Source organism: Sphingobacterium sp. Lzh-3, from assembly GCF_046764375.1.
Classification (GTDB): domain Bacteria; phylum Bacteroidota; class Bacteroidia; order Sphingobacteriales; family Sphingobacteriaceae; genus Sphingobacterium.
Window position 1 is genome coordinate 4,091,872 of sequence record NZ_CP177226.1, and the last position, 57,671, is coordinate 4,149,542.

Here is a 57,671-nt window from a genome sequence, read left to right on the forward strand (position 1 = left end):
GCTAAATTTTATTACAAAAGAAATCTAACAGGAGATCAAGTATGGTATTCGGCAATTCTTATCAACTAATTTCACCAGTCAGGTATAAGTATTTATAGCGGACAATATCCCTCGAATTTGTAAATTTGATTAATTTTTCCTTTTTGAAAACATAATTGGAGACCTTCTCTTCCATCAAACGTAGGAATTCAACAAATTCGGCAAAAAAGTCTTGACGTTCTCCTGGTGTAAACTGGCTGTTTTTTACAATCCAAAAGAATTGCTCTTCATTTACATGGAAAGATACCTCATTTTTCTTTTCTTTTCGAAAAATAAAGATTGGGTCATTTTCTTGGTTAATAAATAGAGCAAAGCCTGTATTTCCACCATCCAAATTAACAACAAAAGCAGAAAAATGGACAGTACCGATCTGTAAATTTTCCAGACAAATTAATTTATGCAACATCAGGTTGACAATTAGATCACCTAAAATTATTAAGTTTTTATTAAAAAACAAAAAAAGGCCCACAAAATAATTGTGGGCCTTTTGTATTCGACATAAATCTTATTAGAATGTAAATTTCACAGATGCATTCCAGGTTCTACCCTGTCCGATCAACACAAAATTGGACGTATCAATACCATTCCAAGTGTTGTTCACATCCGTCACCAAGTTACTCGAAGTAGCTTCCGAAATATAGAACTTATTCAACACATTGTTCATGTTGACACGGAAACTCATACTGTTCTTGTCACTTACCATTACGTTATATGAAAGACCGGCATCCAACAGATTAAAAGACAGCAATTTCATATAACGTCCATACGTTTGACCATCTATGACTTCTCTACGATAATTCGACGCATACAAACGCTCATAGTATCTGTAGTTTGCGTCAACAGACAAACCTTTAAACACTTTATATTTAGCCCCAAATCCATAAGAAGTTTGTGCTGCGTTACCAACATGTTCACCAGTTAAGTTAACCTGAGAACGTCCCAATTCGACGCGGTTATCGTTACGTACGACCGAGTTTACTGCACCATCGTATTTCCAGTCACCTATCGATAAAAATCCTGTTAGGCTTAATTTTTCGATTGGACGGGCTTCAAAATCAACTTCTACGCCTCTATGCACCTGTTTTACACCGTAATTTGTTGTATATAAATAGGCACCTTCGACCAAAATACCAGGATCATTTGTTGGATTGTATTTTTTCACATCATCTGCCGTCGCTAAACTCGAACTACCCGTAACACGGTTTTCCCAGGTTGTGCGGTAAACATTCACATTCACATCCAAGAATCGAGAAGCAAATTTATAACCAGCCTCTAAACCAAGGATTTTTTCATTTTCAGCATTTTCATTAATATCATTTGCAAAATTCATGAAAATATTGTTTTGATAAGGCTGACGGGAATAGTACCCCGCATTACCAAAAATGCTATGATGTCCCAATGTGTAACTTACACCACCCTTCGTATTGTAGCCAAAATTGTTTACGTCTTTAGAATCCTCATTACCTGGCGTGTATTGAAAATAATCAGAACGTTTGTTTTGTTGTTCGGAAACCGATCCTTGGAAAAACGCTGTAAAGCCATTTTTCGCATATTCCAATTGACCGAACAGACCTCCGTAACGGATGTATTGATTGTAATCCCAAGCTAAACGATCTTCACGCGAATCAGGTTTGCTTGAGAAAGCTTTCCAAGGGTTCGTTGAGTATGTATTGGTAACCAATGGCTTATTAGGGAAATTAACATTACCGCCTAATACGACACCATTTGTATTTCCAAGTGGATCTGTCAATTTACGATAGTGTGTACCTTTATAATCCCTTACATCAAAACCGACATTGAAATTCAAGGATTCTGAAAGTTTACGATTATAGTTGGAAACTATCCCAAACCATTGGTGATTGTTCACATCAGCAGCTAAATATTTGCCTGTATTGTATTTATCGCTTCGCAAAGATTGGCCCCCACCTGCTGCTAAAGAAGCATACACAACAGTAGACAAAGATGATTTATCATCGATCGTCCAGTCCCAGTTTAAGTTGGCTACTGGCTTATGATAAAAGTTCTTTTGTGCATTCATCATCACGCCATTTGCATCCTTATAATTATCGTTATAACGTCGTCCATTAGCAAGATAGTTCGACAATTTTGAGGTATATCCTTGGTTATGCCATTGTGGAGCACCCGTTACCATGAAGTTCAGGTTGTGTTTTTCGTTGGCTTTATATCCAACAGACAAGAAATAACTTTGTCCGGCACCTTCGGTATGGTCCATATAACCGTTACCTGACCACTGTGTAAACATTGCCGAAACAGCAAAACCATTTTTCATCAGACCGGTATTGTAACCCACTGTTGCCTTCATAAACATATCGTTACCAACAGTGGTACGAATAAAACCACCCTCTTTCATTGCAGTGGATTGTGTCACGTAATTTACGGTTCCGCCGACAGATGAAATCGCTAATTTAGATGATCCCAAACCACGTTGAATCTGCACCAAAGAGGCAATATCTGTAAGTCCCGACCAATTTGACCAATATACACTTCCATTGTCCATACCATTGATAGGCTGACCGTTCAACAAAAATGCTGTATTGGACTGATCAAAACCGCGTGTTGTCATGGAAGACTCCCCAAAACCTTTTGCCTGACCGGTGATATAAACCGAAGGAGTGTTAGCTAATGCGGAAGTAATATCCTGTGCTCCTACCCGTTCCTCTAAATCCTGCTTACGGATCGTCGAAACCGCAATCGGTGTCTTTCTTCCCGCAGCAATATCGATAACCCCATGACCGACAACAACAACCTCATCCAAATTTGTTGAAGATCCACCCGTAAAAGTCGGATTGATAGTCAACGATTCCCCCGATTTCAATAGGATGTTTTCAAAAATAACTGGTTTTTCCCCGATATAAGTTACCTCTACTTTGTAGGGACCTCCTTCTTGAAGATTTGAAATTTGAAATTTTCCTTGGGCATCGGCTGAGCCACTTACAACTTGTCCACTTGGGATGTGGGTAATTTTAATGGTTGCTCCTTTAACCGTTTGTCCAGTAGCTTCTTTGACAACTCCTGAAACCGAACCAGTATTTGCTGTTTGACCTTGAACGGCACCATAACTAGCAAAAACAAGGGCAAAAAAAAGTAAAGACTTTTTCATGTTAGATGTGATTGTTTTGTTTTTGTGCCGCAAAATTAGGAATTGATTGCCTTTTTAACTAATTTTAACACTACCAATATGATGCAGTATCTTCATATAGAAAGAATAAATTTTAATCTTCTACATAAAAACGGCAAATTTCAACAAAAAGAGGCAATAAAAACATTGCATACATAAAATAAACGCAACAAATCCATCCTATTCATGGAAAAACATCAAAAATAATCAGAATAATATTTTGTCTGTTTTGAATAAATCGAAATTTATCTATTTTACGATTTTTATGAATTGCATACAAGATTTTACGGCTTATTCTCATGAAGTGCTAAAAATTGTTTCTTTAAATCCGTCGTTTCCACCTACCTCCTTTTCTTCCCACAACAGCTGAAATAGGTCTATAAATAATTAACTTTAACTAATTTAAAAAATATGTTATCCATAGAACAAGCTTACACCGGCATTCTTGAACCAGAGTTAATCGCTGAAATAGCGGAAAACGCGCATATAAAAACGTTCCGTGAAGGCGATCTCATCATTGATACCAATCAATATATCAAGGCGATGCCTCTCCTCTTGGATGGAGCAATAAAAATTGTCCGCGAGGATGAAGATCAAGGCGAATTATTGCTCTACTACCTAGAAAAAGGTCAAACCTGTACAATGTCGATAGCCTGTTGTCTCGGGAATAAAAAAAGTGAAATTCGTGCGCTCGCAGAAAAAACAACGACTGTAGCCATGATTCCAAATGAGCTTGTCAACCTTTGGATGGGAAAATACCCTTCCTGGCGAAATTTCATCATATCAAGCTATTCAAGCCGCATGGACGAAATGTTACAGGCTGTTGATAGTCTAGCGTTTTCCAATATGGAAGAACGCATCATCAACTATTTGAAAGCCAAAGTGAAGCTGAATGACGACCGGATACTCACCCTTACGCATCAGGATATTGCTTCCGATTTAAATACATCCCGAGTCGTTGTCTCCCGAATTTTAAAAAAACTCGAACAGGAAGATAAAATAGTGCTGCTACGTAACGAAATTAGGGTATTGGTGGAATGAGCAAAACATTTGTATCTTTAGCTATACGTAAATTTCAAGAGCAATTAATGTAATTTTTAGATGAAGATAGAAAAATTAGGATTTATAGGATTAGGAAACATGGGCTATCCCATGGCTAAAAATCTAGAAAAAGCAGGATTCCCCCTTTCTGTTTACAATAGAAACAAGGCTAAAGCAGCAGGCTTTGAAGAGCAATCAATTATCAGCGAAGATATAGGTGAATTAGTCGATCATAGCGACATTATCTTCTCCATGCTCACAAATGATGAAGCAGTCAGCGAAGTATATGAAAAAATTCTCCAAAGGGAGATCAAGGGCAAATTATTTGTCGATATGAGTACAATATCGCGTGAACGCTGTATTTCAATAGCCACTAAGCTAAAAGAAAAAGGCGCTTCTTTTATCGATGCTCCCGTTGCCGGCAGTACCAAACCAGCGACTGAGGGTACGCTTATTATTATGGTGGGTGGTGCTCCCGAAGACGTTCATCGTGCCCAACCATACCTCGAGCAGATGGGCAAATCAATTAAACATCTCGGCGAAAATGGACAGGGAATTGCCGCTAAACTTGCGATCAACTATTTTCTTTCGACCATCTACCAAGGTCTTGCAGAAACGATCTTATTTTCAGATAAACTGGGAATTCAACGAAGCGATATGCTCGAAATCATCAACGATAGTGCCAGCGGCAGTGGGGCCACAAAAGTGAAAACACCATTATTGGTGGAAGAAAATTACAGTCCTGCATTCGCGCTAGATCTTATGCTGAAAGATATTCGACTGGCTCAACAAGCCGGTGCGGACTATCCCCTCCTCCAGACCTTACTCGAAACCTACGGGAAAGCACACGACCAAGGTCTCGGACAGCTCGATGTTATCGGTATCATTGAATCCATTAAGTCGTAGCTTCAGGTTGGCGACAGAGAAAAAATGTACATTGAACATTAAATTTAGGTGAGATGGACTCCAAATTAGGTTCATTTCTGATCACACAAAATAATAAGCGGAACAAATTATTTACAGATGAAAACAGTTATGACACTATTGATGCTTACTATGGTCACCATGACTACGCAGGCCCAACAATTAAAACAGGTTTCTTACCAGGATGGTGAACAGAAACTCAACGGCATGGTAACCGCCAATACGGCAAAAAAAGGCCCAGCTGTTTTAATTCTTCCAGCATGGAAAGGAATTGACAACGAAGCGAAACAAGCCGCATTACAACTTGAAAAAGAAGGGTACATCGCTTTCATTGCCGACATCTACGGTGAAGGGAATATCCCCTCCGACAACACCGCAGCTTCGAAAATTGCCGGCCACTACAAAACAGACTACAAGGCTTATCAGCATCGCATCGCACTAGCCTTGGAACAACTGAAAAAAGAGGGTGCGGACCCAAAGAAAATTGCTATCATCGGCTATTGTTTTGGAGGTTCGGGTGCTTTAGAAGCAGCGCGAGCCGACCTACCCGTTAATGCTGTGGTTAGTATCCATGGCGGCCTATCCAAAGCTGCCGATAGACCCAATACTGCGATCAAAACAAAAGTACTCATTGAGCACCCAGCAGCCGATAAAAGTGTATCAAAAGAAGATTACGATGGATTGGTCAAGGAATTAAATGAAGGAAAAGCAGACTGGCAAATAATTACCTACGCAAATTCTGGACATACGTTTACGAATCCCGAGTCAGCCGAATATAACCCCGTAATGGCTAAACGTGCCTGGGAGCACACCTTATTATTTTTGAAAGAAGTATTAAATAAATAGCAAAATCAACAACAGCAATATCGACCCAAATGAATTATAACGCGAAACTGCACATTTATCCGATTATCATTCAGTTGTTGATATTGCTGTTATATAGTCCCAGCGCAGCATCGCAAACAGTAAAATCGCTAACCATAGCTAGCCCAACGCATGCAGTTCTTTTTGTAACCAATGAGTCCGATAAATCAACTGATTTTATCATGCGTCTACACGAAAAAAATGCTGCTGAAATTTTCAAACTAGTGCCTTTTAGCACAACAAAGTTATTGGTCACAAAAACCGATGCAAAAAAACTTACATTCATCGTTAAACATCACCAATGGACTATCGACGTATCGTCATTGAAGCAACGTCATGCCATGATCTTGTTTGATGGATTAGCAAAACCCAAGATCATATACGATAGCAATACCTATCTGGCAGCAGCCAAACCGATAGTAAACACCAGCACACAAATTGCATCAACGAAAGCTTCGGCACAATATAATGCCTCACATTTCTTTGATTCAATCGCACAAGTTCAATTTATTCCATCCGGGCAATATGCAGCGGCTATTATCGCAAATCCCGCTCTTCCTCTTTATTACAGTCAGCGTAAGAAGATATGTGACGGTACTTATGTAATGCAGCAGTTTTCGGACGAAAATGAGGTGCAATCCGGTGCAATGATGACGACTGTATATGAAGAAGGCAAAGAGATCACATCGAACAATCTTTCCGGGGGAAATAATTATTACAACAAAAGGTTCTATAATCAAGTAGAGCTTATCGACTCCATACAGTACCTTCAAAACAGTAAATGGAGCAGCAGTACAATTTACAGGTATCTCCCAAATGCCATTATTTCCTACGATCCTACATTTGAATCGGCGATGATTTATCACTTGAACAGTAAACTCCAGGTTATAAAAAGTGAATCCATTCATTTTGTCTATCAACGGAAAGACTGGACCATTTACAGTTATGATCAAAAGAATCGAATTACTGAAGAGATTTCGGCCCGAAATGATCGAAGAGAAAGTCGCGTCCGCTATCAGTATGATAGTCCGGAAACAAGTGACTATTCGCTACGTCAGACCTTCGATCAATCAGACCGCCTGACAGCTGAAATCAAGCGATCCTACCGAGCCAACGAAACGATTGATGAGTTTTATTATGAGGGTGTATTACAACAAAAATCAATTGTAAAAGACCGCGGAAACTGTACCTACGAAAACTTGATATATAACAAGGAGGGACAGTTAACGGCAAAGTACATACAAGTAAGGAAAACCAACTAAACAAACTGAAAAACTGCGCTAAACTCCGGAAATAAGATTCTTGACTTTGATAAAAAATATGCGACAAAATACGGCAAAAAACACATTTCTGCACTAATTTTGATAGCGATACAAAAACGTCAAATTGAGAAAAAGAAAACTGATCAGTCAACGCCATCCCATACTCTACTTTTTTGCGGTATGGGTAAGAAGAGTACAAAGAAAAGTCATCTGGCTAATTGACAACAAAAAATACAGCACAGCTAAATCAGCTGAAAAACTTCCCTTTCGAATTAAAAAGCATCAGTCTGTTTTATTAAAAAAACTGGGCGAAAATAATATGCAATTGCAGATTAACAAAGTTACCAACCTGAAAATAGCAGCAACACAGATTAATGGCATGCTGATCAGACCGAAGGAAACCTTTTCATTTTGTAAACTCGTTGGACTACCCACTGTAAAAAAAGGATATCTGCCCGGCATGGAGTTATCCTTTGGTGAAGCAAGAGCGGGTATTGGCGGTGGAATCTGTCAAATATCCAACCTCATCCATTGGCTTGTTATCCATAGTCCACTCACCGTCAACGAACGTTATCACCACTCTTTTGATCCATTTCCGGACGATGGTCGTGTGTTGCCATTCGGTAGTGGAGCTACCATCTTTTATAATTATCGCGATTATCAATTCACCAACAACACGCCTTACACCTTTCAAATAAACCTCTGGTTTACAGACAAATGTTTAGAGGGCGAATTAAGAATTGATCAAGAACTTGACTTTGCCTATCATGTCTTTGAAAAAGAACATCAATTTCTTAAAATTGACAATCAGTTCTTTCGTAAAAATGAGATTTGGCGCGAGAAGTTTTTAAAATTTCAGGGTGGAAAGATTTTGGAAACCGAACTTTTGACCAAAAATTTTGCCCGGGTTACCTATACCCCTGTTGAATATATTGAAATTAGTGCCGATCAAAATACGGTCGATTAATTCAACAAGCTAAGTGATCGAAAAATGACGGATATGAAAAGTCCACTTTTTTGTTTAAGTTTGGTCTGGCTTTGGGGGTATTCTGTATAGAATTGAGATAGTCCCTTTGAACCTGATTCGGTTTATACCGGCGTAGGGAAAAGCAAAAATCCACTGTACAGCATACTCCTTTACTGCACAGGCTATCGCTCTTCTTCCCGCCAAGGCCATACAGTACATCTTAGCATATGTAAAAGGAATGGAAGATTCAATTATCAATTTATTAGAGCAGCTGAGGGTCGAAAAACCCCTCGTACACAACATCACAAACCTAGTCGTGATGAACAATACTGCCAACGCACTTTTAGCCCTAGGAGCGTCCCCTGTGATGGTACACAGTCCATTAGAAGTACGCGAGGTTGTCGATATTGCACAAGCTCTTGTCATTAATATCGGCACCTTGAGTGAAGCTACTGCCGAAGCTATGCTGGTTGCTACCGAACATGCCAATACCATTGGACGGCCATGGGTACTTGATCCTGTTGGTGCGGGGATATCAGCATTCCGCAATGATTTATTATCCAATCTACTGGATCTCAAACCAACGGTTATTCGTGGAAATGCATCAGAAATCATGACGCTGTACAATTTCAACCAACCGAACACAAAAGGAGTCGACAGCACGACAGCGAGTAAAGATGCCCTCCGATTTGGCCAATTATTGCAAGAGCAAACCGGCTCCATTATCTGTATTTCTGGAGAAGTAGACTATATCCTTTCGGAAGAATACCGGGCTGAAGTCTATAATGGTCACCCTTTAATGACGCAAGTTACCGGACTTGGCTGTAGCGCTACTGCACTCATCGGGGCATTTTTAGGTGTTACAGACCACTATTTTGAAGCAGCAGTTGCCGGTGTATCCATTTTGAGCTTAGCGGGAGAACGCGCTGCCCAAACCGCAGCTGGCCCAGGTAGCCTGCAGTTAAATCTCTATGATGAACTCTATCAGCTCAATGCAGAACGTCTAAAATCAACGCTCAAGATCAAACGCTATGCGCATTAATCCGCTGTTTCCCTACCCTTTATATTTAGTTATTTCTGAGCGCGACTGTTATCCTCAAAATTGGCTAAATGTCGCTGAAGAGGCCATTATTGGTGGCGTCGATCTTATACAATTGCGCGAAAAAGCTGACGATCTGGCCACATTTTTGGATAAAGCCATCCGTTTGAAAAAACTGACCGATCATTACGGTATTCCGCTCGTGATCAATGATGCCGTAGCAATCGCGGACCAGATCGGGGCATGGGGAATACATGTGGGGCAAAATGATGTGCAGCCGCTCGCTATTCGCGAAAAATATGGTGATAAATTAACCATAGGCTGGTCCATAGAAGCTGTTCAACAGCTAGAAAGTCAACAAATGTGCGCTGTCGACCACCTTGGTGTAAGCCCCATTTTTTCAACGAGAACAAAAGTGGATACGATAACCGAATGGGGAATTTCGGGTTTAAAGCAACTTAGGACTAGGACGGAAAAACCATTGATTGCAATCGGCAGCATGAATTTGCAAACCGCTGAACAGGCTTGGAAAGCAGGTGCAGACTCCATTGCAGTCGTTTCGGCCATCTGCCGAAGCCAAGACCCCAGACAGGCCAGTGCACAACTAAAAGAACTATTAAAATGACAAAAGATAAAAAATACCGCGTCCCTACCGTACTCAGCATTGCGGGGTTCGATGGTAGTGGTGGAGCAGGCATACAGGCAGACACCAAAACGATATCTGCATTAGGTTGTTATGCCATGAATGTATTAACCGCCCTGCCAGTACAGAATACACAAGGTGTAAGAAATATTTATGAAATCCCTACTGCAGCCGTCAAGGATCAATTGGATGCGATTTTTGATGATATCTATCCCGGCGCAATCAAAATAGGGATGGTACACAATATTGAACTTGTGAAGCTTATTAGCAGCTATTTAAAAGAATATAAAGGGCCTATCGTCTTTGATCCAGTCATGGTGTCAACGAGTGGACACAAGCTCATTCATGATGATACAATTCAGGCCTGCATAGAACTTCTTTTTCCTTTAGCAACGCTGATTACACCAAATTTAGATGAGGTAGGTGTCCTGGTGGACGACGTTATAGACAATGTCCTGAAGATGGAAAAAGCGGGAAATACCTTACTGGCAAAAGGCTGTCAATCCGTTTTGATTAAAGGTGGACATCTCCGTAGTCAAGAGCTAACATCGCTATTATTCCAGCAAAAGAGCGCTCCGATTGAATTCAAATCACAAAAAATTAACAGCAAAAATACACATGGTTCCGGTTGTTCGCTTTCCTCAGCAATTGCAAGCCAATTAGCACAGGGTATTAGCCTCGATAAAGCCGTAGATTTCGCATTGGCCTATATACACGCAGCAATAGCCGGTAGTAAAGATCTTCTTATTGGCAAAGGAAATGGGCCATTAAATCACTTCCATAACCCACTTAAACTTATTCAATATGAACTGGACTGATCAAGCCTGGGATTCTATAACAACTATTTATTCAGATATACTTGCCATGCCGTTTATCGTTCAGCTTAGTGATGGTAGTCTTCCCCTGGATAAATTTCAATTTTACATGCAGCAGGATGCTTTCTATTTAGAAGAATTTGGCCGTGTGCTCGCCTATATAGGTGCAAAAAGTGCGGATAACCAACAAGCATTGGACTATTTCGAATTTGGTCGCAATGCGCTTCTTGTTGAACGGGCACTACACGAAAATTACTTTCGGGAATTTGGTTTAAGTGCTGCCGACGAGAGCAACAAGATCGAACCAACCTGCCATCATTATGTCCATTTTCTTAAAAGCGTAGCCGCTTTCGAGAGCGTCGAGGTCGCTATGGCGGCAACACTCCCCTGTTTTTGGATTTATAAGGAGGTCGGAGATCACATTGTATCGACAGCAAATACACAGGGAAATCCCTATTCCAAATGGATAGAAACCTATAGCGGTGATGATTTTGCACAGGGAGTGATCAAGGCGAAAAACTACGTTGACAAAATTGCTGCAGAAACTACTGCAACAAAACGGGAGAAGATGCGACAAGTATTTGTAACAGCTTCCCAATTAGAGTATCAATTCTGGTTAGCGGCCTATACACGAAGGGTATGGTAAAAAGAGTATTGCAAATAGTCAACTGTCCGATACCGAACAGTTGATGTTCAAAAATGAGCATAAACTAAAACATCACTCATAAAACAAGGTGTTATTAATCAACACCTTAAGCCAATTTAAAGTTTTGGCATCACTATTATACTATAGGTAGCAGTTAACAATCGGGTATAGGTACATGCACATTAGAAATGATAAAAAAAGGGAAATTAAAATGAAACTTTCAGTAGTAATATATTAAACTAATAACAGAAAAATAATGAAAAGAATCTTAACCATTGCCTTTATTTCATTTTTATATGTAGCTCAGGCACAAGAACGCGAAACACGCAAAATCACTGCTCCAGATGGCATTTCATCGGCAACTTCATTACGTGTAGATTATATTCATTCTAATCGCAACGAGGTTGTTGTTGAGGCTGATAATCCCGAGCATTTATCCCTTATCGAAACGACTGTTAAAAACGGTACACTCTATGTGCAGTATAAGAGAAATTCACAAATTAGAAATGCGAGAAACAATCGCGTAACTGTTTACTCAAGCAAAATACCGACACGTTTTTCGGCATCATCCAGCAGTTCAATCTATACAGATGAAACGATTAAGGCAAACAAAATTTCTGTAGACGTATCCTCTTCCGCAAAAATATCGCTAAAAAAATTAATTGCGGATGATATAAACCTTTCAACAAGCTCTTCAAGTAGGTTAACGACAGAAGTCAGCAGTAAAAACTTGCAAGTAGCAGCAAGCAGTTCGTCTAAGCAGGAAATTGCGGGTAGCGCTTCAAATTTAAATTTGAACACCAATTCATCGGCATCGGTTGATATGAGCCGTTTCTCCACGACAAATGCCCAAGTACAAGCAAATTCATCTGCCAATGTGACGCTCAGCGTGAAAGAAAACTTACAGGGAAATGTTTCTACATCTGCAAGAATTGCATTAAAAAATCAACCAAAAAATGTCCAGGTTGACAAATCAACTAGCGGCAGAGTAGTGCTCTAATTTTTAGTGTGGTCTTTAAAAAAGACTGTTTATTTATGTTTAATGTTTAGTTAGCTTAAAGGTGATACAACCCCAGTATCACCTTTGCTTTTGTCTACCTTTTGCTCGCATCCCCCATTCCTTCTCCTTCTCCTTCTCCTTCTCCTTCTCCTTCTCCTTCACCTTCTATATTTACACACTAATCACCTAAAAAAGCAGTATCAGGAAATTAGTGAGATCGAAAGCAATACCAGATTTCTGTTCAAAAAAAACTATTTTAGGTCTCGGTTTCACGACATTTTTGTATATTAAGATGCAATATAAATGACAAACTTTCGGCGTAATGGATAATTTTTTAGCGGCTTGTATAAAGCAATTTCAATATTACAAATCATTGGGTGATAAAACATTTACACAACTAAGCACTGAACAACTCTTTTGGCACCCCAATGAATCGAGCAATAGCATTGCATTAATTGTAAAACATTTAAGTGGAAATATGCTTTCCCGCTGGACCGATTTTCTCAGCACAGATGGCGAAAAAGAAAATAGGAACCGGGATCAGGAATTTGAGAACAGCTGGACAGATCGCGATGAGCTTATTACCTATTGGAATGCTGGATGGGCTTGTCTATTTCGAGCAATTGAATCGCTCGGAGAAGAAGATCTCGCTAAAATCATCTATATCCGTAATCAAGGACATACCGTCATGGAAGCGATCTTGCGGCAACTCGCACATTATCCTTACCACATCGGGCAGATTCTCTATATCGGAAAAATATGTTTGGATGATAAATGGTCCTCCCTATCGATACCTAAAGGTCATTCAGCTTCCTATAACAGCGAGAAATTTAGCCATGAAAAACAGCAACAACATTTCACCTCCGAGTTTCTAAAAGGGAACCAGGAGAATATGTAGTAAATAAGCTTTTACACTCCATTAGCACAGTAATTACTTGAATGAAAGCATTGGATTTCACCCTATTTTTAGCAAACTTTTGAGTATATTTGTCCTACATGCAACTATCCATTTTATTTGATTTCATGCGTAAATAAGTTGTTTTAAGACTATGAAAAATTCGATTAAGATCATCAACAATTACGAGTATAAAAAGTTATTTCTACCTGATGTTTCTGAGCATAATTTATTCAATGAGAATAAAATTCAAGTCTATCGAATTGAAAATTACTTACGCAGTATCCTGATGCCTGTCATCCCCTATCGTACAACGTTTAATTTTCTCATTTTTGTAACGAAAGGATCCTTAACCCAGCATCTCGAAAGCGCGTCTTATACCCTTACCGAAAATCAGGTCATCAACATCAAACAAGGTAATATCACGGCCACGCTGGCAATCTCTGATGATGTCGAAGGTTTTTTTGTGGTCTATGAAAATGAAATTGTAACGGATATCGAACTCGGTATAAACGATATCAAATTTTTCAATTCCCATCCTTTTACCACACTTAAAGCCCATGTAGCGCATTGGATCCAGCAAATGCTTATATTATTGGAAGAGGAGCTTTTTACAGAAGGCCGTGTCATGGAAGTTTGCATTTCAATGATGCAATGTATCCTATTGAAAGTGATAAAATCAGATATCGAGACAAAGGCTCCGATGAGCAGGCAATTGGATATCGCTTTTCGTTTTCGCGAATATGTACAAAAATTCCACATTGATCATAAAAACGTATTATTCTATGCTAACTTACTGCATATTTCAGAAAATTACCTCAATAAATGTGTGAAAGAAGCGACCAATAAACCACCGAAACAATGGATCAGCGAAATCAGTATCTTACATAGCCAGATTCTGCTGCAGGATGCTACGAGAGATATCGCAGGTATAGCCTTTGAGCTGAAATTTCAATCCCCCTCTTATTTTACTCGGCTATTTAAAAAAATCACTGGATATTCACCCAGTGACTATCGAAAACATAAGTTTATGGCCGGCTAATGCTTTTTACGATAAGGCAGATTCCAGATTAAATCTACGGCTAAATAATGAACGCCAAAATCTACTTTGTCATAGCCTTTAATTAAGTCGTTCATATACCCCAGATCCAATCGCAAAGGTGTCTTAGGAATATCTGTCATGTAATAGAAGCCCAGACGGGTCTCTTTATAGCCAAAGCTGGACCAGGCACTAACAGGTTCGTAGAGCTTACTGATTGCAAAAAGCCCTTCTGCACTCAAAGCCAGTTCTTGCTTATTCTTAGCTGAAATTTTAAAATTTAGCTGCGACTTCAAGCGGGTCCTAAATTGAAAATTCTCTTCTGTTTTCTGAAAATCAGCTGTAAAGAACTTTCGAAACTCTTGCCTCAAGGTATTTTTCCATTTCAAACGATCATTCAGGGTAAATGTATACGCATATCGTCCATACAACCTAAATTCTTGCTCGACACCTTCATTATGGTAGGGTGCGGCCTCATCATAAATGTTTTGGCGACGATAGCTCAATGCATAGCTATATTGTTGATTTTTGGCAAATTTATGATAGACCTCATGGTTTAACACCCAAATGGCCTGCTTATGAAATGGATTTGAATCGTCGGGTGTACTTTTGGTACCCAGACCGATGTAGGTTAGTGCCTCTTTGGTTCCTGCACTATCCAGTTTACGGCGTAAGCCCAGAACGGACCAAGATGCGGTCCTTGCTTTTCCCAATCCCGGCGGACTAACTTGCCCGTAAACTGTATTTACATGAATTCCCAATAAGAGCATTATTGGGAATAGTTTTATTAAACGAAATTTAAACATACATAAAATTTTAGTTTACAAAAAGGACTAAGAAGTCCCTTCGGCTGATGAAAATTTATTCACCAACCACTTATCAATAAGTTTGACCGGTTGCATCGCCCACATTGCAACCACAAAAGGGAAAGTCAATGTCGTCCACCCGTTGTGAATCAAAAAGTGATCAAAATAGGTGGCGATAATTACAGCAATTAATACATATACGCCATCACGGACACGTGGACCGCTCAAGGCAATGCCAACCAACACGGCATTGAAACTAAAGATGCCATTATTGGTCATATCTGCAGATTCATGGCCATGGTGCGAAATGTAAACACTAATGATAACAGCAGCGAAACCGTAAAGTGCTCCCATGGGATTGCTCAGGAAAACCCCAATGAAAAAGATCAATCCAGCAATTAAACTACCCTGAAAAATAACCTGACCAAAGGCATGGCCTTCAATCAAGAAATCATCCATTTCCTGAATATCCACAAAGTGTTCGGGTACCGTACGTAAGGCCAATTCTGGAATACTCAACACATACAATGCGATCCAGGTAATTAAGATAAAAGGAAATGTAAATACGGGCAGGTTTTTCTTTAATGCAAAGCCCATCAAGATCGTTGTTAATGCAGACCCCAGGATCAAAGCTCCCCATACCCAAACATTGGTTTGGAAATAGAACACCAAAGCAATACCGTAAAGTGTAGCATTAAATCCGAAGAGTCCATCATTGATATGATCCTCATCAAATTTCATCAACTTGGCAGTCAAAACGCCAACTAAATTAGCAAGTATCCCTGCAAACCCCATCAGGGCCGAATCATAAATAATGGCACCGATAAATAAAATACCCGTCCAAATGTTACCCTGTAACATAATTTGCCCAAATCCTTTAAAAAATGCTTTCATAAAAGCTAGGATGTTATTTTTCATTGGAATATAATTAATTGTTTATCATTTGTTCACAAAAGCTCTTAAAGCTTTCCCTAATAACCACGGTAATTTCATCGCCGCGGTTACATCTAACCCATGAGCGAGTTTGTCCCATCAATTCAAAAACAGAACATCCCACATCGCTTGCTGCATTTCTTTAAAAAGAAGATAAAGCTGTTCGGCGCCATGTCCCAACACACGAACCATAAAACCGTCATGCTCCAATTCACTAATACCAAATGCGACGTTTTTGGTTTCACCATATTTTTCATGGAAAGCCTCGATCCATTCGCCAGGATTCACACCGGCACTATTAAGGTAGATCAAAGTTCCCTGGTGCGTGTACCCCTCCAAAATACCTAATCCCTGAATTGGCATCCGATCTGGCTGCAGCAACACATTGTCTTTCACAACAAGTCTCCCGTTCACATAACACTCTGTTAGATTCTGAAAATGATTGTACATAAACTCTTCACCAGACATCTTCCGACCACAAGTCACGATTTCACTCAGCAATAAGTGACAATTTGAGGCAAGATGTACAATGTTATGGCTCAAAAAATGCGACGAATGTTGTGGTACTACAGGATGGGGGACATAAGAAAAAACAGCATTTTCACCAATATTCACTTCCATCGTTTGGGACGAATGACCTTTCATGTGAAACAAACGCTGGTAAGCTTGCGTTTGTAACTGCAATTTAGCCCCCGGAGCAATATCAACTTGAATACGATGGTCATCTCCATCCAACAGACCAGGTGATGAACTCATGATCATTAAATATGCAGCATTGTCTTTTTGATACTGTCCAACAGGAACAATACGAAACGGTTGTGTCGCGTATGCATCTTTCATAAAGGATTTCCCCTCACGATGTGCTATTTTGATAGCTAAAGAACAAATCATAATTAACGTAGTAAATTAGGCTCCTCAATATCCTGAAGGAGTGCGTATTTTTTAATCCAGCCTACAATCTCTTCCAAACCATCGCCGGTTTTTAGGTTGGAGAACAAGAATGGAGAGCCTTTACGCATTTTACGTGCATCATGCTCCATTACTTCTAAGCTTGCGCCTACATAGGGTGCCAAATCTTTCTTATTGATCAATAAAAGATCAGATCTTGTAATTGCTGGACCACCTTTACGTGGCATTTTTTCACCTTCGGCAACATCGATTACGAAAATGGTAATATCGGCGAGATCCGGGCTATAGGTAGAAGTTAGGTTATCACCACCACTTTCGATCAATATCAATTCCAAATCCGGAAAGCGGCTTGCCAGTTCATCCACAGCTTCCAGATTCATACTTGCATCTTCACGTATTGCTGTATGCGGGCAACCGCCGGTTTCTACACCGATAATCCGTTCACGGGGCAGTAAACTATTTTTGGCCATATACTCCGCATCTTCCTTTGTATAGATATCATTCGTAATTACTGCAAGATCAATTTCATTCATCAAACGTCGGCTCAATCTTTCCAATAATGCTGTTTTACCTGACCCTACTGGGCCACCAACCCCTATTTTAACATATTTTCTATTTTCCATGGTAATTGTTTTTTAAGAAATATAAACTCTAGAATATAATCGTTCGTGTTGCATGCAACGGATGTCAAATCCAATGTTGCATAAGCCCACTAAATTCCGTTCAACTGTTAAGGTCTCTTTGCAGAGATCAAGTATATCATCATGTAAACCAAAAAGTATATCTTGGCCATCCAATTGCCCTAATGGCACCAGTTTAACGGCATTGGTCACCATCGTAATAGCGGCATTATAATAAAAGCCGTGTAACGCTTCTTCCAAAGGAATTTCTAAAAGTGACGCCAACATGCCATACATCAAACAGTAATGACTATCGACTTCCTTCTTTTGGATTAATTCACCCCAGGACAGCACAAAATCCTGTTGCTGATACCGACTGAATATTTTATAAATACGGACGCCCAGTTTTTTACTGGCATCGCGAATTTCTCTTGGACTTTTTAATGCTGTACATTCTTGATCTAGGGCGATCAATGCATCCATGTCCTGCGAAGAAGTTGCTTCATAGGCCAATTTCATCAAAGCAGCATCATTGTACTTCAGATTATACCAGAGGTTATGGCGCACATAATTGTCCGCCGTGGCCTTATCACAGACCAGGCCCTGTTGCACATAGGTTTCCAGTCCATTGGAATGGGTAAACCCACCAATGGGTAATGTAGGATCTGCTAGATGAAGTAACTTGCCTAGAAATGTATTTTTCATTGACATTATTTTTTATTGTAAGTATAAATCTTTAAGGACCAATCAGCCCCTTGCGTAATCTTCTCTATCATTGGGCATTCAAGCTGACCAGGTTTTTCCTTTGATCCCTATTATTTCCATTCAGGCATCAATGAGCTCGCTACGCTCGGTTATTGGACAGAGGATCTTCAATCTCCGTTCATAGCTGCTCGCTCTTGCGAATTCATGACGGCTTTATCGCTGATTAAGAGCGGTATATTCTTCGTCGAAAACTTCATCTTCTGATGATGTTTTGGGTCGACATTTGCATTGAGCTGACGTAAAAGTTGGCGCTCGCAACGTTGCGGGTCAAACCCCTGTTTCGCTAACCACTCGTACATTGACCTTTCATAAGGCATAAGCAATTCATTTGCCTCCACAAATAGAGGCAAATGTTTGTTTCCAATTTCACTGGCTACAAAAGCAGTTCGCAGGAAATCAATTGCCATGATACGGATGACTTCACAAGGTTTGATCGTTACCACAACTATTTTTTCTTCATCTTCGTACAAGATATCACCATCCTGCAAACTGGAGGTATTACCCAACAATTTAACGGCAATATCCATTCCCTCCGCTGTACGTAAACGTTGAATCCGCTTGGTCGACTCATACCATTCAATGGCGAGCGAATCAAGACGCTTATTGATCTGCTCCCCCTGAATATTCCTTGTGATTTCCGTGATTATCATTTTTTAATTTTTAATAAATAGATTTTTAGATAAGCCTAACCCTACTGTAGATCCATTGATTCCAGTAATAACTTCATGATCATTGGGAATAGCAGCATCTTTACTATTTTTCTTTTTATAAGACAATTCTGCCACTTTAGCTTTTAATGCCCAACCTTTTCCCAAGGCGATACCCACAAGCGGGTACACTCTGAATAGATAGCCATTGTATTTACCATCGACCATAGTACCACCGGTCGCGACATGTTGATCACCCCACAAATAATGCACATCAACCTGGCCAATTAGCATGAAATGCTCACTTAGGGGCCAGGTATTACTATAGAAAGGTCCTATTTCATGCGAATGATCCGTGAAATCCAGTGCTTTATCCTTAGCAGAATTGAATCCATAGTTTAGCCCCGCATTCATGTTGTCGGTGAAAAAATAGGCGGCACCCACCGGAGCGGCACTAAATTGATGCCCAGCTGTTGTTTCGTGGTAATTCAGTGAGCCATAAACCATGATCCCCCCCTTTTGCGCATAGGCCGATTGTATCGTAAAGCACGCTATTGCTATACAACAGCCTAAAAATGTCTTCAAATTTTTCATTAGCGTAAATCGTATTTTAGCAGTAATGAAGCATCATGAGCGGTCATTATTCCCTCTCTTTATGCGCTTTCGATAAGCCCATGATGATTTCATCAACATATTGTTTTTCATAGTTTATGGCGTGATATCAGATCACGCCATAAAAAAGTAGTATAGGGTTAAAACAAGAAGTAACGTTGTCCCAACGAAACGGTATCAACAGGTTTTGACCGCAAGATCTCACCGTCAAGACTTACTTCATAATTTTCTGGATTGACAATAATTTCAGGTGTAGCATCGTTGAGGACCATATCTTTTTTGGAGATATTTCGACAGTTTTCCACAGGTAACAACGAGCGTTCCAAACGATACTCATCCTTAATGCCTTTTTCAAATGCCACTTTAGAGACAAAGTTAAAGCAGGTACGGTGCACAGCCTTGCCTAATCCGGCAAACATCGTTCTAAGGATAATAGGCTGCGGTGTAGGAATAGAAGCGTTAGCATCCCCCATTTTAGCCGCGATGATCATTCCTCCTTTCACAATAATTTCTGGTTTTGCACCGAATAGATCTGGACGCCAGATCACCATATCTGCAATTTTACCGGGCTCAATTGAACCGACGTATTTCGAAATACCGTGGGCAATTGCTGGGTTGATGGTATATTTCGCTACATAGCGACGTGCACGGAAATTATCGTTTTGCTTACCTTCATCTTCAGGCAACGGACCTACCTGTTTCTTCATCTTGTCTGCGGTCTGCCAAGTACGTGTGATGACCTCACCTACGCGACCCATTGCCTGCGAATCCGAGCTCATGATACTAAATACACCGCGATCTTGTAGTACATCCTCAGCGGCAATCGTTTCGGGACGGATACGAGAATCAGCAAAAGCGACGTCTTCAGGAATTTCTTTACTCAAGTGGTGACAAACCATCAGCATATCCAAGTGCTCATCAATGGTATTTTTAGTGAATGGGCGTGTTGGATTTGTCGATGCTGGTAAAACGTTTGGATACATCGCAGATTTGATGATATCCGGAGCATGGCCACCACCAGCACCTTCCGTGTGGAATGTGTGGATGACACGTCCGTTAATTGCTTGAATGGTATCTTCCAAGAAGCCCGCTTCATTCAGTGTATCCGTGTGGATGGCCACCTGCACATCGTATTTATCTGCAACTGTAAGTGCACGATCTATTGTTGCCGGAGTCGCTCCCCAATCCTCGTGAATTTTTACCCCCAAAGCTCCCGCTTCGATTTGCTCTACAATTGGTTGCTCGGTACCCACATTACCTTTTCCAAAGAAACCAAAGTTCATTGGAAGGTCTTCTACCGCTTGTAACATACGGCGTATATTCCATTTACCTGGAGTTACCGTAGTTGCATTTGTTCCATCTGCAGGGCCAGTTCCACCACCTATCATCGTCGTTACACCACTATACAAAGCGGTCTCGATCTGTGTAGGGCTGATATAATGAATGTGTGTATCGATACCTCCCGGTGTAACAATATATCCAGCACCCCCATGTACCTCGGTAGAGGCACCAATAATCATATTTGGCGTAATATTGTCCATGGTATCGGGATTCCCTGCACGTCCTACACCGACAATCTTACCATCTTTGATACCGATATCACCTTTTACTATTCCCCAATGGTCAATCACAATGGCACCGGTGATAACCAGGTCCAATGTTCCCTCATCACGTTTTTGAATAGAAGACTGACACATACCATCACGTACCGTTTTACCACCGCCAAATTTCGCTTCATCACCATAATGAGCATAGTCTTTCTCTACTTCAATAATGATATCGGTGTCTCCTAAACGAACTTTATCTCCTGTTGTAGGGCCAAAAATGGCGCTATAATTGATTTTATTAACTTTCAAACTCATGATACTTTATTTTTAAAGCCTTGTTCTTTTACTTTTTTCATTGCATTTGCTTTCGCAACCTCAGTTTCGGTATTACCGTTCACCAAATCATTGTGTCCATAGATATTTCGGCCACCTGCATACGGTACCAGCTCAATCTCTTTTGTCTCACCGGGCTCAAACCGTACTGCTGTGCTGGCAATAATGTTCAAACGTTTACCAAAAGCCTTTTCACGATCAAATTCCATCATTTTATTCACTTCGAAAAAGTGAAAATGTGAGCCTACCTGAATTGGTCTGTCACCCGTATTGGTAACTTCGATTTTAGTAACTTCTCTACCTTCATTACAGATGACGTGGCCATCTCCAATAAAAAATTCTCCTGGGATCATAGATTATATTTTTAACAATTAGCGAATCGGGTTATGAACAGTAACCAGTTTTGTACCATCTGGAAATGTAGCTTCAATCTGTACATCATGAATCATTTCAGGCACGCCTTCCATGACATCTTCACGTGTCAACAACGTTGCACCATATTGCATTAAATCCGCAACAGTACGTCCGTCACGGGCAGCTTCCAAAAGTTCACTACTGATCAATGCAATAGACTCCGGATAGTTTAATTTAAGTCCTCTAGCTTTACGTTTTTTCGCTAGTTCGCCGGCAAGATGAAGCAATAGCTTCTCTGTCTCTCTAGGTAATAAATGCATATAAATATTATTTAAATTGTTGTTATTCGAATGAAAACAAGTCACGGTGAGTACAGGTCACGACAAGGACATACGACTTTAAAAAATCGTTCAAAATCGTGATGAATAGGACAGATTATACCCCTACGCAGCGCAAGGTCTGTCGCTTCTCAACCGTTGTAAGAAATGGAAATTTTTACCCCAGAAACGGGATCTTTAAACTTTGGAAAAGAATATATTTTGGCGGCAGGATCAATCGATCCATATAAGGCCTTCTGTTATTCTGAATTTTGAGACGTACAGGATAGCAGAATACAAAAAGACAAATTGAAAGCACTCCCCAATAGAGCAGCTTGCTCCATTCATCTTTGAGGTCCATCTGTTCGGTGATATCATAGACATCACGATCTTTAACCGCAGCGACCAAATTTTCCCGCTCGGAATTTTCCGAACCTTTTTCTACTTGAGCATGGAAAGCCGCCAGACTTATCCGGAAAACGGGTAAACTTTGGACAGTAGAATGCGTCGGTATAGCTATTCCTTTCATGAGCAGGGTGCTCAAAAGGAAAACTAAAAAAACCATACTATACCGCATTCTTGTGTTCACAATTCTATTATTTGTTGTTCAAATTTACAACCAAAGCGGGCTACTTGACTAGCACAAATCTTGAATTAAATAGTCCAAATTTGTTGAAAAAGCCCGCTTTGGAGATTTTAGATCAATATTTCAAACTTAAAAAGAGTAACCAACTGATACCATGATATTTCTCGGCGCACCAGCAAAAGCTCTCGTGTAGTCAAAACCACCTAAAAAGTAATATTTATCGAATACATTGTTCAGGTTTACGGCCATTTTCATCGCACCAATGTGGTAATAGGCCGCTGCATTAACAGTTGTATACGATGGCCATTGTCCCCAGAGTGCATTTCCATCGCTGTCCTTTCCGATGCTGTTGTCCATCCGCTTACGGTCTACATAATAAACACCGGCACCAAAACCTAAGCCTTTTAAGGCACTATTTGAAAACACATATTTTAACCAGGCACTCGCCATATTTTTGGGTGCTCCCGGCAGGGACTGTCCTATTTCAGAAGGAACCGAAGATGATTTCACCTCCGTATCATTATAGGTATAATTGGCCATAACCTGGAACTCCCGTGTCAACTGCCCACGCACATCGAGTTCAACACCCTGCGATAGCGCTTTGCCAGATTGTCTATACTCCGGCAGCCCTGAATCATTGATAGCCCCTGTGGCAATGAGCATATTCCGTCGTTCAATCCGGAATAAGGAGAGATCAACTTGCAATTGTTCCTTGAAGAAACCCGTCTTCACCCCGGTTTCCACCTGGAAACTCCGCTCGGCATCAAAGGGTTTATCGGCACCATAATCTTTATAGTTCTGAATAAAATTGGCACCTACAGGTACAAAGCCCTGTGAATAACTTGCAAAATAGTTAATCTGTTTATTAATTCCATAGGTTACACCAAAACGAGGTAATAAGGCATTTTGTGTGGCATGAAAACGATTTTGTCCATCAAGTGTTTCCGAAGAATAGTGTTCATGACGTAGCCCTAGAATAAGTTTCAATCGGTCGTCAATGCTGATTTGATCCTGTATATATTTACCCGTGGTTTTATATGGGCTCAAAAAAGGATAAGCGACTCCCGTACGCCAGACATAATTCGTCAGATCATGAGTCGTATAAGTGGGATTGTTCAAATCAAAAGTCAAAGGAACAACTTTACCATCTATAGTTTGCTGCCTAGCCTCCCGCAATTGGTTTTCTTTGTCGCCCCGATATTGGGCAAAATCAATCCCGGCAACCAAATGATGATCAACTCTATCGCCCAAAAGATCCCACTTGACGTAACCGACAACATTATCGGTATAATCACGCCCATGGCGGTCAAAAAAGCGCATATTCATAATGGTATTATGTGGAGCATCAGCAAACGTGTTCATTGTCCGGTGTTCATTGACATCTTCCTGATAGATGGATTTCATGTAGCTCAGATTCAAACTAACATGTTCTGCCAGACGCTGAGACAAACGAGCGCTTAATGAAAAAGTCTTGGAATTATAAAAATCAGAAGGTTGGCTCAACGTAAATGATCTTGGCAAAGCATAAAAGTTATTTTCTTTAATCCCCATTCCCCGATCAAGATAACCGTTGAACTGATTATAGACCATATCAATATCGACCACCGTGCCTTCAGCTGGTTTGAAGGTGAAGGAAGGAGCAATCATCATTCGTTTCTGACGATTTACGTCACGAAAAGTCTTGGTATCTTCATAACCCGCATTAAAACGATATAAAATACGCTTGGCACTATCCAATGGTCCACCGAGATCCACAGTAGTTCGCATTGTTTCAAAACTACCGCCGGCAAAATTCACATGCCCTTTAAAATCTTCCAGAGGCTTCTTTGTTGTCATATTAATTGTGCCGCCGGGTACGATATCACCGAACAGCGAAGCTCCAGGCCCTTTCAAAACCTCGATATTTTCGAGATTGATCGTTAATGGTGAATTATAATAACTATTGCCATAACCATACCCTGAGCGTAAACCATTGACAAGCCGTACCCCCGTTTCGTAGCCGCTTTTGAAACCACGGATAACAACATCATCATAGGAAGATGCTTCTGTCACACCAGCCAGGTCCTGCACCAGCGCTCCAGTAGTAAAAGCCTGTTTATCTTCGATGAATTCCTTACTGAGTACAGCGACAGATTGCGGTAGATCCTTTAATTTTCCTGCAAATTTACCCCCCAGCTCCATATTATTTGTCAGATAGGAATTGTTGCGTCTACCCGTAACCAATACTTCATCCAAGGTATTATCACCGGCTACCATAAGCAATCGAACGCCCTTTTTTGCATTCCAGTTGGCCGTGTTCAAATCCAGCAATACAGGCTTATACCCGATTGCAGCTGCACGTAACTGTACAGGAAAAGAAGTTATTCCGGTAAAACTAAATTCCCCCTGAGCATTAGAACTTGTCTGTTGTTGTCGATCTGCCAGGGTTAATGTGACCCCTGAGATGGGATTACCGTTTTCGTCCTGAATTTTTCCAAATAATGCTACACCTTGTTGTGCATATACCGCTCCCGGTACGGAAGCACTTGTCAATAAAGCGAAAGCGAGCGCTTTCATCACATTGTTTTTCATTCAAATAAATTATATATTCTTTTGGCTGATCTATTTTTAGACCTAAGCCATACGATCAACGAATAATTCCATGTGTATGGTTGGAAAATTCGATTCATTGCAAAAGTCTTTCAATTGAAATCCTTGTTTTCCCCAAAACTCATAGGCTCCAGTCAGGAATGGGTGGGTATGTAAATAAAGCCGTTCAATACTTTTCTCTTTAGCTACAGCGACCAAACCCTTGAATAAGGCCGTTCCTAAACCTGACCTACGATAAATCGGGTCTACAAAAAGACGGGCTACTTCCACCGTTTTCCTTCTATCAATATCCAAATGCGGGAAACGGTAGTCATAAGCAGACATACCAACGACGCCAATCAGTTTACCCTGCTGATCTTTTGCCTGCAGGAATGCACCAGCTTCAGCCTCAAGATACACGGCTGAAAATGCCAGTAGATCTTTGGGAAGTTTATGTGCATCCAACATCGGGAACAACTGTTTTCGAAATTCGATGACATAAGGTAGTACGACATCAATATCCTTCTCTTCAACACGAGATATGCTGATATTTTTCAAATGGGGTTGCGTGGGAAAACATCGTTTGCTTACCAGTTGATTATTAATCAATATATTGCCGTTGTCTTTGATGGTATTCATATCGTTATAACTATTTTTAAAATATTTGCACAGTAAACTGAGCATCTCAGGTACAAACCATGATTTTTCCTAAAGGCACCTATTTAGGGAGCTTCGTCATGGCGTATTCATTTCAATTTTGGTTTCAGGACTATGCACTGCACTCACGCTAGGCTCAAACGTCGCACCTCCACCCAGCATCGGAACAAACATCCATTTCTTTTGATTTTCCAAACTGATCAAAGGGAGTTGATAGGTCTGTTCCAATAATTCCCGAACTTGCTCCTGCTCCAGACCGTGCAGATCCACAAGCCTATTGTCCTTCATCAGATAAAACTGATCACCAAAAAGGTACGCCATGTTGGGGTCGTGCATCACACATAACACGGTTGTCCCCTCTTTGACCAGCTCCTTGGCTGTCTGCAGAACCGCAATCTGATAGTTCAGATCCAAATGATTGGTGGGTTCATCAAGCAATAATAAATCAGGCTGTTGTACCAACACGCGACAAAGTAATACCAATTGTCGCTCTCCTCCAGACAAAGAGGTATAGGGTTTGTTCTTTAAATGTGTGAGGTTAAATCGATCCAAGATCTGTTCAACGGCCTCAAAGTCTTCCTTACTTGGTGAAAAACGAGAAAATGAGGCTCGTCCCGTCAGAATAACATCAACAACGCTAAAAGGAAATGTGGTCTGATGGAACTGGTTGAGAAAACCCAATTTCAATGCATTGGCCCGACCAACCTTCCAATCGCGACGTTCCGTTTCACCGATAAGAACTGATCCATTATATTTTTTTTCCAGCCCGGCAATGATATTGAACAGAGTCGATTTACCACTTCCATTTCGACCAAGAATAAAAGAAAGCTTTCCTTCCGGAAATGACATGTTTACATCATTTAAAATGATATCCTTACCATAGGCAAAAGAAAGTTTTTTGATATGAATCGAATTACTCATGAATTCCAGTTGATTTCGTTACGGCGCATCAGATAAATAAACAAGGGAGCACCAATAATCATTGTAAAAACACCGATCGGAATTTCAAATGGCATAACAGCCCTCGAAAAATCATCGATAAGTAGCAGGAAAGTCCCCCCGATACTGATATTTGCCCACACAATAATATTGTTATTGGGTCCAAAGATCATGCGGCTGATATGTGGTACAATTAATCCAAATAAACTAATTACGCCTACAGCTGCCACGGCAGAGGCTGTAATTAGTGTTGCTACAGCAATGAAGACCAATTTCAATATTTTCGGGTTAACGCCAACAGCAATGGCTTCTCGATCACCAAGTGCGAGAAGATTCAGCTTCCAGCGCAAAAGGATCAGGATACCCAATCCTATTGTGATCGGCAGGAACGCTTGCTGTACTTTCGACCATGATGCTGTATGTAGGTTCCCCATTGTCCATTGCACAATCGCTTGTAATTTATAGGGATCACTCATGTATTGTAACAGGGTTAACATGGCTGTAAATACCCCGGAAATAACCATTCCAGCTAATACCATCCCAACAATGGAGGTTTTTAAGCCCGCATTTGAAACAAAATAGGTCAAACCTACAGCACATACACCGAACAGAAATGCCGATAGATTGACGGACAATAAAGGGAACAACATGGCCAAGGCAGCCCCAAAAGCAGATCCCGAAGAAATACCTAGCGTAAAGGGATCAACGATTGGATTCCTAAAAATGGCCTGTAAAATTCCGCCGGAAGACGCTAAAGCAGCTCCGACCATAAAGGTCAACAGAATCCGTGGTAAACGTACCTGCCACAATATCGTATCCATGTTATCTTTCAATACAGCATTATGGTCGCCGATATAAATCCCCACTTCCAATCCGATGCGCTGACAGAGCTCGACAAAACCAATGTTCTGACTCGATCCTACAAGTAAGGAAAGCATTAAAACCAACGATGGTAAAACAACTAGCAGAAACAGCTTTTTTAATTGATGTATCATGGAAGTAGTCCTGCTTTACCGTATAGTTTTTCAAAAGCTATGGTCATATCCTGATCAAGCTGCTGTTTCGTATAATCCGAAAAACACCAATGCCTAATCTGTTTGGCAAAAAGCATAAATTTGACGGTATGTGGATCGAATGGGAAGGACGGTGACATCACAAATACTTGTTTATTTTTCACTGCAGGTAATGCCGCGAGTTCCTTCAGATTATATACGTCTGCCAATTTAGAATTCCAAAGAATAATGAGGTCCGGATTCCATTTATAAATCGTTTCGGCGCCGACATTTGGGGCTTCCATTTCCAACGGGCAGGCATTCGCTGCGCCCGAAAGCCGGATTGCCATATCAATCAAACTACCACGACCGGATGTCGAAAGTACTCTACCTTTAGACCAGGCATAATAAACCTTCTTCTGTATTTGATCTTTGGGAGCAGTCATTTTTTTGATCTCCGCCGAAACAAATTGAACAATTTCTTCCGCTCGCGCTTGCTTTCCGAGTAAGGCTCCCATCCCTATCAGTTCATTAAAAATACTTTTTTCATCCTGGGAAGAAAAAGTAAACACGGGAATTCCAAGATCTTCTAATTGAGAAATATTATCCTGATCGGTATTGAACGTCAAAACAAGATCAGGATTCAAGCCCACTATGCTTTCCACATTATTTGCCTGGCCTGCGAAGGTAGGCGTTGCCAGTTCTTTTTTTGCAATTCTTTGATCCAATTTGGATAAAAAGTTATAGGTATCTTCGAGCTGATAAACCTGCTCAGGGATACCGACTAGACTATTTTCAGCCCTCAACATATACACTTCATCAACAAGCGAAGGGAATAGTACAACCACACGCTTTGCCACATGCGCCAACACAACTTCCTTTCCTCTGCTATCGACTGCTTTCACTTGACTGTTGAGCGTGCCGGATTGCCGATTTTGGCAGGCACTCCATATACCACAGCATACCAAAAGCAATACAACTATAATTCGATTCACTTTCATTTAATTATCTTTTCGAACTTGTTCACCCAAACTGATATGCCCGTCTATTCTCTTTAAATCTGGATTCTTCTTATTTTTCGCCTGCAAACGAATCAAATCTTCGGATAACAGCAAGGCTTCCTCCAACTGAATCGACGTTCCATATTTTGCTAGAACCTGTTCATAAAGCCGTCCATCGTAAGGAAGACGAAGCGATTCAGCATCTGTGACGTTGAATATCGGCAGATGTCTGTTTCCGATGAAATAACCGAAATCTGCAAGCTGAACCAAATCCGTTGGATTAAATCTTATCGTCAACGAAGGCTTGACAACCAAGATCGCTAGTAGCGTCTCCTGATGAAATAAACCATCTCCATGGTGCCATTCCGCTCCTTGTTCCAATTGCATAAGGATTGCTTTTCCGTTTATTGTATTGCGCGTCAGGCGTCTTTTATGGACTTCATACCACTCAAGATGTACTTGATCGACCTCACTAAGGGCAAACTCCTTGTTTGCGACAATTTTATCTATTGGTATGGGCAGCTTATTCATTTTTGTAAACTTATCTTCATCACAGGTAAACAGCACTTTTTGGCTTTGTTTTCAGTGCTATTTCCTTCCTCAGAAAACAGCACTATTGCGACAACATTGAACAGGATAACAATAAAACATGGATCATTATTATCCTATCCATTTTATCTGTTGTTCATTATTTTACTTCAAGCGCTTTATATTGATCTTTTTTTGCCTGAACTTTTTCTTTCAACCAATCACACCAAGTATCAAGGCCGTCACTATTTAATGTACTGATGGTAATAACTTCCAGATTGGGGTTTACCTCGCGCGCATCTTTCGTTACCGCATCTACCGAGAAAGGTACATATGGTAATAAATCCGCTTTGGAAACCAACATCAATTCGCTTGTTAAAAACATGCGCGGGTATTTTTTTGGTTTATCATCCCCTTCTGTTGTCGCCAATAAGGTTACGCGGTAATCTTCACCCAAATCAAATGCGGATGGACACAACAAGTTACCGACGTTCTCGATAAACAACAGATCTATTCCTTCAATATCGATATGATCCAGGGCTTGTAAGATCATTTGTGCCTCAATATGACACATTCCTCCAGTGACAATCTGCAAGGCATTGATGCCCACATCGCGCATACGTACCGCATCGCGTTCAGTTTCCGGATCGCCCACTAAAACAGCAATATTCAAATCCTTCGACAAACGTTTACCGGTTTCTTGCATCAAGGTTGTTTTGCCCGAACCCGGGGAAGAGCATACATTGATCACACAGACATCTTTCAGTCTATCACGGATGGCTTTTGCAACGAAATCATTTGCTTTTAATAAATGTAGTGTTGTATTTTCACATTGAACCGAACCTACACGGTTACCTAAACTTTTAGGATTTGGAGTATTGTCTGACATGATAAACGATTTTTAGTCTTGTTTAAAAATTACTTTTGAAATATAGAGTTCATTTCCCTGAACAATTGTGCTGGAGGGTTGTCCGCAGTCACAGACAAATCGATGAAAATGAACAGGGAAATTTTTCTGACAATGTTCACAATATGCAATGATATCGTTTACAACGACCTCCATTTCCATATCTTGGTATTGCGTATTTTCAGCAATAAAAGCATCAAATGCATTTTGGATCAACACAGGCTGGACATTGGATAACAATCCTGCTGTAACCTGAATTTTTTGAATATCATCTACCCTAGCCTCATAATGCGAGGTCAGCGTATCAAAAATATCCTTTACTATACTTAGCTCGTGCATTGGTATATTTTAAGAAATAAATAAATTTAGAAAAGAAATGGCAGCTTTCTTTGCCTATCTAATGTGAAGAAAAGCTTACGCTTTAGCATGGAATTTTGATTTGCTCAAACAGCAAAAATCGAGCTATGGGAATAGGCTCTAGATCTAGGGTATGTTCATACCGATAGTCTTTCTGCAATGGGGATGGCAGTAGTTCGTGCCAAAGCAAATCAACAGTAACCAACCAACGGTCCATTAACCAATCTTGTGCTACTTCCACGTCCATTTCCGCAACAATGGATTGAAGCGATGGGTAGAGTGAACAAAAGTGGCTATGATCTTTTGGAAAATGGGTTATGCTTGAATCGCCCGCGTATTCTGAAGGACTTTTTGAAGATAAATACGAGGATTTAAAACTATCACTTTTCAGTACAAGACTGTTTGCATTTAAAATTTTAAATGATAATAACAGTGCTGCAAACAGAAAAATAAAGTGCTTCCACATAGCTTTAACCTAACAAAGTTGCAAAGATTCCTTTGAAACCAATACAAAGTTACTACCGATCAAAGAAGAAAAAGTAGCACAAATCTTGAATTTTATTTCACAAAATAGGAAACACCCAAAGAAAATTCCATAATTCTATATATATTAAATTAAAATTTGGTTAAAGTGAGATTAAAATGATATTAGAGGCAAAAATTGGGTATTTTTTATCGCAGCTAAATACAAGATATTTCTCATCTAGCAAAATCATAAAAAGCCAGCCTCGATGTGAGACTGGCTTCTTGAAAGGCTTAATTTTTATTGATTAGCGATGCAAATCGAAGCGATCCAACTCCATCACTTTATTCCATGCTTTCACAAAATCTTGTACAAATTTTTCGTTTGCATCGGCACTGCCATATATTTCGGCAACGGCTCTTAATTCAGCATTCGAACCAAAAACAAGGTCTGCTCTTCCGGCTTCCCATTTTTTAATACCAGTTTTACGATCTGATCCTTCAAAAACTTCCCGATCCGGAGAGATTGCTTTCCAAGCTGTTCCCATATCCAATAGATTAACAAAAAAGTCATTGGTCAGTTGGCCAGGTCGGTCAGTCATTACGCCTAGTTGAGAACCATCAAAATTGGCTTGAAGAACACGCATCCCGCCAATAAGGACAGTCAATTCAGGAACAGATAAAGTCAGTAGCTGCGCCCTATCAATCAATAACGATTCCGTAGACACGGTATAAGCGCCTTTGCGATAGTTTCTAAATCCATCCGCAATTGGCTCAAGATAACCCATTGATTCTACATCAGTCTGTTCCTGTGTCGCATCCATACGGCCAGGATGAAACGGTACTTTGGTATCATGACCTGCTGCATGAGCTGCCTGCTCTATCGCGGCTACACCGCCCAAGACAATTAAGTCTGCCAATGAGATTTTCTTTCCGCCCTGTTGTTTTCCATTAAAATCCTGCTGAATTTGCTCCAGCGCGGTAAGAACTTTTTGCAGTTGCGCCGGATTATTGACTTGCCAATACCGCTGCGGAGCCAGACGAATTCTAGCACCATTTGCACCACCTCTCATATCCGAGCCACGGAAAGTAGACGCTGACGCCCAAGCTGTCGTTACGAGCTCGGCAGTGCTAAGTCCCGCGTTCAATAGGGCGGATTTCAATATACTAATGTCATCCGCATCGACCAAAACATGATCGACAGCCGGAATAGGATCTTGCCACAATAATTCCTCAGCAGGAACTTCGGGCCCCAAATAACGCTCTCTTGGCCCCAAATCACGGTGTGTTAATTTAAACCATGCGCGAGAAAATGCGTCAGCAAACGCATCTTGATCTTCGTAAAATTTACGCGCGATCTTTTCATAGATTGGATCAAAACGCAACGATAAATCGGTCGTCAGCATCGTTGGCCTGCGCTTTTTATTGGGATCAAAAGGATCTGGAACATTCGAATCGGCTCCTTTGGCGACCCATTGGTGTGCTCCTGCCGGGCTTTTAGTCAATTCCCATTCATGCTCAAACAGATTCTTAAAAAAGAGGTTGGTCCATTCCGTTGGTTTTTGAGTCCAGATAACCTCCAATCCGCTAGTAATCGCATCTGCGCCTACTCCACTGCCGTAAGTACTTTTCCAACCTAACCCTTGTTGTTCTATACCGGCAGCTTCAGGCTCTTTTCCGACATTGTCGGCAGGTCCGGCTCCGTGTGTTTTTCCAAAAGTATGCCCACCTGCAATCAAAGCGACAGTTTCCTCATCATTCATAGCCATCCGACCAAAAGTATCGCGTATATCTTTTGCAGCGGCGATAGGATCAGGATTTCCATCCGGTCCTTCTGGATTAACATAAATTAACCCCATCTGTACCGCAGCCAACGGTTTTTCAAGATTGCGGGAGTGTTGCTTACCATCTGCATTATCATCGGCTGATAAAACACCATGTGCTTCAACTACACCTTCTGAACCATGTGCATAACGAATATCACCGCCTAACCATGTTGTTTCAGAGCCCCAATATACGTCCAATTCTGGTTCAAAAGCATCCACCCGACCACCGGAATAACCAAAAGTTTTGAAGCCCATAGACTCCAAAGCGACATTACCGGTTAAGATCAATAAATCTGCCCAGGAGATATTTTTACCATATTTTTGTTTGATAGGCCACAACAGGCGACGCGCTTTATCTAAACTCACATTATCAGGCCAGCTATTCAAGGGTGCAAAACGTTGCTGACCAGACCCAGCTCCGCCCCGACCATCACTTACCCGATAGGTACCCGCACTATGCCAAGCCATCCGGATGAATAATGGTCCATAATGACCAAAATCTGCCGGCCACCAATCCTGTGAATCGGTCATCAATGCATGCAAATCTTTTTTTACGGCTTCTAAATCCAACTGCTTAAATGCTTCTGCATAATCAAAGCCTTCGTCCATCGGATTTGACTTGCTCGCATGTTGTCTCAACAGATCTACACGAAGTCTATTTGGCCACCAATCCTGATTCTGAGTTCCCCCACCCGCAACGGCGTTGCGCATCGTACCATTGTGAAATGGGCATTTGCTAATGTCTTTTTCGTTGTTGTCCATATGAAAAGAAAGTTTAGTTATATAATATCTTAAGTGATCAAATTGTTTGACTTCCACTTTCATAAAATTACACAAATGCGCCCCCACTTGTACATCGAATCATTCGATACACTATAATCAAAATCTATACAAAGAACCAGAAGGTATATAAAAAATTGAAAATCATCTTTTAGCGAGACTTCAGAAAACACGGATTTTTAGCATTGCTAAAACAAAAGCCATTCTTTTATTATTCTACAATTAGGTTGTATCAAAAAATATTGGCCATGAGTGAACTTTCTACATTTTTGGTGAGTGCTTTTATAGGCTTAAGCTTGGCGGCAGCCACTGGCTTCCGAATTTTCATGCCCTTATTTTTATTGAGTCTCGGCTGTCGGCTGGAACTGTTCCAAGTTGGCAATGAATTAGCCTGGGCAGGTTCACCGCTTGTTTTAGCGGCGACAAGCATAGCCATGATTTTGGAAATAGCGGGGTATTACATCCCTTTTATAGACAATATATTGGACAGCCTATCCATCCCCTTAGCAACCATAGCGGGTACTTTACTTTTCGCTATACAGTTTACAGATATTTCTCCTTTTTTCCGCTGGGCCATGGCCATAATCGCCGGTGGCGGTACTGCAGCAACCATTAGTACGGCCCTGGCAGGCACCCGGGCCGCCTCTTCGATCGGAACGGCCGGTTTTGGTAATTTTATGATTTCGACAATGGAAACCATCGGTTCCACGATATTAACCATACTCGCCATATTTGTGCCTTTTATGGCTATAATCGTTGTTATTGGCTTGTTTTACTTCTTCTGGCGATTTGGCAAAGAACAACTACATAAAAAACTTAAAAGAACTTAATAGCTGCCAAACCATTGAATCTAATGAAACAGCTCTTCCTATATTAAAAGAATTAAAACTTTATCGCAATAAAGAGATTATGCTTATACCGTATGCGCCGGTTTCATTTGATCTTTCAGTATAAAACAAAAAAGGACAGCAAATTTCCATGCTGCCCTCTTTGTTTTCAGATCTTATCCTGACTTGCGTTTACTTCCCTTGTTAATCAATGATGACTTCTTGTGGCCGTATTACTTTTTCAAGATCTTTTGGAAGAATGACGGTCAATACCCCATCCTCGAAGCTCGCATGCACATTATCTGTAAGCACCTGTTCATTTAATTGGAATTCACGTTCAAATGCCATTCCATCGTACTCTCTATAAATATAATCTATGGCATTGTCCTGAGCATTCTCTGTACATGAAATTTTTAGTATTCCGTCATTTATACTGACTTGGAATTGTTCCTTCTTACGGCCAGCAGCAAAAAGCTGTACTTCATAGAATTCTTGATTCTCTACAATATTTACAGGAACAGATTGCTGACTGCCACCACTGTGTGCAGCTTCACCTTCAAAAAAATGTTGTTGAAATTTTTCAAAACGGTCTTTAAAATGTTGTCCGCAAAATTTGTTATGATTTGAATATCCTCTGGTATAATGATCTCTTTTAAACATGTCTTTAATTTTTAATATTGAATAATTCGTTGAACTAATGCATGACGAAAGCTTCGTCTTTGCAATTTTTTAACCTTAATAAACAGGAACAATCGTTGCTTTCCGAGCACGTTTTTGCCCTTGTAATGGTACGATAGCGACCACAGTGTTGTAATGACGGTGAACATTCGGATATACCGGAGTTCTATCCATTTTGAATGCTTGTCTATCTCTCCTACGCATTCTTGCTGCTGCGAAGCTTCCTATTCCGAAGAGAACTGTCCCAAACAATAAGAGTTTAAAGATCGTCCCAATAATCAAGGTTGCTAATCCCGCTATTGCCGTAAGCACGATCAGGCGTGGCAATATAAATCGAAGTTTATTTTTCATTTGAATACATTTTTTTTGTAAAATGGTTGCTGGCCTCCTGCATTTTCATCTGATTGAAAACGACATTTTACCATGACCATTCATATTTTGTAATTAATTATTATGCTGTCCAATATCCATGCTGACAGAACATCGCGTTCTGCTATTTCCTTAGCATCAGGATACCGACATAAAAAAAGGCGCCTTTATAGAAGAAGACGCCCAACAACAGTTTTTACTTTAAAATTTTTATTCTTTTTTTAGAATCCACATCGTCCTCCAAAACGACGCTTCCATTCTTCCCGCAAACGCTCCCTTTCCTCATCGGAAAGATCTTCTCCTTTATCCATCTGACGTGGAAAACCTTTTCGAAATCTCCCCCCTCCAGGTTTACCAAAACCCCTACCGAATAGAATTCTTGACAAAACAAAGAGTCCCAATGCCTGCCAATAGGTAATTGTTTTTAAATTGAAAATATCAACCATTAATGTATTCCATAAATATTGTAGTAAGGCTACCAACAAAAAAACACCAATGATAATAGCGACAAACATAAAAGCGAATTTACCCTTCCGCTGTCTATTCATTCTTCCATTCATAGCTTAATCCTTTTAAAATTTTAATTCTTCATACAAACTTCGCAACCGTACCCGCAGGTGCTTCACGGCATACCCTTTTCGACTGATAATTGTCTTGAGGTTCTCATTTTCCATAACAGCAATTTCCTGAAGTGTTTTCTCTTCCAGCTCATTCAGCACAAACACCCGACGTTGCTTGTCCGGCAATTCCTCCAATGCTTTCATCAGCTCATCCCAAAAAATATCCTTAAATAATTTTAGCTCGGGATTGTTGGAGTCGTCGGCTAAAAGGAACTGACGAACAGGAAAAGTACTTTCACTATCATCATCACCTGCTATCATATCGTCAAGTGATTCATTTTTCTTTTTCCGATAGCTATCGGTAATCTTATTCCGTGTGACAGCATAGAGCCATGCGCCCGCATTCTCCAGTTCGTCCATATTGGTCAAACGGCTAAATTGATACCAGACCTCCTGTAAGATATCTTCTGCATCCTCCGTTTTCTTTACTTTTCCCTTAACAAAACGTAGCAGTTGACTTCCATAAGTCTTAACGATATCCGTAAATGATCTGGAATTTTTTTCTGCCATATGATTTTGGTATGCAATGTCCATAGCAGCATAGACGAACTAGTCGAACTTTTACTTTAAATTATTTTCATGGATCTACTTTCTTGCTGACTTCCACCGCATGAACAACATGACACATTCCTTTTCGTCTTCTTTCGTATACACTTTGTCTGCATAAATATACTAGATAATCAGCTAATAGGCTATGCTTTCTATACACTTTATGCAACATAAAAAAGTAGTTCCATGGTTTAAGACTTCCGGCGTTGCTGAATGACCTTACCTTTATCGGTAATAAAAATATAATGGTATGCTGGAAAACGCTGAATCAATTTTTTTCCTTCTTTCTCGCCCAATACCATGATGGAGGTACTGAGTGCATTTGCGATTTCCGCTGAGGGTCCATAAATCGTCACTGAAGTTAATCCCGTAGCTGGATATCCTGTCACCGGATTTATAATATGTGAATAACGTTTTCCATTGATCTCCGCATATTTCTCATAGCTGCCCGATGTTGCTACGGCCATTTCATTCAAACGAAGAACTTTGACCATTCGATGGGGTTTGAACGGATTGTTTACGCCCACTTTCCATGCATCGTTCTGGGGTGGTCTTCCCCAAGCCGACAGATCACCAGAAGCATTCACTATACCTGCTTCAATCCCTTTTGCTTTCATTATTTCCCTGCCCCTATCTGCTGCATACCCCTTCCCAATAGAACCGAAACCGATCTTCATACCCGGTAACTCCAGAAAAATTGTCGAAGCCGCACTATCGAGGCGAATGTGTTGATAACCAACTTTCTCGACAGACCTCTTAATCAGTTCTTCCGAGGGCATCGTGGTCATGCTGCCATCAAATAGCCAAACTTTATCTAAGGCAACAATACTGATATCAAAAGCACCACCTGAATTTTGAGCATATTGGATTGCACGTTGTGTTAGATCAAACACTTCTCTATCCACCTGAACTGGCTTAATTCCGGCATTGCGGTTCACCGCTGCGATTTGGGTTTGCGGACGCCATTCTGAAATCAGGTTTTCTATGCGATCTATTTCGGAGATGACTTCATCGATATGCTGATTTGTAATCGAGCTATCCCGATCTACCAAGCTAATTTCGAAAACAGAGCCCATAAGGGTAACCTGCCGCTTTACCAAGACCTGCGCAATCCCTGAAGTAATGGATACAAAGCAGAGTATTAAAAGCAGGCCACATTGTTTATTGTTCTTCATGAGATTGATCTGAAAAAGGGATTAAAAAGTCGATGCGTACCAAAAGCAGTCTTATCGATGCGATATGCTATTACGTCACCAATTTACTAATAACAATCGGTTAAGATCTGTCCATTTTCTTTGTAGACTACAATAGTTTTGCCGACATGTTCCAAAAGTAGCTCATTTAAAGTATGTTCAACGTCATGCTGCATACGCAACGCACCACAAAGCAATATATAACCTCCTTTATCAAGCAATTCGACAAAATATAGCGCATCCCGACGAATCAAATCCATGACATATTGTGCATTTTCCTCGCGTGAAAAAGCCAGTTCAAGCTGTTTCAGATGTCCCAGCTTTATCTGCTCATCAGCAAAATCTATATAGTGTGCTGTCATTTCATTTCGATGGCGAAAACCAGCATACAGACGCAAAGGAGTCATACTTTCATTCGCTGAAATCATGCCTAGAAAAGGTGCTACCCCCGTACCATTCGCAATTAAAGCAACTGCATTTGCGGCTTTCGGGAAATGAAAACTTGGATTAACCATGACTCGTGCCTGCAGGGTTTGATTCGGTTCCAATCGATACAGGAAGCTCGAGCCAAATCCATTCGGGAACAATTTCACCACAAGCTGAACCATACCGTCTTTGTAACCTATCGAATAAAAACGTTCACGTTGATCTTGCGCAGGATAGATTGCCAATAAATCGCCCGATTGCATTTTAATTTTACTTAAAGGTTTCAGGACTAAAGTAAAGGTCATGTTACTCGCAGAAACAGTAGACTTCGCTATCACCTTAAATTTCGTCAATCCGACGACTTTAGCACTATAAATAGCCGGTGCAGAAGCTAATGCAATATTGGTCTGAGCAGACCATTGATGAATCCATGAAATAAGCTCATCTACATACTTATCATTAACTGTGTGTAAATCTGTTAGTCGAGAAGCCCAGGCTTGTTTTTCTAATAAAAGATCAATTTTGCGCGCATAGGCACAAAAGTCGGGATAGGCTTTTGAACCAAAGCCCAGCACCGAAAATTGTACGTCTTGTTCTTGTGGATGGCTGTTGAGCTTATGTTCAAATTGAAGTGCATTGGATGGTGCTGTTCCTAGCCCGTATGTTGAGGTAAACACAAGCAAGTGTTTTGCCTTTGGAAAGCATTGATATTGATTCATTCCGAGCAGCAACGATTTTTGCCCATCCGCTAAGAACTGTTTATGGATCTGATTGGCGAAAAACAGCGTGCTTCCATTTTCCGTTCCGAAAAGAATAACAATCTCTGCTTCTTCAGGTTTATATTTATTCTTGATTTTAGTACGCGTGCGCTTGAATGTGATTGCAAAACCCGTGTAAATAAAGAATACAATATTCAACGATGCGAGCCCCAATATAATGGCCCATATGATATTGGTCTTGCCCGTATGGAGGTCCAAAGAAAACTGTTCGGCCAATGCAGTAAAGGGATACTTTACTTCTTTATGCAAGCTTCCATTCAACTGATTTATGGTCAATTCCCGATCGCGAAGCTTCAATATAAAAAACTCATCAGGATCGTCTTCCATAAACGGAAACTCCAACGTCTTCAAATCGACAAGTTTTGTATTTTGGAATATTGAAAATTTTGCCACCTCCAATTGGATATCTTCCTCCATCTTATTGGGATATTCAATTGTTTGGTTCGGCTTTTTTAAGATTTCAATACGCACCAGAAATAAATAGGTACCTGTTAGGGCCAATATCAAAATTGGTATTAAAAATAGACGTCCTGAAACAACATGAAAATACTGTGCGAAAAAGTCCCGGTTGATTTTAGCAAAGAAATGTCGAACGCCCTGTTGGCGCTTAACAATCAGAATAATTCCAGAAATAGTAATAAGAAACAACAGAAATGAAACCACACCAATAACCACCCGACCGGTCACTTTAAGAAAGAGTGAGCGGTGTAAAGCTGTCACCCATTGAACAAATTGGGACTTATTCAATTGGGGACCAAGCAGACGCCCCGTATTCGGATCGATATAGCCTTTCACGGTGTTGCCATCAGCGTCTATGGCATCAATGCTCACAAATTGATTGTGATCTACCGAGATCGCTATGATTTCAGGATAAACCTTGCGCAAAGCTGTTACTGACTGCGCAAGGTTTAACGTTTCAATATGTTCAACCCGATAAGGCGGAATTTTTTCGTTGACGGCGTCAATGGCCAATATTACGCCAGTTATCGATAATAAAAGTAAAAAGATAGAAGAAACAATAGCTAAGGCTAAATGTGCATACCTCCAAATAGATACCAGCATTTTTACCCCTTTTCTTATTGTACTTTATTTAACTTAACAAGTTTGATATATCCCTTGCCATTCGCTTTTTCAGTGATAGCTTCCTTTGTCAACGGAATTTCAACATCAGCAGTATGGTATTTTTGTTCCTCTACTGCGGATTCAAAACGGAGTTTATACCCTTTGTTAAACTTCGTTTCATCAAGATCCAAGGTCCGCATGGCACGGTCACCGCCACCAACTGAAGCACCCGTCACCGCATTTAGCTTTTCTTTGGTTTTATTTTGGAACTTGTACCATTCCTTAATCGTATTATACCATTGTTTATCAGATCCCAATACGGCGAGTGTTTTTTCGTAAGCTCCACTCGGATTAATCAGTGAAATCACCACGTAGGCTTTCTCACCTTCATAGGCATTCATTTGGATCATACACTTATATTTAGCTGCCTGTGCGAAAGAGCTTAGGGCTGCCATCGAAAATAAAAGGGTGGCTATCGTTGTTTTAACTATGTTATTCATCTTCAGTTGTATCTAATTTTATTTCAAAAAGTCAAGCTGCACATTGGATTTAGACAAGAAATCGTTTTCTTTCGCCAAATCATAAGCTGTTTCATCGAATTCTGTTTTCAATTCCTTTTTTGCACCAAGGGAAACCAATGTTTTTAGCAAGGAATCGTCTTTCGCTATGAGAGCTGCCTTATGTAGTGCCGTCGTTCCCTCTTTATCCTGTGCATTAATATCTGCTCCAAGTTCGCTGGCTTTCTGGATAAGTTTCACATTCTCTTTCGCTACGGCCAAATGATACAATGTACTACCATTTTTTTGCGGAGCTACAACGTCCAATCCATTCGTCTTAAGGATCGCTAATTTTTCTTTAAACTCATCTCCCTGTGAAGCATTACCCTGTCCACTGGGTCTGCCGCCCTGAGGCAATTCTTTGTAGGAATTAAACCAGTAAAAAGCCAAGTTATTACCTTCCTTATCCAATAGCTTGATATCGGCTCCATCTTTAATCAACAATGCCACGATTTCGGGAGCTCCATTCGCCACAGCCTTGGTCAATGCAGATTCGCCTTTTTCATTTACGGCATTTACGTTCTTCGCTTTAGTAAGCAGCAGCTCGACCAATTTAGCATCCTTACCACTAGCAGCCACCATAAGCGCTGTATTTCCTTCGTTGTCCGCTTTTGCGACATCTACACCTTTATCCAAAAAATAATTGATCACGGCCATATCTGGTCTGCGAACTAAAGCATGTAGCACTGTCGCTCCTTCTTTATTTACAGCCTTGGGATCCAATTTGAACTTTTCAACCAAATAGGTATAAACCGGCAAACCATTCGATGCTTGTCTGGAACCCTGAGTCGCAAAAAATAACGCATTATTGGTTGGTTTTACGCCACGGGCGATGAATTTCTCCATGAGCTCAGTATTTCCAAGTTTAGCCGCATAATCCGTCACCGTGCGGCCCGACTCGTCTTTATCTTGAATAGATAATCCTTTTTTAATGAAATAATCCGTCAATGCAAGGTCTTTGTCTGTAGACGCTGCGAGCATCATTAATGTAGCACCACCTTCATATTTTTGTTTGGGATTCACACCAGCTTTAAACAAAGCATCATATACGGCAGTATTTGTATTTCCTGTCGAAGCTGCATAAGCAATAATTGGGTAACCATGGCTATCTTGGTAATTGACATCCGATCCTTTTGCAATTAAAAACTCGACAAGCTCTGCATTTCCACTTGACGCTGCCCAATGTAAATAACTACGGCTGTGATGGGTCTTCTTCGTTACACTATTCCCTTCTTGTTCGATCATAAACTTGACAACATCCGTCGGAGCGCCATTTAATATCGCCATGGTGACTGGATCAAAGGATGCCGCATTAGGCTGAGAAGGACTATTTCCTTTGCTGATTTCTTCTTTAACAATTGTTAAGGTAGGTTTACCTTTCCAAAACTCGCCGTTCATTAACGAATTTGTTTGCGCCTGTGCATAAGTTGCAGCAAATAATAAAGCTGCTAAAAGTGTCTTTTTCATCCTTTTTTTTGTCTTTTGAAGGTGATGAAGTAACATGGCCTATTCATTTCCTACTCAATTATTCGGCAAATTGAGCTTCAGTCATACGATAACTTGGGTCGAAATATTTCGTGCTGGTTTCATCAGAATATAAATGTAAATGCGTATATTTTAAGAACATGGAAGCTTTCCGAATTCGATTTTGTACAGCAATTTCTGCATACAGAGAAGCCCATGTTTAAAATAGAATAGCTACTTTATTTAAATTAATTCTAAATTAATGCAAATCTAAAAAATATTCCCAAACCACAAAAATTAATCATGCTAATTTTCATGGAACAACTGCCCTGAAAGCCTTTCGGTCTCATCCGAACAAAATCGGAAAGAAGATTGTTAAACTTGCAAATGCACTAAAATTATCTTAGTTTACTTAAAATAAAGAGGTATAATGAGCAAGGTAGCTTCCCATTTTTATACAATCAGCGCGACTACTGAAAATGAACATAAAATTTTCTATCGTTTGTATCTACCCGACGACAATCAGATCGTGGCAACAATACTCCTGGTACATGGCATGCAGGAGCATAGTGGTCGGTATGAAGAATTGGCCAATTATCTGACTACACAGAATTTTGCGGTTTTAACCTACGATCAATTGGGCCATGGAAAGACAGCACTAAATGCCGATCAATTAGGGTATTTTAAACAGCATGGAGCTAAAGAACAACTCATTGATGACGCCATTACAATGAGTAATTTCTTACGAGAAACCTACTCACAACTGCCCCAATTTATTTTAGGGCATTCCATGGGATCCTTTGTCACACGCTGCGTTTTACAAAAAATTGGCCAGCAATTTAAGGGGGCCATTATCGTGGGGACAGGCCAACGTCAAAAAGGTTCCACAGCTTTTCGCCTTTTACTCACGCTGCTCAATAGTATTGCCCCAAAAAGAAGAAGTAAATTGATCAACCGTATTTTTGACAAGCGCAATAATGCTCAATTTAAGAACGAGCCCAACCAAAATAACAGCAATTGGTTAAGCGTAAGCAAGACAAACCGTATTTCATTTTTGGAAGATCCACTTTGTGGGGGATTATTTACCAACAATGGATTTCATACCGTGTTAGACCTTTCCTTGCAAGCGACAGATATCGAAGCTACCAAGAATATCCCCAAAAATCTACCAATTCTATTTATCAGCGGACAGGATGATCCAATTGGAGATTTTGGAATGGGCGTTGAAAAGAGCGTAGCGCAGTTAAGCGCACAGGGCCAGACCGATATAACCATTAAATTATATGCAGGCATGCGGCATGAAATTCTCAATGAAGACTGCAAAATGGAGGTATTCCAGTTCATCAGTACCTGGATTCATCGCCATTTAGTTTAGTTTCTGGCTGTAATATTTCCGAATAGGCTCATCTAAATATTTAAAGACCAATAAAGCGAAAAAAAACAACGACAGTATTCCAATTATAATAATCACAGCCATGTGCTTATTCGATGGGTGATGGATTTCCACATAGCTCATAAAAATCCAGATAAATGGATAATGAATGATATAGAGCGGATAGGAAATATCACCTAAGAACTTGCATAACTTCTTTACACCTCCAAAAACAGGTAGTCCGCCTATCCCCAGCATGAGCAATAAAGGAAAATAAAAGATAACGACAATAGGATCGATGTACTTACCATAAACTTCAGAAAATGGAATGAAAAATACGACAGCAAGCAGACCAAGAACACTGAAAAAAGGTAGCTTGTTCGAAACAGCCCAGTTCGACCTAAAAATAAGTAGTCCCATCGAAAACGAAAACCATAATCGAATTCCCCCAGCCCAAAAATTATCTGCCCCAAAACCTACAGCTAAATAGCCGGAACGAAATGATTCGGCACATAGCGCTGCCGCACCAAGGAGCACTATTCCCCAAAGAACGTTTTTTGGAATCCGTACCAAGATCAAAGCATAGGCGATATTGGCGATATACTCCCAAAATAGCGACCATGTAGGTGGGTTTAAATGGAAAAGATTAAAATATCGCTCTGGTACAGCTGGGTATGGAATCAACGTTATCCCACTAATGAACATCCCTATCTTCTGTAAGACGGAAAATGAGCCAGCCAAATTACTGAATGGGTCGTAAATAAAGGCCAATAAACCAATTAATGTACCGATGATAACCAATGGGTGCAATCTTAGCAAACGCAAGAGAAAGAATCGTTTTAGACCAATTGTGACCAGTTTCTGATCATAGGCATAGGCAATTACAAAACCCGATAAACAAAAGAAGAAATCAACGGCTAAATAGCTATGTGAAATAAAACTATTGTGATAATCCGGTTGTGCAATTTCCATAAAGTGAAACAGTACGACTGCAACTGCGGCCACCCCACGCATGGCGTCAAGAAGTTCAAAATGTTTCTTCGTTTGATGTATCATATTTTTTATGGACAGCGAAAATCCAGCCCCACTAAGGCAGACCATCCGCTGCTAGCTATTGAAAATTCTATTTAAAATTAAACGTTGGGGCCCGTTGCGCTGCAACACTGCTGGTTGCCCCTTCAATTTTGGGCCAGTCCTTATCCCAGATAATCTGATCCAAAAATAGCATCCGACGATTTCCCCCCGTCGCGACACGAGGCCGCTTTGGGTCCATACCATGATAGAGTATCCAATCTTTTCCCTTATCGTCTGTAATAATGCGCGAAGTATGACCTGTCCCCACAAATTGATCATTTCCCTTTAATAACAACGTTCCACTCCCCCGCTGTGTAAGATTACGGCCCTCTTGATCGATATAAGGTCCCTTCAGTTTGCGGGAGCGACCTACAAGAACATGATAACTGCTTTTTTCTCCTTCACAACAGGAGCCTTTGGATCCGATAAAGTAGTAATATCCCTTCCGTTTATGGATCACGACAGCTTCAAAATCCCCAGCAGCAACTTTAAATTTTTTATTTAAATCGGGTACCGCGGTCCCATTTTCATCGAGTTCAACACCATATGTTCCTTGCGTATTCGCATCACTAAAACTACCCCAAAACAGATAATTCTGCCCATTTTCTGTAAAAAAATAAGGGTCTATTGAATTCGGTACATCGATCTCCTTGCTATCAAAAAGTTTACCTTGATCGATAAAGGGGCCTTCCGGTCTATCTGCTAGGGCTACACCGATACCGGGGTTGGGGTCTCCCCATGTTGAATAAGCATAATATAAGATATACTTACCATTTAACCTCACCACATCTGGTGCCCAGATTCCCCCCTCGGCTTTCCAGCTCGGTTTTGAGCTGAAGGCCGTTCCAATCCAGGTCCAATGGGCGAGATCAGCCGATTGTAGAATAGACACCAAACGCTGTCCCTTTCCGTCGCCCCAATTGTCGGCTGTCCCGTACGCATAGAACATTTTGCGCTGAGGGTCTCTAACGACTGTAGGATCAGCAAGTATAGGCTCAAAAACCGGATTGCTGTAGCTCTTATGCTGAGCCGTAGCATTTGTTATTTGACCCGACTGCTTAACTGAACCTGGAGAGCTTCCGCAGGAGCTCAACAAGTTCAGTACGACAACTCCGCCGATCCAATATCTGAACAACATTGCATTCAACATCTTATTATTTTTTTATATTATTTTCTTCATCACAGGAAAAGCTATTTTGCTTTTCTCAATTTCTCTTCCAACATTTTGATAAAATAGCCCCCAACAACGGATCTTGCTTTAAATCCAGCTCTCTTAGGACGATCTGTATACGTCCAATCCGACATGGGAACACGGTCTGTTGTTTCGTTCATAAAATGGTAGACTGGCTTTAAAAATGCCTCAAAGGTAGGCTTGTCATTTGCCATGGTAGCCGTCCAAATAATCCAGTCGGTTTTGGTATAAGGCTGACGATTGTCCAGGGGAAGTCCGTATTTATTTTGTTTGCCGAGATAGTATTTCATTTCAGTTTCACGAATAGAGGGGTCAAAAATATCCATCTTAAGCAATTTATCCCAGACCATATTATACTTTTGGCTCCAGGTTCCGGTTTTATCAAAAGTCAACTTATAGTGATCTCCATCTTCAGCCATCTCTTTCCATTTCATAGCCATTGCTTTTGCTTCGGTCAGATACTTTTTCGCCGTAGCCTCTTCACCAAGCATTTGGGCTAGATAACCGTAAGATGCAATACCTAAAATAGCTTTAATTGATAAATTGGCATTATGTGCAAAATGGCCCGCGAAATCATCTGTGCACAACTGATTTTCGGGGTCAAGGCCTTTATCTACTAAATAATCTACCCAGGTAGACAACACTTTCCAATGTTTTTTGGCATAAGCTGCATTTCCTTCGACCTTCGCTAAAGCATAAGTTAATATCAACATATTTCCCGATTCTTCGACAGGCATATCCCCACCGTAAGTTTGGCCATTCGCCAAAGGATAGGTCCCAACATCATGCGCAGCAAAAGGTTTTGTCCACTTATTGCTTTCACTATAATAAAAAATGGCGTTCATTAGTGCTTTTGCCAGTTCCGGATTATAGTAAAGGAAAATCGGTGCCGAAGGATAGGTTACATCAACAGTTCCTATTGACCCATTGCTATCATTTTCTTTGGACAGTAAAAGCAGATCGCCATTGGGTGCTTTTACAAGTTTATGGGCGGCGATTGCCTGCCGATAGGCCAGGGCACATAATGCGGCATAGTCCTCACCTCCGTTACGCAAAGCGGTACCCCATAGGTCGGCATCAAATTTATCAGCAGCCTTTTTGAGAGCCGTATACTCTTTGTCGGCCAGTTCAAATTGCTTCTCAATGGAACTATTTCCATTGGTATTCCAATAAGGTCGTAAATTTTGTCCAAAATATTGGATGGAGTACAGGTCATCATACCCCAACAAGATCTTATCCTGGTAGCTTGATGAGACATCAAAAGTTTGCATCAGTGCCAATTGTTGTCCTCCATTTGAAGAAGAGCTATTTTCACTTTTCAGAAAATTAGACCGTAATTGATGGCTACTTCCGACCGCGGACTTTGTCTTTGATTTTGCGCCAGCCATATAGAAATACCCCCAATCGATCCGTAGGTCGTCACCTTTCCTTCCTAGAACCTGCTGGCTTTTGCTTCCTGTCTTTACAAACTGGAGATTTCCTGAAACAAAGGAACTGCTTGCAGCATCTTGAAGTGGAGAATTCAGTGCCCAATTTGGTGCTGCCTCCAAATAAAGTTGCACCTGATGTTTCTTGCCATCCTTCGCATGGACCGTATAGGAAAGATAATTTACGGGTCTTGCCATTAAGTCCAATTTATCCAGAAACATCGGTGCAGTAAATGTAATATTTAAATCGACCGGCCCACAGTTAAACGAATAATGTGTTTGTGTTGCCTGTACATTGGAAACAATCTGCTTCGCTTCATTGTCAAATTGAATACTACCTTCTTTTTCTGTAAAGAGTCCAAAATCAAAGTATCCGTTCGCTACCCTATTATAGCAATAACCCGCGAGTATATTTTTTCCTTTCTTCAATGTTTTCACGACATGATCGGGCAGCTTGACCCGACTATTTTTACCAGTCGAATTACCTGTATTAACAACCTCAATCCCGTTGACGTACAAAATAGCGTCATCGTCATGTGTAAATTCGATATATACGGATTTGCCTGTAAGATCCTCACTCAGTTCAACTTCCCTTCTAACCCAAATTTTAGGTTCCTGCCAATCAGTCTCCACATTGGGTTCTTTATCCTTGGTACCGAATGGCGCTGCCCCCGTCTTCCATTGCCGTGCATCAAATGAAGGTTTCATCCAGTCCGGGGCGGGTTCATTGACAACATAACTTCCGATCCAAGCCGCATGTTCACCCATCCGTGCCAAAGGCAAGAGTTCAGCTTCTTCTTTACCTAAGAAGCGATAGGATTTCCCATCCACTTTAAGTACGCCCAATAAGGGGAAGGATTTTCCGGTCCAATGGCGTACAACGTCCGCATTCAATTCGTTGCTATAGGACCAGGCACTTGTATTGGGGTCAATTGTTACTAAAGGATAGGCAGGCGCGCGAAGATCATTCTTAAGGACTTGTTTTTGTGCAAACGAAGATACCGATTGACATACAATAGCCGTTGCAATTAGTAATTTTAATTTCATTGAGTTTGTATAAAATAGGTTTAGGTTGACAGGTATATTTTCAGCGATAAATTTAGGCCGCAACCCGAGTTGCGGCCATATCGCTATCAATTATTTGGTAGGTGCATGATAAAGCGCCTGATGTGCAGCGTTCAATTCTGCTTCAGGCATTTTGACAACTTTACGATCATAGGTCATCAAACCATTTGTTTCTACTTCCACATCTGTTGTCTGTGTATAAACAGCGGCAGACAATCCCATAGGAATTAGACGTGTCAAGTCATGGATAAGACGTTTATAGCGCTCCAATAATTCCGTTTTATTTTTAAAACTTTGGTATCCCCAGTTGTCTTTCTGCTGCCAGGAGTGCCCATCGATCGGTAATCCCAGACCACCAAATTCACCTAAAGCAAGCACTTGCTTAGCGCCGAACAAATTTGGATCAGGCATGGCTGCATCGGGATAATTGTGGATATCCAAGATATGTCCAGTTTCCATAAAGTTACCACCGCTGGCACTATTGACGAGTCTTGAAGGGTCATTGGCCATTGTCCATTCCGTTATTTCCTTCGTTTTGAATTGCCCCCAAGCCTCATTAAACGGCACCCAGATGACAATACTTGGGTAATTATGCAACACTTCCATAATGGTTTTCCATTCTTTTCTGTAGTACCCCTCAGATTCCTGCGAACGTACTTTATCCCGATTACCGCCTGAAATCTTTCCCGGTTGCATATCCCAATGGTTTCCGCCAAGATCACCACTAGGCATATCTTGCCAGACAAGCATACCTATACTATCACAGTAACGGTACCAGCGTGCCGGTTCTACTTTGATATGTTTACGGATCATATTGAATCCCATTTCCTTTGTTTTGACAACATCAAACTTCAGCGCTTCATCCGTAGGTGCTGTATGTAGACCATCTGGCCACCAGCCTTGATCCAATGGACCATATTGGAAGGTAAACTTATTGTTTAGCATTAAACGTTGAACGCCATTTTCGTCTTTCTGCATGGCTATTTTCCGCATGGCAAAATAGCTTTTCGCCTGATCTACTACTTTTCCTTTTCGAATCAGCTGAATTTCTAGATCATAGAGCTTAGGGTTACTTGGCGACCATGGCTCCAGATTAGGTACCGAAAGATCGAAAGATGTATTCGGTTGTCCGGTTTGTTCTTTAATAACCTTTCCGCCATCCAATGCACGCACTTTTATTTCGTCACCGGCTTGACTTCCTTCTACGGAAGCCTGAAAGGCCAAGACTCCATCGTCCAGACGTGGAGTCTGTTTGGTACGCACAATGTACGTTTGGGGGACACTTTCTAACCAAACGGTCTGCCAAATTCCCGTCACTGGTGTATACCATATACCATTCGGCTTGTTCACCTGTTTACCCCGTGGTTGTGGACCATCATCAGTCGGGTCCCATACCCGAATGGCTATTTCCTGTTTCGCTCCTTTCTTTAGGAAGCTTGTCACATCCATCGAAAATGGATCAAAACCACCTTCATGTCTTCCGACCAATTGGTTATTTACATACACATCACATTGCCAATCTACGGCACCGAAATGCAACAGGACCTTATTTTTATGGACAGACTTGTCCAATGTTATGGTATTATTATACCATAACGCTTTATCTTTCCCGACCTCTTTACCAACACCGGACAATGCCGATTCAATAGCAAAAGGAACAAGGATATTTCCGTCCCATTGACGAGGAATCTCTTTAGTACCTACTGGAGTGACAGCATATTTCCATAGCCCATTTAAATTCTGCCAGTTATTGGTTCTGGTTAATTGTGGTCTTGGATATTCAGGATGTGGCTTTTGTGCCGTAACTTTCTCGCCCCAAGGAGTTAATATATGTGACCCTGCGGGTTTCCAATCCTGAGCAAAGTTCAATTGTGCTGCCATCATCAAACTGGCAAAAAGTAAGGTTTTCTTCATCATAAAAAATCGTTAAGTCATTTATTTATATCGTATTTATACTATTTTACAGTTGGAAAAGCAGCAATGCGCAAACGTGCTGCTCCCATGGGAATCAGTTCAACTTCCTGCACCGCACCCTTGCTTTCCACCGGACTCAGAGGCAATACGCCCGTTAGTCCATTTTCATCAATTTTCCATCCATCAATACGTTTCGCTTTCACAAGAATCGAAATAGGTACTGCTTCTGCGTCAAAAGGAAATGCATCTTTAGGCCATGGTCGTTTGACCACTTTTAGTTGGTCAACAGCTTGTAGCTGATTTTGTACAAGTCCGTAATTCCAGTCACTTGCAGGAAGGATTTCATAAGATGGCCATTTTGATGGATCTGCAGTCTCCTGCCATTTAGAATCTCCAATTGCTGAAGCCTTACTATCCTTTTTTACATAATTCTCTTTGATTTTGAGTGCATAGGTCAATGGTCCACGCTGGATACTAACTGAATTTTTATTGGCCGTCCATGTTTTCAGATCTATGGTCATCGGTAAGGAGAGTTCGACCTTGTCGCCGTCTTTCCATTTCCGTTCAATCCGAATATATTTTGCTCCAGCTTCTATAGCCTGACTTTTACCGTTAACCGTTATTTTGGCTTGTTTCGCCCAGGCAGGTATACGGAGATAAAAGGGGAAATCAACTGTTTTACCCTGTGTGCTTATTTCAAATCGCAGCGATTCTTCAAACGGATAATTGGATTCTTGTCTGATCTGAATGGCTTGATTGTTTCCAACTTTGATTTCAGCTTTTGATGCGGCATAAAGTACTGCCGTAACACCATTATCATTCGTTGCCATATACAGATGCTCCGCATAATATGGCCAACCCTGACTGTGATTATGCTGACAACAACGTGAACTGAAGGGGTTCATCATTAAAAATGGCCCATTATTATCAATCCCGGGAGCATGATTATGGCTATCGCTGATAGTCATATTAGGGCTCGTGATATAGCGTAATGCTTTAAAATCGGCTGTCACAGCGGCTGGGTAGGTATTAAAAGCAACTTCCTCCGCATGATCCGCCCAAAAAGGATCGCCTGTTATCCCGAGAAGGATTTCATTGGAAGCCATCTGCTCCACCATTCCACAGGTTTCCACTCCCTGACGGGGATCAGTATATCCCGGACGTGCATTTTCATCGGCACCGAACATGCCACCCGGAACCTGACCAAATACTTGTCTGACGAAATGAAAATTATTGTAGGTTGCGTTAAGATCTGTAGTCGACTGGCTTTTCAGATAATAGGTTGCTGGCTCTCTAAAACACTGCGCTACGTTGACATTATGCCAATTGGGCAAATCATCTTTCTGCCGCCAATTGGCTGTATTCCGATGGATTTTATCCGCTAAATCCATCAACCATTCATTACCTTGTGTTCTGTTATAGAGCCAATATACAGATAGCAAATTGTCACCACCACGACTGTTTTCCCAATAATCCTTGAGAAAAAAACTATCCGGCAAATTGGCCTGCCATTTAAAATAATTGGTCATCAACGTTAAAACACGCTGGTCACCGCTATATTCATAATAGGACTGCAAACACCATAGCATCAACATATTCCCCCAAAGATCTGGTTTGTTATTACGCAGGATCAATGGTCCAAAGTATCCATCAGGACGCTGGCTTTTTAGCGCAGCCTCTAACCAGATTTTTGACTCTGCTATTATCTTAGGATCTTTCAAGATGTAGCCCAAATTAGCGTAGCCTTTTAACCAATAAGGAACTTCTTCCCAGCCATAATCTCCTTTCCCATCCGTACTTAACCAAGCGTTATTTTTCTTCGACAGCCAGGCACTAATTTCTCCCAGATGGCCTGTAAGACCATCTTTTTGCAACTCGAGGTACTTCCCGAGCCAACCTTCGGGCACGATACTACCCACCGGCAACTTCAGCAGGGCATTTTGTTTTAACGGAGCCCTATTGTTTATATATTGTGAGTTGTTACCTGTCAAAGGTAATTGCTTTACGGAAGTCGCAATTCCGGATTGCGCCGACGCAGCTAAACCAAGCCCCATCAATAAGTTTAAAAAGCCAATTTTTTTGATCATTGTTATTTCAATTTCTTAGGTGAACTATCATATAGCGCCTCGGTGATACCGCTTATCTTCAAGCCCACACGCGCATACACTGCAGCACTCTTGGTCAAAATATCTTTGATATCCAGCTCCAGATCGACATGCCCCGAACTACTTCCAGTTTTATCCATTTTATAGGTATATTGACCCAAATCCACGAATTTTGTATCATTGACCAATAAGGTGGCAAAATCAATCGTTCTTGAAGCATCTATTGTCTTGACGTCAAAAGAAGCTTTCAGCATATTCCCTTGAACATTATAGGTAATATTACTTATGGTATAATAAGGTTTAACCGGGTACTCGATGCTTGTATTGCCCCGCACATCAACCAGCACTGTATCCGCACTATTCAGCCAGGGGCCATTTCCGCTGGTTGCCACCAATTTGTACCGCCCGTCGAAGAGTTTTGCCGCAAATGAACCGTCCTGCGTCACATACACATTAATAGCAGATCGAAGCGGAAAACCATCTTGCCATAGCTGAAGTGAAACGGACTGGTTTGATCCTCTTACTCCTAGAGGTTCTGAATTGTAGGTTACACGACCGTTCAGTGTACTTTTAGGGGCATCATAGTTATCTTTGCCACAAGCAAATACACCTACGATCAAACACAAACTGACTATTAATTTACAAAAAAAAGTTTTCATAAGGATAATGCTATTGATAAGGATTTCGAACTAACTTCGGATTATTATTGATCCAAACTTGATCTATGAAATTATAATAGTTCTGATATTTAAAATTTCGTGGATAGAGCGTATGACTCGATTTCTGTTTCTCAAAAACCCATTTACCATCGTTCGGATCCCCAGGAGCATATATTCTGTAAGGAAATAGCGCATAGTGTACCGCATTGTAATTATCAGCACTTCCGTTCCAGATTTCGTGTGCAATCCGCAAACGCTTCAGATCCCAATAACGATGATCTTCGAAGGCAAATTCAACTCGGCGTTCCTGAATGATATCATTCAAAGAAATAGTCGTTAATGGCTGTATCCCCGCGCGCTCCCTGATCTTGTTGACATATCCCGTCAGCTCGGCTTGTGATTTACCAAGTTCAAGTCCTGCCTCTGCGGCAATCAGCAGAAATTCGGCATAACGAAAACGAACAAACCAAATATCCGACCCACGACCACGAGTAGAAGCATCTTTGTTTTCGTCAATAAACTTCCGGATATTAAATCCCGTCTTGTTGATATACATATCGTTGGAAGTCGTGGGGCCATCTTTACTTGTAATAATTCCTCCGAATTTGGAATCTGAAGTACCGGGTATTGCGGTCATCGTCTTCCAAACACCTCCTTCTTTATATCTAACGCCTGCTTGGTAAGTGATTTTGGTACCAGCAAAATCAGCACCAGAATAGATTACAGTACCATACAGGCGGGCGTCTTTATGGGCAAATAACTCTTCGGGATTATTGTAGTAAATGTAATCTCCGGTAGCAGTCTTCGTTTTCAATGCTCCATTTCGATCATCTGTATATTCAAATGCTTCCACCAAATTTAAAACAGGCGTAACAAAGTTGGCATCAATATCTCCACGGACGGATGAGGCAATGTTATTGTTGGTAAAAAAATGTGTTTCACCTGGATACGCATAATCCTTGGCCCAAATAACTTCATTGCTACTTGATTTTGAACTTACAGCAAGATAGAAGTTCTTTCCTTTATCGGCATTTCCATTATAGAGGGCATAAGGGCTATTGTTGATAATATCCAATGCGGATTCGTAAGCAATCTGGTAATATTTATTGGCTTCCGCTGCCGGAATCCCCACCTCGTTACCTGCTGTTTTGACGTCTGGCGTTTTATAGTTATACTTCGCTATTGAGGCGGCGTATAGACCAGCCCGCGCCTTAAGTGCCAAAGCTGTCCATTTATTAGCTCGCGCGGAACTTATTGTTTTCTCTATACCGAGCATTTTAGCCGCTTCGGTACATTCGCTAATCACATAATTATAACTTTCTGCTTCTGTTGATCGAGGTATCTGCAACTCTGCCGGATCCATACCACCCGTATAATCATAGATCTTATCCCCCACTAAGGGAACTCCCCCCAAACGCTTGATCATATTAAAATAAGTCCAAGCACGAATAAATCTGGCCTCACCTTCAATGCTCTTTTTATTATTTTCGTCCAATGATGACTGACGAACACCTACGATAAATTGATTCAGATTGCGAATAAGTTCGTAGTCGTACATACGCCAAAAGTCATTCGGAAATTCCTGCATTGTATTGGGACCACCGCTTGAAAATCCGGCCTCATCTAACATCGCAAAAGATCCATTGTCACCAAATTGCTGTCCCCAGCTAATCCGCCCATAATAATTCGCTAGCACAGATTTTATCATATTCTGATCCGAAAATATCTGATCGTCCGTAAAAATAGCCTGTGATTCCCGTTCCAAAAATTTATTGCAGCTTGAAAATGCACATATTAAACATACACCCAATAAAATAACTTTCTTATTTATCATCATATTAAAAAGTTAAAGTAACACCAACGTTTATAACTCTATTTGTTGGGTACTGAACGCCCGAATCACTTGTGATTTCTGGATCGATCTTCATATCACCCAAATTATCTATGCTAAATAGATTCTGCATCATGGTATATATCCTCAATTTCTGAATCCCTCGAGGTTTCATCCATTTTTCTGGTAAAGTATATCCGATCTGCAGGTTTCTTAATTTCAAATAGTTGACATTGGTAAGCCAGAAGTCGCTATGCCAATAATTACTATGATCTCTATTTCCTTTAATTAATGTAGGGTACTTTCCTGGGATCAAGGCACTATTTGGATCCGTAATATCGCTCAGCATCCACTGGTTTTCCATATAGTATTGCGGATTGTTGCCGCCATCATGGAAAGGGAAAACAGCCTCATAACTCGGATTAAAGGAAGCAAAAGCTGCTCCGGTGAAATCCATCGCCAAATCAAATCCCTTGAATTGACCGCCAAGGTTAATTCCGTAATTGAAATAAGGAAGACCACCTTGGCGATATCCAATTGGCCGTTCATCCAGCTCATTGATTACTTTATCGCCATTAATATCTTCATACTTAATATCCCCCGGGCGTAATGATGAGTTACCTTTACGGTCATTGTCTACATCATAATTTGCAATTTCTTCCCACGACTGGAATTGTCCAATGGAATGTAATCCCCAATTGAGAAAGGCATAACGGTCATAGATTGATTTTCGATACTGATCCAAAGAGTTTCCAAAACGTGGTTTATATTGTTCGCCGTCTGTTTGCCGGGCGAAAGTGAAATTACCGCCTACGAAATAGTTAAATCCATTGACGCTACTCCGCCACATCAATGATCCATCGATACCTTGGTGAATATCTGAATTCAGGTTTTCATAAGGTAAACTAAAACCTACTTCATTCGGTATCAATACATCTTCTCGCTTGGCGGGCAGCCCTGTTCTTTTTCGCCGGAAGATATCTACCGAACCTGTTAATTTACCTTTTAGTGTGCTAAAGTCCAAACCAACATTTAGCATATGGGCCTGAATCCAAGAAAGCGTTTTAACCGGAAGACCACGAGCCTGAGAACCAATAACATATTTTCCGTCAATTGTTGAACCCACGATATTTTGATAGCCATCACGGACTGGTTTTCGGAAATAATTATATCCACTTAAATAACCAAAAGCGAAATATTCCCAGGCATCCAAATTATCATCGCCCAATACACCGTAAGATCCCCTTAACTTCACATCGTCAAATACCTTTCTCATACCTTCAGACCAGAACTTCTCAGATGAAACACGCCAGCCTGCAGATACCGAAGGAAAAAAGCCCCATCGGCTGCCTGGCGCGAATTTCCATGAACCGTCATAGCGCGAAGAAAGTTCCAAAAGATATTTCTGATCATAATCATAATTGACCCTGCCTGCAAAACCCGCTCTCGCTTGCGTATTCACCCCCGTATCATTGTAAGTGTCCATCGTCTGAAAATAGATCAAACTCAACGCATTGGAGGCTGGACGATCGTGTACATACACATCTGGATTATCTCTTTTTATGGACTCAGCAGCAAGCACAGCATTGATTCCATGTTTACCGAATCGCTTGTTATAATTTAAGGTAAATTGGGTTGAGATTTCTTCAACCTGCGAAATAGATCTCTCCCGCCAGGGGTTATCCATACTAAAAGTTACTGGGTAAGTATCTGTCTTCTCATCATAGCCATATAGCTTATAGGTAAACTCCTGATTATCCATCCATTTATTCGCCAGATAATAGCCTACTGTTCCCTTAGCGATCAGATCATTTGTGATCTTATATTCCGCATTAAAATTTAACTGCATCACCCGCCATTTTTCCTGAAATGTACCGGACAGATCATAATTCAGCATCGCAAAGTTGGTTTCCGCATTGGGTGATGTCTGCGTTGGATATAAAGGATTGTCGTTGGCAAAAGGCCGTGCAGTGGGCAAGTTGCGATATATCGCAAATAAAGCTTGCCAAGTATCGTCAGCACCAGGTACTCCCGGTTGTTTACGTTGTTCGATCCGACCATTCAAATTGGCCCCAATCTTTAATCGTTTTGATACATTCGCGTCAATATTCATCTGCACATTGGTACGATTGAAGCCGCCGTAATTACGGATGATGGATTGCTGGTCTAAATGTCCCACACTCAGGTAATAATTGATTTTTTCGGACCCACCACTGACATTACCCGAAATATAGGTTTGTGGGCTGGTTTTAAGAATATAATCATACCAATCAAAGGGACGATACCCTTTCTCTGTACCCTGTTGCCACTTTTCGAGATCTGCCAACGTAAATTGTGGATGCTCAGTTCCGAGAATAGCATCAGACTGAATATAGCTTTTGATATAAGTACTGGCATCGGCTGGCTTGGGAAAACGAAACATACTCTGCCAGCCATAATACGAATTGATATTAAAGGTATTGTTATCGCCCCGCTTCCCCTTCTTTGTCGTCACCACAACAACACCGTTGGCCGCACGTACACCATAAATAGCAGCAGACGCATCCTTTAATACCGAAACCGATTCAATATCATTGAAATCTAAATTATTAAATTGTCCTTCATCCTTTTGAACACCGTCGATCACATATAAGGGTGTCCCCATATTACGGATACTGATTCCTGTTGGAGCTCCCGGACGCCCATCCGACATCCGGCTGTTAACACCGGCGATCTTCCCGACTAAGGCTCCGGAAGTTGTTGTAGCAAC

Annotated in this window: 52 protein-coding genes, 1 pseudogene and 1 riboswitch (1 of these 54 running past the window's edge); of the genes and pseudogenes, 14 read left to right on the plus strand and 39 right to left on the minus strand. The window is 40.9% G+C overall.

Annotated features, from left to right (window positions below; genetic code table 11):
- Nucleotides 1-61: 61 nt before the first annotated feature.
- A complete protein-coding gene (locus tag ACLCDV_RS17425) occupies nucleotides 62-445 on the minus strand; it encodes a hypothetical protein (RefSeq protein ID WP_088162243.1) in 384 nt (127 codons plus the stop codon).
- A 102-nt stretch (nucleotides 446-547) separates the two neighbouring features.
- Nucleotides 548-3,160 carry a TonB-dependent receptor gene (locus tag ACLCDV_RS17430; RefSeq protein ID WP_411971756.1) on the minus strand — a complete coding sequence of 871 codons (2,613 nt, stop codon included), beginning with the start codon at nucleotides 3,158-3,160 and terminating at the stop codon, nucleotides 548-550.
- 429 nt (nucleotides 3,161-3,589) lie between these two features.
- Between ACLCDV_RS17430 and ACLCDV_RS17435 the strand changes: the two genes are divergently transcribed.
- The 12 genes from ACLCDV_RS17435 to ACLCDV_RS17490 all read left to right on the plus strand — a co-directional run bounded on the left by ACLCDV_RS17435 (nucleotide 3,590) and on the right by ACLCDV_RS17490 (nucleotide 14,316).
- Nucleotides 3,590-4,219, plus strand: a complete 630-nt coding sequence (locus ACLCDV_RS17435; RefSeq protein ID WP_317665430.1) for a Crp/Fnr family transcriptional regulator — start codon at nucleotides 3,590-3,592, stop codon at nucleotides 4,217-4,219.
- A 60-nt stretch (nucleotides 4,220-4,279) separates the two neighbouring features.
- Nucleotides 4,280-5,125, plus strand: a complete 846-nt coding sequence (locus ACLCDV_RS17440) for an NAD(P)-dependent oxidoreductase (RefSeq protein WP_411971757.1) — start codon at nucleotides 4,280-4,282, stop codon at nucleotides 5,123-5,125.
- A 117-nt stretch (nucleotides 5,126-5,242) separates the two neighbouring features.
- The gene (locus ACLCDV_RS17445) at nucleotides 5,243-5,989 is read left to right on the plus strand and encodes a dienelactone hydrolase family protein (protein ID WP_411971758.1); all 747 of its coding nucleotides are present in this window, start codon (nucleotides 5,243-5,245) and stop codon (nucleotides 5,987-5,989) included.
- Nucleotides 5,990-6,018: 29 nt separating this feature from the next.
- On the plus strand, nucleotides 6,019-7,269 hold the full coding sequence (locus tag ACLCDV_RS17450; RefSeq protein ID WP_411971759.1) for a hypothetical protein: 1,251 nt from the start codon (nucleotides 6,019-6,021) through the stop codon (nucleotides 7,267-7,269).
- Nucleotides 7,270-7,393: 124 nt separating this feature from the next.
- The gene (locus ACLCDV_RS17455; RefSeq protein WP_411971760.1) at nucleotides 7,394-8,236 is read left to right on the plus strand and encodes a VanW family protein; all 843 of its coding nucleotides are present in this window, start codon (nucleotides 7,394-7,396) and stop codon (nucleotides 8,234-8,236) included.
- A gap of 63 nt (nucleotides 8,237-8,299) precedes the next feature.
- A riboswitch (TPP riboswitch) is annotated at nucleotides 8,300-8,392 on the plus strand.
- Between the two features lie 82 nt (nucleotides 8,393-8,474).
- Nucleotides 8,475-9,278: a hydroxyethylthiazole kinase gene (gene thiM, locus ACLCDV_RS17460; protein WP_411971761.1), complete on the plus strand. Its 804-nt coding sequence runs from the start codon at nucleotides 8,475-8,477 to the stop codon at nucleotides 9,276-9,278.
- Nucleotides 9,268-9,900: a thiamine phosphate synthase gene (gene thiE, locus ACLCDV_RS17465; RefSeq protein WP_411971762.1), complete on the plus strand. Its 633-nt coding sequence runs from the start codon at nucleotides 9,268-9,270 to the stop codon at nucleotides 9,898-9,900. The genes thiM and thiE overlap by 11 nt, the downstream gene beginning before the upstream one ends.
- Nucleotides 9,897-10,736 carry a bifunctional hydroxymethylpyrimidine kinase/phosphomethylpyrimidine kinase gene (thiD, locus tag ACLCDV_RS17470; RefSeq protein ID WP_411971763.1) on the plus strand — a complete coding sequence of 280 codons (840 nt, stop codon included), beginning with the start codon at nucleotides 9,897-9,899 and terminating at the stop codon, nucleotides 10,734-10,736. Before thiE ends, thiD begins: the two co-directional genes overlap by 4 nt.
- Complete coding sequence (gene tenA / locus ACLCDV_RS17475) at nucleotides 10,723-11,379, plus strand: thiaminase II (RefSeq protein WP_411971764.1); 657 nt, start codon at nucleotides 10,723-10,725, stop codon at nucleotides 11,377-11,379. The genes thiD and tenA overlap by 14 nt, the downstream gene beginning before the upstream one ends.
- A gap of 256 nt (nucleotides 11,380-11,635) precedes the next feature.
- On the plus strand, nucleotides 11,636-12,379 hold the full coding sequence (locus tag ACLCDV_RS17480; protein ID WP_317665415.1) for a GIN domain-containing protein: 744 nt from the start codon (nucleotides 11,636-11,638) through the stop codon (nucleotides 12,377-12,379).
- A 322-nt stretch (nucleotides 12,380-12,701) separates the two neighbouring features.
- Nucleotides 12,702-13,277 carry a DUF1572 family protein gene (locus ACLCDV_RS17485; protein WP_317665413.1) on the plus strand — a complete coding sequence of 192 codons (576 nt, stop codon included), beginning with the start codon at nucleotides 12,702-12,704 and terminating at the stop codon, nucleotides 13,275-13,277.
- Between the two features lie 151 nt (nucleotides 13,278-13,428).
- Nucleotides 13,429-14,316 carry a helix-turn-helix domain-containing protein gene (locus ACLCDV_RS17490; RefSeq protein WP_317665411.1) on the plus strand — a complete coding sequence of 296 codons (888 nt, stop codon included), beginning with the start codon at nucleotides 13,429-13,431 and terminating at the stop codon, nucleotides 14,314-14,316.
- On the opposite strand, the gene ACLCDV_RS17495 is transcribed toward ACLCDV_RS17490, so the two are convergent.
- From ACLCDV_RS17495 to katG, 21 genes and pseudogenes are all read right to left on the minus strand, one after another.
- On the minus strand, nucleotides 14,313-15,119 hold the full coding sequence (locus ACLCDV_RS17495; protein WP_411971765.1) for a hypothetical protein: 807 nt from the start codon (nucleotides 15,117-15,119) through the stop codon (nucleotides 14,313-14,315). The two genes, ACLCDV_RS17490 and ACLCDV_RS17495, sit on opposite strands and share 4 nt — an antisense overlap.
- 27 nt (nucleotides 15,120-15,146) lie before the next feature.
- Nucleotides 15,147-16,037 carry an urea transporter gene (locus tag ACLCDV_RS17500; protein WP_317665407.1) on the minus strand — a complete coding sequence of 297 codons (891 nt, stop codon included), beginning with the start codon at nucleotides 16,035-16,037 and terminating at the stop codon, nucleotides 15,147-15,149.
- 114 nt (nucleotides 16,038-16,151) lie between these two features.
- Nucleotides 16,152-16,943 carry an urease accessory protein UreD gene (locus ACLCDV_RS17505; protein WP_411971766.1) on the minus strand — a complete coding sequence of 264 codons (792 nt, stop codon included), beginning with the start codon at nucleotides 16,941-16,943 and terminating at the stop codon, nucleotides 16,152-16,154.
- 2 nt (nucleotides 16,944-16,945) lie between these two features.
- Nucleotides 16,946-17,584 carry an urease accessory protein UreG gene (ureG, locus tag ACLCDV_RS17510; protein WP_046675418.1) on the minus strand — a complete coding sequence of 213 codons (639 nt, stop codon included), beginning with the start codon at nucleotides 17,582-17,584 and terminating at the stop codon, nucleotides 16,946-16,948.
- A 12-nt stretch (nucleotides 17,585-17,596) separates the two neighbouring features.
- Nucleotides 17,597-18,286, minus strand: a complete 690-nt coding sequence (locus ACLCDV_RS17515; protein ID WP_317665401.1) for an urease accessory protein UreF — start codon at nucleotides 18,284-18,286, stop codon at nucleotides 17,597-17,599.
- Between the two features lie 167 nt (nucleotides 18,287-18,453).
- Entirely contained in the window at nucleotides 18,454-18,996 is a 543-nt protein-coding gene (locus tag ACLCDV_RS17520) for an urease accessory protein UreE (protein ID WP_317665399.1), read from the minus strand.
- A 3-nt stretch (nucleotides 18,997-18,999) separates the two neighbouring features.
- A complete protein-coding gene (locus tag ACLCDV_RS17525) occupies nucleotides 19,000-19,587 on the minus strand; it encodes a hypothetical protein (protein ID WP_317665397.1) in 588 nt (195 codons plus the stop codon).
- 158 nt (nucleotides 19,588-19,745) lie between these two features.
- Complete coding sequence (gene ureC / locus ACLCDV_RS17530) at nucleotides 19,746-21,467, minus strand: urease subunit alpha (protein WP_317665395.1); 1,722 nt, start codon at nucleotides 21,465-21,467, stop codon at nucleotides 19,746-19,748.
- A gap of 65 nt (nucleotides 21,468-21,532) precedes the next feature.
- A pseudogene (gene ureB / locus ACLCDV_RS17535) lies at nucleotides 21,533-21,838 on the minus strand (urease subunit beta); the annotation flags it as partial.
- Between the two features lie 18 nt (nucleotides 21,839-21,856).
- The gene (gene ureA, locus ACLCDV_RS17540) at nucleotides 21,857-22,159 is read right to left on the minus strand and encodes an urease subunit gamma (RefSeq protein WP_075993440.1); all 303 of its coding nucleotides are present in this window, start codon (nucleotides 22,157-22,159) and stop codon (nucleotides 21,857-21,859) included.
- A gap of 175 nt (nucleotides 22,160-22,334) precedes the next feature.
- Nucleotides 22,335-22,685, minus strand: a complete 351-nt coding sequence (locus ACLCDV_RS17545) for a hypothetical protein (protein WP_317665389.1) — start codon at nucleotides 22,683-22,685, stop codon at nucleotides 22,335-22,337.
- 186 nt (nucleotides 22,686-22,871) lie between these two features.
- Nucleotides 22,872-25,313, minus strand: coding sequence for a TonB-dependent receptor (locus ACLCDV_RS17550; RefSeq protein ID WP_317665387.1), 2,442 nt, complete (start codon nucleotides 25,311-25,313; stop codon nucleotides 22,872-22,874).
- A gap of 42 nt (nucleotides 25,314-25,355) precedes the next feature.
- The gene (locus ACLCDV_RS17555) at nucleotides 25,356-25,949 is read right to left on the minus strand and encodes a GNAT family N-acetyltransferase (protein ID WP_343567925.1); all 594 of its coding nucleotides are present in this window, start codon (nucleotides 25,947-25,949) and stop codon (nucleotides 25,356-25,358) included.
- 96 nt (nucleotides 25,950-26,045) lie between these two features.
- Nucleotides 26,046-26,888 (minus strand): ABC transporter ATP-binding protein, encoded by an 843-nt coding sequence (locus tag ACLCDV_RS17560; RefSeq protein WP_411971767.1) that lies wholly within the window; start codon nucleotides 26,886-26,888, stop codon nucleotides 26,046-26,048.
- Entirely contained in the window at nucleotides 26,885-27,901 is a 1,017-nt protein-coding gene (locus ACLCDV_RS17565; protein ID WP_411971768.1) for a FecCD family ABC transporter permease, read from the minus strand. The genes ACLCDV_RS17560 and ACLCDV_RS17565 overlap by 4 nt, the downstream gene beginning before the upstream one ends.
- Complete coding sequence (locus tag ACLCDV_RS17570; protein ID WP_411971769.1) at nucleotides 27,898-28,899, minus strand: ABC transporter substrate-binding protein; 1,002 nt, start codon at nucleotides 28,897-28,899, stop codon at nucleotides 27,898-27,900. Before ACLCDV_RS17570 ends, ACLCDV_RS17565 begins: the two co-directional genes overlap by 4 nt.
- Nucleotides 28,900-29,430, minus strand: coding sequence for a hypothetical protein (locus tag ACLCDV_RS17575; protein WP_411971770.1), 531 nt, complete (start codon nucleotides 29,428-29,430; stop codon nucleotides 28,900-28,902).
- 157 nt (nucleotides 29,431-29,587) lie between these two features.
- A complete protein-coding gene (gene hypB, locus ACLCDV_RS17580; protein WP_411971771.1) occupies nucleotides 29,588-30,316 on the minus strand; it encodes a hydrogenase nickel incorporation protein HypB in 729 nt (242 codons plus the stop codon).
- 12 nt (nucleotides 30,317-30,328) lie between these two features.
- Entirely contained in the window at nucleotides 30,329-30,673 is a 345-nt protein-coding gene (locus ACLCDV_RS17585) for a hydrogenase maturation nickel metallochaperone HypA (protein ID WP_088162260.1), read from the minus strand.
- An 82-nt stretch (nucleotides 30,674-30,755) separates the two neighbouring features.
- Complete coding sequence (locus ACLCDV_RS17590) at nucleotides 30,756-31,157, minus strand: hypothetical protein (RefSeq protein ID WP_411971772.1); 402 nt, start codon at nucleotides 31,155-31,157, stop codon at nucleotides 30,756-30,758.
- Nucleotides 31,158-31,461: 304 nt separating this feature from the next.
- Complete coding sequence (katG, locus tag ACLCDV_RS17595) at nucleotides 31,462-33,741, minus strand: catalase/peroxidase HPI (RefSeq protein ID WP_411971773.1); 2,280 nt, start codon at nucleotides 33,739-33,741, stop codon at nucleotides 31,462-31,464.
- A 266-nt stretch (nucleotides 33,742-34,007) separates the two neighbouring features.
- On the opposite strand from katG, the gene ACLCDV_RS17600 reads away from it, so the two are divergent.
- Nucleotides 34,008-34,589, plus strand: a complete 582-nt coding sequence (locus tag ACLCDV_RS17600; RefSeq protein WP_411971774.1) for a DUF4126 domain-containing protein — start codon at nucleotides 34,008-34,010, stop codon at nucleotides 34,587-34,589.
- Nucleotides 34,590-34,790: 201 nt separating this feature from the next.
- Here ACLCDV_RS17600 and ACLCDV_RS17605 read toward each other — a convergent pair whose 3' ends face one another.
- From ACLCDV_RS17605 to ACLCDV_RS17640, 8 genes are all read right to left on the minus strand, one after another.
- Nucleotides 34,791-35,246 (minus strand): Hsp20/alpha crystallin family protein, encoded by a 456-nt coding sequence (locus ACLCDV_RS17605; RefSeq protein ID WP_411971775.1) that lies wholly within the window; start codon nucleotides 35,244-35,246, stop codon nucleotides 34,791-34,793.
- 75 nt (nucleotides 35,247-35,321) lie between these two features.
- Nucleotides 35,322-35,615 (minus strand): hypothetical protein, encoded by a 294-nt coding sequence (locus ACLCDV_RS17610; RefSeq protein WP_159727676.1) that lies wholly within the window; start codon nucleotides 35,613-35,615, stop codon nucleotides 35,322-35,324.
- A gap of 239 nt (nucleotides 35,616-35,854) precedes the next feature.
- On the minus strand, nucleotides 35,855-36,193 hold the full coding sequence (locus ACLCDV_RS17615) for a hypothetical protein (RefSeq protein ID WP_317665361.1): 339 nt from the start codon (nucleotides 36,191-36,193) through the stop codon (nucleotides 35,855-35,857).
- Between the two features lie 12 nt (nucleotides 36,194-36,205).
- A complete protein-coding gene (locus tag ACLCDV_RS17620; protein ID WP_317665359.1) occupies nucleotides 36,206-36,763 on the minus strand; it encodes an RNA polymerase sigma factor in 558 nt (185 codons plus the stop codon).
- Between the two features lie 230 nt (nucleotides 36,764-36,993).
- Nucleotides 36,994-37,977 carry an FAD:protein FMN transferase gene (locus ACLCDV_RS17625; RefSeq protein WP_411971776.1) on the minus strand — a complete coding sequence of 328 codons (984 nt, stop codon included), beginning with the start codon at nucleotides 37,975-37,977 and terminating at the stop codon, nucleotides 36,994-36,996.
- Between the two features lie 86 nt (nucleotides 37,978-38,063).
- Complete coding sequence (locus ACLCDV_RS17630; RefSeq protein ID WP_411971777.1) at nucleotides 38,064-40,262, minus strand: PepSY domain-containing protein; 2,199 nt, start codon at nucleotides 40,260-40,262, stop codon at nucleotides 38,064-38,066.
- 14 nt (nucleotides 40,263-40,276) lie between these two features.
- On the minus strand, nucleotides 40,277-40,762 hold the full coding sequence (locus ACLCDV_RS17635; RefSeq protein WP_333574695.1) for a DUF2271 domain-containing protein: 486 nt from the start codon (nucleotides 40,760-40,762) through the stop codon (nucleotides 40,277-40,279).
- 18 nt (nucleotides 40,763-40,780) lie between these two features.
- Nucleotides 40,781-42,286, minus strand: coding sequence for an ankyrin repeat domain-containing protein (locus tag ACLCDV_RS17640; protein ID WP_411971778.1), 1,506 nt, complete (start codon nucleotides 42,284-42,286; stop codon nucleotides 40,781-40,783).
- Between the two features lie 427 nt (nucleotides 42,287-42,713).
- On the opposite strand from ACLCDV_RS17640, the gene ACLCDV_RS17645 reads away from it, so the two are divergent.
- Nucleotides 42,714-43,658, plus strand: a complete 945-nt coding sequence (locus tag ACLCDV_RS17645) for an alpha/beta fold hydrolase (RefSeq protein ID WP_411971779.1) — start codon at nucleotides 42,714-42,716, stop codon at nucleotides 43,656-43,658.
- Here ACLCDV_RS17645 and ACLCDV_RS17650 read toward each other — a convergent pair.
- From ACLCDV_RS17650 to ACLCDV_RS17685, 8 genes are all read right to left on the minus strand, one after another.
- On the minus strand, nucleotides 43,650-44,711 hold the full coding sequence (locus tag ACLCDV_RS17650) for an acyltransferase family protein (protein WP_411971780.1): 1,062 nt from the start codon (nucleotides 44,709-44,711) through the stop codon (nucleotides 43,650-43,652). The two genes, ACLCDV_RS17645 and ACLCDV_RS17650, sit on opposite strands and share 9 nt — an antisense overlap.
- A 67-nt stretch (nucleotides 44,712-44,778) precedes the next feature.
- Nucleotides 44,779-45,879 (minus strand): family 43 glycosylhydrolase, encoded by a 1,101-nt coding sequence (locus ACLCDV_RS17655; RefSeq protein WP_411971781.1) that lies wholly within the window; start codon nucleotides 45,877-45,879, stop codon nucleotides 44,779-44,781.
- Nucleotides 45,880-45,920: 41 nt separating this feature from the next.
- A complete protein-coding gene (locus ACLCDV_RS17660; protein WP_411971782.1) occupies nucleotides 45,921-48,395 on the minus strand; it encodes a glutaminase domain-containing protein in 2,475 nt (824 codons plus the stop codon).
- 90 nt (nucleotides 48,396-48,485) lie between these two features.
- Nucleotides 48,486-50,330: a glycoside hydrolase family 2 protein gene (locus tag ACLCDV_RS17665; RefSeq protein ID WP_294346044.1), complete on the minus strand. Its 1,845-nt coding sequence runs from the start codon at nucleotides 50,328-50,330 to the stop codon at nucleotides 48,486-48,488.
- A 38-nt stretch (nucleotides 50,331-50,368) separates the two neighbouring features.
- Complete coding sequence (locus tag ACLCDV_RS17670; RefSeq protein WP_411971783.1) at nucleotides 50,369-52,414, minus strand: beta-L-arabinofuranosidase domain-containing protein; 2,046 nt, start codon at nucleotides 52,412-52,414, stop codon at nucleotides 50,369-50,371.
- A gap of 2 nt (nucleotides 52,415-52,416) precedes the next feature.
- A complete protein-coding gene (locus ACLCDV_RS17675; RefSeq protein WP_411971784.1) occupies nucleotides 52,417-53,091 on the minus strand; it encodes a DUF3823 domain-containing protein in 675 nt (224 codons plus the stop codon).
- Nucleotides 53,092-53,101: 10 nt separating this feature from the next.
- Nucleotides 53,102-54,928, minus strand: coding sequence for a RagB/SusD family nutrient uptake outer membrane protein (locus ACLCDV_RS17680; RefSeq protein ID WP_411971785.1), 1,827 nt, complete (start codon nucleotides 54,926-54,928; stop codon nucleotides 53,102-53,104).
- A gap of 1 nt (nucleotide 54,929) precedes the next feature.
- Nucleotides 54,930-57,671 carry the 3' portion of a SusC/RagA family TonB-linked outer membrane protein gene (locus ACLCDV_RS17685; RefSeq protein ID WP_411971786.1) on the minus strand. 450 nt of this gene lie beyond the right edge of the window, so the window shows 2,742 of its 3,192 coding nt (coding positions 451-3,192); its start codon lies off the right edge, out of view; its stop codon occupies nucleotides 54,930-54,932.

Bases quoted from the DNA above. Each gene is read 5' to 3' on its own strand.
- ACLCDV_RS17425 (WP_088162243.1), bottom strand. From the start codon at position 445: ATGTTGCATAAATTAATTTGTCTGGAAAATTTACAGATCGGTACTGTC.
- ACLCDV_RS17430 (WP_411971756.1), bottom strand. From the start codon at position 3,160: ATGAAAAAGTCTTTACTTTTTTTTGCCCTTGTTTTTGCTAGTTATGGT.
- ACLCDV_RS17435 (WP_317665430.1), top strand. From the start codon at position 3,590: ATGTTATCCATAGAACAAGCTTACACCGGCATTCTTGAACCAGAGTTA.
- ACLCDV_RS17440 (WP_411971757.1), top strand. From the start codon at position 4,280: ATGAAGATAGAAAAATTAGGATTTATAGGATTAGGAAACATGGGCTAT.
- ACLCDV_RS17445 (WP_411971758.1), top strand. From the start codon at position 5,243: ATGAAAACAGTTATGACACTATTGATGCTTACTATGGTCACCATGACT.
- ACLCDV_RS17450 (WP_411971759.1), top strand. From the start codon at position 6,019: ATGAATTATAACGCGAAACTGCACATTTATCCGATTATCATTCAGTTG.
- thiM (WP_411971761.1), top strand. From the start codon at position 8,475: ATGGAAGATTCAATTATCAATTTATTAGAGCAGCTGAGGGTCGAAAAA.
- thiE (WP_411971762.1), top strand. From the start codon at position 9,268: ATGCGCATTAATCCGCTGTTTCCCTACCCTTTATATTTAGTTATTTCT.
- thiD (WP_411971763.1), top strand. From the start codon at position 9,897: ATGACAAAAGATAAAAAATACCGCGTCCCTACCGTACTCAGCATTGCG.
- tenA (WP_411971764.1), top strand. From the start codon at position 10,723: ATGAACTGGACTGATCAAGCCTGGGATTCTATAACAACTATTTATTCA.
- ACLCDV_RS17480 (WP_317665415.1), top strand. From the start codon at position 11,636: ATGAAAAGAATCTTAACCATTGCCTTTATTTCATTTTTATATGTAGCT.
- ACLCDV_RS17485 (WP_317665413.1), top strand. From the start codon at position 12,702: ATGGATAATTTTTTAGCGGCTTGTATAAAGCAATTTCAATATTACAAA.
- ACLCDV_RS17490 (WP_317665411.1), top strand. From the start codon at position 13,429: ATGAAAAATTCGATTAAGATCATCAACAATTACGAGTATAAAAAGTTA.
- ACLCDV_RS17495 (WP_411971765.1), bottom strand. From the start codon at position 15,119: ATGTTTAAATTTCGTTTAATAAAACTATTCCCAATAATGCTCTTATTG.
- ACLCDV_RS17500 (WP_317665407.1), bottom strand. From the start codon at position 16,037: ATGAAAAATAACATCCTAGCTTTTATGAAAGCATTTTTTAAAGGATTT.
- ACLCDV_RS17505 (WP_411971766.1), bottom strand. From the start codon at position 16,943: ATGATTTGTTCTTTAGCTATCAAAATAGCACATCGTGAGGGGAAATCC.
- ureG (WP_046675418.1), bottom strand. From the start codon at position 17,584: ATGGAAAATAGAAAATATGTTAAAATAGGGGTTGGTGGCCCAGTAGGG.
- ACLCDV_RS17515 (WP_317665401.1), bottom strand. From the start codon at position 18,286: ATGAAAAATACATTTCTAGGCAAGTTACTTCATCTAGCAGATCCTACA.
- ACLCDV_RS17520 (WP_317665399.1), bottom strand. From the start codon at position 18,996: ATGATAATCACGGAAATCACAAGGAATATTCAGGGGGAGCAGATCAAT.
- ACLCDV_RS17525 (WP_317665397.1), bottom strand. From the start codon at position 19,587: ATGAAAAATTTGAAGACATTTTTAGGCTGTTGTATAGCAATAGCGTGC.
- ureC (WP_317665395.1), bottom strand. From the start codon at position 21,467: ATGAGTTTGAAAGTTAATAAAATCAATTATAGCGCCATTTTTGGCCCT.
- ureA (WP_075993440.1), bottom strand. From the start codon at position 22,159: ATGCATTTATTACCTAGAGAGACAGAGAAGCTATTGCTTCATCTTGCC.
- ACLCDV_RS17545 (WP_317665389.1), bottom strand. From the start codon at position 22,685: ATGAAAGGAATAGCTATACCGACGCATTCTACTGTCCAAAGTTTACCC.
- ACLCDV_RS17550 (WP_317665387.1), bottom strand. From the start codon at position 25,313: ATGAAAAACAATGTGATGAAAGCGCTCGCTTTCGCTTTATTGACAAGT.
- ACLCDV_RS17555 (WP_343567925.1), bottom strand. From the start codon at position 25,949: ATGAATACCATCAAAGACAACGGCAATATATTGATTAATAATCAACTG.
- ACLCDV_RS17560 (WP_411971767.1), bottom strand. From the start codon at position 26,888: ATGAGTAATTCGATTCATATCAAAAAACTTTCTTTTGCCTATGGTAAG.
- ACLCDV_RS17565 (WP_411971768.1), bottom strand. From the start codon at position 27,901: ATGATACATCAATTAAAAAAGCTGTTTCTGCTAGTTGTTTTACCATCG.
- ACLCDV_RS17570 (WP_411971769.1), bottom strand. From the start codon at position 28,899: ATGAAAGTGAATCGAATTATAGTTGTATTGCTTTTGGTATGCTGTGGT.
- ACLCDV_RS17575 (WP_411971770.1), bottom strand. From the start codon at position 29,430: ATGAATAAGCTGCCCATACCAATAGATAAAATTGTCGCAAACAAGGAG.
- hypB (WP_411971771.1), bottom strand. From the start codon at position 30,316: ATGTCAGACAATACTCCAAATCCTAAAAGTTTAGGTAACCGTGTAGGT.
- ACLCDV_RS17585 (WP_088162260.1), bottom strand. From the start codon at position 30,673: ATGCACGAGCTAAGTATAGTAAAGGATATTTTTGATACGCTGACCTCG.
- ACLCDV_RS17590 (WP_411971772.1), bottom strand. From the start codon at position 31,157: ATGTGGAAGCACTTTATTTTTCTGTTTGCAGCACTGTTATTATCATTT.
- katG (WP_411971773.1), bottom strand. From the start codon at position 33,741: ATGGACAACAACGAAAAAGACATTAGCAAATGCCCATTTCACAATGGT.
- ACLCDV_RS17600 (WP_411971774.1), top strand. From the start codon at position 34,008: ATGAGTGAACTTTCTACATTTTTGGTGAGTGCTTTTATAGGCTTAAGC.
- ACLCDV_RS17605 (WP_411971775.1), bottom strand. From the start codon at position 35,246: ATGTTTAAAAGAGATCATTATACCAGAGGATATTCAAATCATAACAAA.
- ACLCDV_RS17610 (WP_159727676.1), bottom strand. From the start codon at position 35,615: ATGAAAAATAAACTTCGATTTATATTGCCACGCCTGATCGTGCTTACG.
- ACLCDV_RS17615 (WP_317665361.1), bottom strand. From the start codon at position 36,193: ATGAATGGAAGAATGAATAGACAGCGGAAGGGTAAATTCGCTTTTATG.
- ACLCDV_RS17620 (WP_317665359.1), bottom strand. From the start codon at position 36,763: ATGGCAGAAAAAAATTCCAGATCATTTACGGATATCGTTAAGACTTAT.
- ACLCDV_RS17625 (WP_411971776.1), bottom strand. From the start codon at position 37,977: ATGAAGAACAATAAACAATGTGGCCTGCTTTTAATACTCTGCTTTGTA.
- ACLCDV_RS17630 (WP_411971777.1), bottom strand. From the start codon at position 40,262: ATGCTGGTATCTATTTGGAGGTATGCACATTTAGCCTTAGCTATTGTT.
- ACLCDV_RS17635 (WP_333574695.1), bottom strand. From the start codon at position 40,762: ATGAATAACATAGTTAAAACAACGATAGCCACCCTTTTATTTTCGATG.
- ACLCDV_RS17640 (WP_411971778.1), bottom strand. From the start codon at position 42,286: ATGAAAAAGACACTTTTAGCAGCTTTATTATTTGCTGCAACTTATGCA.
- ACLCDV_RS17645 (WP_411971779.1), top strand. From the start codon at position 42,714: ATGAGCAAGGTAGCTTCCCATTTTTATACAATCAGCGCGACTACTGAA.
- ACLCDV_RS17650 (WP_411971780.1), bottom strand. From the start codon at position 44,711: ATGATACATCAAACGAAGAAACATTTTGAACTTCTTGACGCCATGCGT.
- ACLCDV_RS17655 (WP_411971781.1), bottom strand. From the start codon at position 45,879: ATGTTGAATGCAATGTTGTTCAGATATTGGATCGGCGGAGTTGTCGTA.
- ACLCDV_RS17660 (WP_411971782.1), bottom strand. From the start codon at position 48,395: ATGAAATTAAAATTACTAATTGCAACGGCTATTGTATGTCAATCGGTA.
- ACLCDV_RS17665 (WP_294346044.1), bottom strand. From the start codon at position 50,330: ATGATGAAGAAAACCTTACTTTTTGCCAGTTTGATGATGGCAGCACAA.
- ACLCDV_RS17670 (WP_411971783.1), bottom strand. From the start codon at position 52,414: ATGATCAAAAAAATTGGCTTTTTAAACTTATTGATGGGGCTTGGTTTA.
- ACLCDV_RS17675 (WP_411971784.1), bottom strand. From the start codon at position 53,091: ATGAAAACTTTTTTTTGTAAATTAATAGTCAGTTTGTGTTTGATCGTA.
- ACLCDV_RS17680 (WP_411971785.1), bottom strand. From the start codon at position 54,928: ATGATGATAAATAAGAAAGTTATTTTATTGGGTGTATGTTTAATATGT.